Origin of the sequence: Neobittarella massiliensis (ex Bilen et al. 2018), assembly GCF_900289145.1 — a bacterium.
Classification (GTDB): Bacteria; Bacillota; Clostridia; order Oscillospirales; family Ruminococcaceae; genus Neobittarella; species Neobittarella massiliensis.
Window position 1 is genome coordinate 1 of the sequence record NZ_OKQO01000003.1, and the last position, 57,671, is coordinate 57,671.

Here is a 57,671-nt window from a genome sequence, read left to right on the forward strand (position 1 = left end):
CGCCGGCCCCGGGTCAGATCGCGGGCGCCGTTGCGTGTGCCTCACCGGCCGTGTTCTCAGCCGGGGCGCCGTCAGTCCCGGCATCTGGTCGGGCGCTTATTTTTTTAAGATCCGCTGCAGGTAGGCCGCGTCCAGCAGGTTCACCGTCTCAAACCGCCCCTTGTAAAACACGCCCCAGTTGTTAAACACTCCCGGCAGCTCCTTGGCCTTTTGCAGGGTGTCCACCAGCTCCAGCTTCAGCAAAATGCCGTTTTCCGCACAGTACTGCTTTACTCTCTCCACCGCCCGCGCCACATAGGGGCACTGCCAGTCATAGTAGATGGTCAGCTCCTGACTGTCTATCTGCTGGCGTTTGGCAGCCGGGGCAAACGCCGGCGTCGTCCCGTCAAACGACAGCGCCAGCAGCTCGTAGCCGTCCTCGGTGCGGTCAGCCACCTCAAAGCCAAATTTCCGGGCAAATTTCTGGTCCGAGAGCCAGGATCTCTGCTTTTGGGCCCCCAGCATACACACGCCCGATCGCCCCTGTCGCCGGGCGTCGTCCAGGCAGTACTCCATCAGCGCCCGCCCGTAGCCTTTACCCTTATGGCCGCTGTCTACCCACAGGCAGTACAGGTACAGGTAGTTGTCGCCCACCACCGGGGTCCAGGCCGTCTCTAGCGGCGCATACTCGATAAATACGGTGGCCTTTTCGTCCAATTTGCGAAAGACGTGCCCCTCTTTCAGCCGTTCGGCCAGCCACTGCCGCTTGGCGTCTACGCCCGGGTGGCCCTTTTTGCTGCGGATGATGCAGCTCAAGTGCTCATCGGCCAGGTTCTCTTCGGTCAGGTTTATAAAGCGTTCCATATGCGCCTTCCTCTCTGCTCGCGCCGTTTTGCACCACGGCGCTGCGCGCCCGTGCCTTTCGGCCGCGGCGGTGACCACTGGCCAAAAAAGGGCCGTGCAAGACGTCCGTCCCACACGGCCCCACTGCACAGTGCCGGCCGCCCGGCGGCTGCTGTCACGGCGCGTCGGGCATCTTTTCAAACACCCCGCTGATGGTGTCGAAGTTTTTCTTGTCGCTGTCCGTCTGGGGCGTTGCAGTGTACTCCTGCCAGCCGGTGTTATAGCTCAGCACCTTGTAGCTCTGGCCCTCCAGCGTCTCGGTGCCCACCGTCACATAGCCGGCGGTGTAGGTCCCCAGGTTCGAGTTGTAGCGCATCACCCGCATCGACTGCCCCACCTGGTAGTCGGCAATGTTCTCGGTGGTCCAGTACAAAATGTACCTGCCGCTGCCCTGTCCCTGGTACGACCAGGTGTTCACCCCTTCGCCCTCCATGTCAAAGCCCTGCTTTTTCAGCGCCGCCACCACTTTTTTCACGTTGGTGCCGTTGGGGCTCGAGGAGTCGATGTGCTTGTTCATGGCGGTAAAGTTTTTAAGCACCGTCTGCAGCTCGCTGTCGCCGTTTTCAAATAGGCCGCTCAGGGCCCCGGCCATGTCAAAACCAAAAGACGAGATGTTGTGCACCGCGCACTGGATGCGCACGTCGCCCCCCGCACTGCGCGACACCTTGTACGGCCCGCCCTGCGCGCACACAAAATCCGATACATCGGCGATCTGCTGCAGCTCGGGGCTGGTCAGCTTGCCCTGCCCGCCGGTCTGGTAGATCTCCTCGGCCATCAGCTCCCGCCGCAGCCCGCTTATGTTCACCTGGCAGGCCCGCTCCTGGGCGGTGGTGATATAGCCGGTCAGCGCGGGAATGGCAATGGCCGCCAGTATGGCCAGTATCACCAGCACCACAATGACCTCCACCAGCGTAAACCCGCGCGCTCTGTCTCTGCGCCGCACCATAACGGCCCCCTCCTATCGGCCTGCCGCACCGGGGTGGGGCAGGTGTCTTTTCTCTATCCCCACTATACCGTTTTTTGGTCACATCTGCAACCGTATGTACACAGCTCGCTGCCGCGTCGTTACAGCCGCAGATTTTAAAAGGCAGGAGCGACAAATTTTTTATCCCTTTTTTGTGCGCCTCTCTTTTAATTTGGATGAAATTGGTGTATAATGCTCCCTGGGTAAAAGAGACAGGCTCTGTTTCCATAAGCCGTGACCAAAACGGCGGTTTTGGGGCATACTCCCGTTGGGTTTGGCTCTTTTAGGCCCGAATTTACAAATTCGTAACATTTTTATACACGGAGGGGACGCAATGCTACAGCTCAAACATATCTCCCTCACCGCGCCGGAAGACGGCAAAAAGGTCATTTTACACGATATCGACCTGACGGTGGGCGACAACAAGTTCGTAGTGGTCACCGGTCCCAATGGGGGCGGCAAGTCCACCTTGGCCAAAGTCATCGCCGGCATCATGACGCCCGAGAGCGGGCAGGTGCTGCTCGACGGGACCGATATCACCGGTCACAATATCACCCAGCGGGCCAACGAGGGCATCACCTTCGCCTTTCAGCAGCCGGTCCGCTTTAAGGGCATCACCGTGCGCGATCTCATCATCACCGCCGCCGGCCGCCAGCTCGACGAGCCCGAGATCTGCGGCTATCTGCACCAGGTAGGCCTGTGCCCCCGCGACTATATCGACCGCGAGGTCAACCAGAGCCTCTCCGGCGGCGAGATCAAGCGCATCGAGATCGTCATGGCCATGGCCCGAAAGACCAAGCTCACCATCTTCGACGAACCCGAGGCCGGCATCGATCTGTGGAGCTTCACCAACCTCATCGACGTGTTTAAACAGCTGCGCCAGCAGGTCAGCGGCTCCATCCTCATCATCTCCCACCAGGAGCGCATCTTAGAGATCGCCGACGAGATCGTGGTGCTGGCCGATGGACACATCACCGCCCACGGCCCCAGAGAAGAAATACTGCCCGCGCTGCTGGATACCGAGGGCGGCAGCTGCGCATACTGCCCCAGAACGGGAAGGGAGGCCTGATGATATGAATATGAACCCCATCACCCAAGAGCTTTTGGGCCAGGTATCCGACCTGTTCGGCGGCCCTATCGGCGGCGCCTACAACATCCGCGAAGACGGTGATTGCGCCGGCCGCCAGTCCACCGAGCACGTCAAGATCGAGTCTAAGCTCACCCAGCCGGGCATCGATATCCTGGTTGATCCCGACACCGTGGGCGAGACCATCTACATCCCGGCGGTAGTCACCCACACCGGCGTAAACGATCTGGTGTACAACGACTTCTATATCGGCGAAGGGGCCGATGTCACCATCGTGGCCGGCTGCGGCGTACACAACGACGGCGGGTCCGAGGCCCGGCACAACGGCGTCCACCGCTTTTTCCTGCAAAAAGGGGCGCGGGTGCTGTACATCGAAAAGCACCTGGGCATTGGCGACGGCAGCGGCAAGCGGGTCATCGACCCCAAGACCTATATCGAGATGGCTGAAGACAGCTATATGGAGATGGACACCACGCAGATCAAGGGCGTCGACTCCACCAAGCGCGAATCCACGGCGGTGCTGGGCAAAAACGCCAAGCTGGTCATCAAAGAAAAGATCATGACCCACGGCGACCAGTACGCCGAGACCAACTTCGTAGTCGACTTGAACGGCGAGGGATCAGGGGCCGATCTGGTCTCCCGCTCGGTGGCCAAAGGCACCTCGCGGCAGCTGTTTCGCTCCCGCATAAACGGCAACGCCGCCTGTAACGGCCATTCGGCCTGCGACGCTATTATCATGGATAACGGCGTGGTCAGTGCCATCCCCGAGCTCACGGCCAACCACGTCGATGCCGCCCTCATCCACGAGGCAGCCATCGGCAAAATAGCCGGCGAACAGATGACCAAGCTCATGACGCTGGGCCTCACCGAACAGCAGGCCGAGGAAAAGATCATCGAGGGCTTTTTAAAATAGACACAGTATGAATAGAGAGCGGGCGCCGCGCGGCGTCCGCTCTCTGTTTGTACCGCTACCCGAGCCTTTGCCGTTTAAGGTCCGATCATGAGAGCGCCGAGCAGGAAGGTGCCCCCAGATGCGGTGCCGGTCAAAAGCGGCGGCGTGCAGCAGGGGAGACCGGGATAGCGATCGCCCCACAGGTATAGGGCCATACAGCGTGTGATCGGGCACCTGGGTGATCGTATAAACACCGCTGCGATACTGCCCCCGCGCTTTTCTCTGCTCCTGAGTTTGTCTCCGGCCGCCGTATCCCTACCCGCCCCAGCAGATACTTTTATCGTATAGGCGGCTGAGGCACAGATAAAAAAAGAGCCCCTACCGCCGCCGGGCAGTGGGGGCTCTTTCTACGCCTATTCTTTAGGGGTGTAGGTGGGCACGATCTTTTTCACCATCTCGGTCACGCCGCGGCGGTCGTTGTCCTCGGCCACGGTGCGCAGCCGCTCTAGCTCCTGGTAAAAGGTGGGCACGTCCAGCTCGATGGGCTTGCCCACAAAGATCTTTTTGTGGGCGGTCTCGCGCATTCCCTCCTCGTCCATAAGCAGCTCCTCAAACAGCTTTTCGCCGGGGCGCAGGCCGGTGTACTCGATCTGGATATCCACCCCCGGCTTTAGGCCCGACAGCCGTATCAGGTTCTCGGCCAGCTGGCGGATCGGCACCGGGTCGCCCATGTCCAGCACAAAGATCTCACCGCCCCGGGCCATAGCTCCGGCCGACAGCACCAGCGACACCGCCTCGGGGATGGTCATAAAGTAGCGGATGATATCCGGGTGGGTCACCGTCACCGGCCCGCCGGCCTTGATCTGCTTTTTAAACAGCGGGATGACCGACCCGTTAGACCCCAGCACGTTGCCAAAGCGAACCGCCACGAACTCGGTCTCGCTCACCGCGTCCATCGACTGGATGATCATCTCGCAGATGCGCTTGGTGGCCCCCATCACGTTGGTGGGGTTCACCGCCTTGTCGGTGGATATCTGCACAAAGCGGTGCACGTGGTAGCTGTCGGCCAGCTTTACTAAGTTCAGGGTGCCAAATACGTTGTTTTTCACCGCCTCCTCGGGCGAGGTCTCCATCAGCGGCACGTGCTTATGGGCCGCCGCATGGAACACGATGTCCGGCCGGTAGCGGTCAAAGAGGATATCCATCTTCTCAAAATCGCGGATCGAGGCGATCTCCACCGCCAGGGCCAAACTGTCGTGATACAGCCCCACCAGCTCCTGCTGGATGTCGTAGGCGTTATTCTCGTAAATGTCCACGATGACCAGCCGCTGCGGCGAGTATTTGGCGATCTGACGGCACAGCTCCGAGCCGATAGACCCGCCGCCGCCAGTCACCATCACCGTGCGGCCGGTGATGTACTGGGCGGCGTCTTTTAAGTTGAGACTGATGGGGTCGCGCCCCAGCAGATCCTCCACCTCCACCCGGCGAATGCTGCTCATGGGCACGTTCTGCCCGGTCATCACCCGGTACAGGTCGGGGATCAGGTTCACCTCGCACCCGGTCTGGGCGCAGATGTTGAGGATGCGCTTTTTGTCGTTCTTGCCCAGGTTGGCGATGGCAAATAAGATCGCGTCCACCTTGTAGTCCCGGCACACCTCGGGGATATCTTCAGTGGTGCCGCACACCCGTATACCCTGGATCGAGCGGCGATTTTTCGTCAAGTCGTCGTCCACGATGCACACCGGCAAAAACTCGTTAGACACGTTGCGTTTTAACTCCGACAAGATCATGGCACAGGCCTCGCCGCCACCCACGATGAGCAGCCGCTTGGTGCGCTTGGGTTCGGGCTTTGAGAACTTGGCGTCCACCACCTTGTTGATCTTGTAGACGATGCGGCACATGAACAAAAAGAAGGTGCTGAGGATCGCGCTCATCATGTAGGTGCGCACGCCGATGTTCAGGTGCAGAAAAAAGCTGACTACAAAAAAGAAGATGTTGCCCACCACACTGGTGATGCCCACATACAAAAATTCCACAAAGTCGGCGTACTGCCACATCTGGTCGTAGATGCGAAACAGCAAAAAGGCGGCCAGACCACAACCCAGATAGGTCAAAAAAGTGGTGACGAACACGTGCTCGTACCCCAGCAGCGAAAAGGTGTTGCGGATCATGGCAAACGAGAAAAAGTAGGCACAGCCCCACAGCACCAGGTCGAAGGGCAGAAGTACATACTTTTTCAGCCGCAGCAAAAAATTGTACAGTTGGCTCATATCGTTAAAACTTCCTTTTTATTCACAGCGCAAACCAGCGCAAACGGGCACAGCTCTCAAACAGCAACTATCGGGCCGGCGCGGTGCGCCCAGCCCGCATCCACATTTTACTCTATTTGTCTTGGCCGCGCAACTGTACGGCGGCGCGGCAGGCAGCCAGCGCGTCCTGCCGGGTGGTCGCCGCGATCAAAAAGCGGTTGTTGTGGCAGAAAGTCAGGCCGCCGATACCGCTGGTGCGCTGCAGTGCCTCATCTTCCAGCCCGGCCCACTGCAGGGGAAACGGGCACTTCAGCTGCCCGCCGCCGTCCTCGATGGGCACCCCCTGGGCGCACCAGCCGCCCCGCTGAGAGGGATACACGCAAAATACCGCCTCACTGGGCGACAGCACAGATTTCCAGGGGGCAAAGCGCGGCAGTATCACCACCCCGTCCTGCATCTGCTGCAGCGCCTGCTCCACCAGTGCCTTGGCGCGGCAAAAGCCGGCGATGCTGTGCAGCCGGTTACGCAGCACGGTATCGGCAAACGCCACCGCCCGCCAAAAGGCGCTGTCGGGCCCGCTGTCCTCATCCCAGGCGGGGTTGAAATCACCGATCAGCGCTGCCAGCTCGCAGCCGCAGCCGGTGTTGTCATCCAGGTCCAGCGGCTGTACGAACTTCTCGTCAAAGCGCAGTGCCTCGCGCCGCCGCTGCTCTGTAGGCATGGGGGGCAGAAAGCGCTGCAGCAGTATTTCACCATAGGCGTGCCACAGCAGACCAAAAGCGGCGTAGGGCACCCCGTCGGGGCGCACCGGAGCCCCTTTTTGGTGGTGGTCAAACGGGCCGCCGCCAATGTCGTACACCAGCCCCGCAAAGTCTGCCGGCACGCGAAAACTGCGCCGCACCTGTATGTCGGGGCGCAGCAGCTGCAGCAGCGCGGTGCCAAATACATCGTCGGCGTGAAATTTGCCGCCGTGGGTCAGGGCCTCGGCGGGTATGGGCGGCGCTGAATGTGTATCGTAAAAAGGTCCCATCATCAAAAGTACCTGTCTTTCTACCGGTATGTGCGGCGGCCGAGGTCGGCGCCGTCTCTATAGTATAGGCGCTGGGGCGTGCGGCAGTCAACTGCCGCCTGCCGGCACCTGTCTCCACCGCCCGTACCAAATACAAAAAATGCGCCGGTGCGTGCTCGCACCGGCGCATAGCTCCTATCGTCTGTCTCTCTTATTTGGTCAGGGTCTCGAACAGGTCGCCCATGATCTTGTCGCGGTTGAGCGCGTAGACATAGCGGATGGGGTAGCGGGACTTATCGATGCTGTAGTGGCCGTCGTACGACGGGATCGGTGCGGGCTCCAGGCGGTCCATCACCGCATCGCTCAAAAACCACGCCACCGGTGCCACATCCCAGATCGCCCGGCTCCAGTACGGGCCTTGGCCGCACTCCTCAGCCTCGGTGCAGGTGATGTCGCACAGGTAGTCGCACAGTGCATTTTTGCCCTTCAGCCAGTGCTGCAGCTCCGGCCCGGTAGTCGCCAGCGACGACACCACGCCCATACAGGGGAACAGCACCACCGGCACGCCGCAGGTCAAAAGCACCCGGGCCCCGGCAATATCCTGTACCATGTTGAATTCCATGGTGTCCGGCCAGTCCAGCGAGTGGCCGCCCAGCCACACCACCACGATCTTTTTGGCGATCTCGGGCTTCATCAGCAGGGCCGAGGCCACGTTCGAGATAGCGCCGATCGCAATGACATACAGCGGGTCGTCGTCGGCGCGCAGCATGGCTTTTTCCACCAGGTCTTTGGCCGCGTCCGAGATGACCGGCGTCTGCTCGTCGTGCAAAAAGCTGGTAGAGCCGCGGTACACCTTGTCAAACATGTCCTCCCGGCCCAGCAGCTTTAAGATGTTAAAGATCTCGTCGTAAGATTTTTCCATGCCCACCGCGGCGGTGGGGGCCCCCTTCATCTTCTCGTTGACAAAAGGCGCAGCATAGATGGCCTGCACATTAAACTTCTCGTCGTGCTTCAGCATGTAGGAGATAGCGTACTGGTCGTCGATCTCGTTAAAGGTGTCGGTGTCCATCACCACATCCACCTTGCCGGCGGGTTTGTCCAGCCGTCTGGCCACGAATCCGTCGGTCAGCTCGGGGTAGGGCTGGTGCTTGGGCAGGTTGAAGCCCGTGTCGATCAGGTTTTGCAGCAGTTCATTTTTGGGCATAAAAAGCGTCCTCCTTTAGCGGCCATATGGCCATGTAGGGATTAATTAGCCGAGAGATACCAAAAATACAACCCCATTTTAGCACACCTGAGCCGCGGTCTATATGCTTTTGGTAAAATTCGCCGTTATGCTAAAAAACACCGCTGTGTCACTGGACACTTTTCCCACAGCCCCTCCGACCGCTGCCGCCGTTTTTCTTGACACCCCCCAGTAAATGCCATAAAATAGGTACATTATAGATCGGATGAGGTCCCTGCGCACCGGCCGGTCTTTTATCAGCTGCCTGCGCGCCGCGTGACGGCCGGGGCGGCACTGTCCCCAGCGGACACAAAACAAAAAGGAAGCAGGTCTTTGTCATGATGCAGATACCGTTTTCACCCCCGGATATAGATGAGCAGGATATACAGAGCGTGGTAGAGGCGCTGCGCTCGGGCTGGATCACCACCGGTCCCAAAACCAAGGAGCTGGAGCGCCAGCTGGCCGCATACTGTCAGGCCGACCGGGCCGCCTGTCTCAACTCGGCCACCGCCGCGCTGGAGCTGGCGCTGCGGGTGCTGGGCATCGGCCCCGGCGACGAGGTCATCACCAGCGCCTACACCTACACCGCCTCGGCCAGCGTCATCTGCCACGTGGGGGCCACCCCGGTGCTGGTAGATACCGATCCGGGCAGTTTTCACCTGTCGCCCGAAAAAATGCGCGCGGCCATCACCAGCCGCACCAAGGCGGTCATACCGGTAGATATCGGCGGCGTGCCCTGCGACTACCGGGCCATCTTCAAGGCTCTGGAGCGCGAGCAGGACAGGTTCGTGCCGCAGACCCCCCTGCAGGCCGCTATCGGCCGCATCGCCGTGGTGGCCGATGCCGCTCATGCCATCGGCGCCACCTACGGCGGGCAGATGGTGGGCAGCGTGGCCGACTTTACCTGTTTTTCTTTCCACGCCGTCAAAAACCTGACCACCGCCGAGGGCGGATGTGCCGCCTGGCGCCGGTTCGAGGGCGTCGACAGCGACGAGATATACCGCCAGTTCATGCTGCTCTCGCTGCACGGCCAGACCAAAGATGCACTGTCCAAGACCAGGGCCGGTTCCTGGGAGTACGACATCGTCTCTCCGGCCTACAAGTGCAATATGACCGATATCATGGCTGCACTGGGTCTCAGTCAGCTGGCGCGCTATCCCGCGCTCCTGGCCCGCCGCCGCCAGCTCATCGAGCAGTACGACCGCGCCTTTGCCGGCCAGCTCGAGTCGCTGCGCCACTACGGCGACGACTACACCTCCAGCGGGCATCTGTACCTGGCGCGGGTACCGGGCGCCGGCCGCATCCAGCGCGATGCACTCATCGAGCGCATCGGCCAGCAGGGGGTGGCCACCAACGTGCACTATAAGCCGTTGCCGCTGCTCACCGCCTATAAAGACATGGGCTATTCCATCGCCGACTACCCCTGTGCGCTGGCCCAATTTGAAAACGAGATCACGCTGCCGGTCTACACCACCATGACCGACGCGCAGCAGCAGTACGTCATCGAGGTGGTAAAAAACTGTCTGGAGGATCTGCGCCCGTGATGCTGCCCAAACAGCTGCCCCCAGCGCTGGATAATCCGGCCGTGCGCCGGTACTGGCAACTGTTGCGCCACAAGCGGGTGGGGCTCTTTTGCAAGCGGGGGTTCGATATCATCCTCAGCGCCGCCATGTTGCTGCTGCTCTCACCAGTCTTTCTGGCGCTGGCGCTGTGGATCAAACTCGATTCGCCCGGCCCGGTATTTTTTCGCCAGCAGCGGGTGACCACCGGCGGCCGCATCTTTCGCATCTTCAAATTTCGCACTATGGTCCAGGGGGCCGAAAAACTGGGCTCGCTCATCACCGAGCCGGGGGATATGCGCATCACCCGGGTGGGCAAACGTCTGCGCGACCTGCGCATCGACGAGATCCCCCAGCTGCTCAACGTGTTGCTGGGCGATATGAGTTTTGTGGGCACCCGGCCAGAGGTGCCCCGCTATGTAGAGGCCTATACCGACGAGATGCGGGCCACCCTGCTGCTGCCGGCGGGCATCACCTCCAACGCCAGCATCAAGTTTAAAGATGAGCAGCAGATGCTCGACTCGGGCAGCGATACCGACGATATCTACATCCACCAGGTGCTGCCGGCCAAAATGGTCTATAACCTCCAGTACCTCGAAAATTTCTCCTTTTGGGGCGATATCGCCATCATGTTGCGCACCGCTGTCGGCATCTTCCGCTGAGCCAGCCGCTCTTTTTATCCTGTATCCAACGCGCCGTGTCGGCCCGCTTCTGTCGGGCCGGTGCGGCGCGTTTTCCTCTCTGGTGTCCCCGGCGATACCGCCCCGGCGGGCCCTCTAAAACTTTCCATCTATTTTTTTATCGATCATATTGACAATAGTTCATACTGTATATATACTATATATACAGTGTACACTTGACAAAGGAGATGAAGCGGTTGCACATCATCATCCGCAATTCCAGCGGCACCCCCATCTACGAGCAGATCGTGGCGCAGATCAAAGACGCCATCCTCACTGGGGGGCTGGCACCGGGGGAAGCGCTTCCCTCGATGCGGCTGCTCGCAAAAGAGCTGAAGATCAGTGTCATCACCACAAAGCGCGCCTACGAGGAGCTGGAGCGGGAGGGTTTTATCTCCACCCAGCAGGGGCGGGGCAGCTTTGTGGCCGAGCGCGATCTGGAATTCGTGTGGGAGGAGAAGATGCGCCAGCTGGAGAGCCAGCTGGAACAGGCTGCCGCCACAGCCAAGGGCTGTGGGGTCGACCGGGCCGAGTTCGTGCAGCTGGCCGCGCTCTTGTACGACGAGTGACCGGCTGCGCGCTGCCCGGCGGCAAAACGATACCGTGAGATAGAGAGGCGACATAGATGGAATACGCGTTAGAGGTACAGGGCCTGGAAAAGCATTACAGCGGTTTCTCGCTGCAAAAAGTCGATCTGGCCCTGCCGGCCGGCTGTGTGCTGGGCCTGGTGGGCAAAAATGGGGCCGGTAAGAGCACCCTGCTCAATTTGATACTGGACGTGGTGAAAAAAGACGCCGGCACCGTGCGCCTGTTTGGCAGCGAGGTGTGCGGCCCACTGCAAAAACAGGATATCGGGGTGGTGTTTGACGAGAGCTATTTCCACGACTTTCTGCAGCCGCGGCAAATATCCCACATCATGCAAAACATCTACCAGAACTGGGACCAGGACCAGTTTTTTCACTACCTGCAGCAGTTTGCGCTGCCGCTGGATAAAAAGGTAAAGGCATTTTCCCGCGGCATGAAGATGAAATTGTCCATTGCCGCGGCGCTGTCGCACCGCGCCCGGCTGCTGCTGCTCGACGAGCCCACCGGCGGGCTCGATCCGGTGGTGCGCGACGAGATCCTCGATATCTTCGCCGACTTTATGTTGGAGGAAGACCACTCCATCCTCATCTCCTCCCACATCACCAGCGACCTGGAGCGCATTGCCGACTACATCGCACTCATCGACGACGGCCGGCTGCTGCTCTGCCAGGAAAAAGACCAGCTGCTGGAGCGGTACATGCTGCTCAAGGGCTCGCCCGAGCAGCTGGCCGCCATGGACAGCACCCAGCGGTCTGCGCTCATCGGTCTGCAGCAGGGGACATTCGGTTTCGAGGCGGTGTGCGATATACAAAACGGGCTGCCTGCCGGCGATGTGGTGTGCGAGCCCGGACGGCTGGAAGAGGTGCTGTTGCACTTCATCCGCGGCAGTGAGAGGGGGGACCGGCAGTGAAAGGCCTGATCTTAAAAGATATCTATATCTTCGGCAGCAACATCAAACTGTACATCATCTACTTCGCCTTTTTTGGTGTGTTCTCTTTTTTCAGCGATGCCTCTTTCTTCTACGGTATCGTCATGATGATGCTCACACTGCTCTCGATCACCGCCGCCAGCTACGACGATATGGCCCACTGGCCGCGGTTTGCAGTGAGCATGCCACTGTCCCGGGGGCAGATCGTCACCGCCCGCTACCTGTTTATGTTCATCATGACCGGCAGCGCCGCTGTTTTGCTCTCTATCTTCAATGTGGTGTTCAGCTTTTTTAAGACCGGTATCTCTCTTATCGAGGGGTTTGCCGTCATCGGCGCCACCGGGTCTGTAGGTCTGCTGGCCGGTTTCGTCATCCTGCCCATCCTCTACAAAATGGGGGCCGAGCGCGCCCGCATCCTCATGATCTTAGTCATGATGGTGCCCTACGCGGCGCTCATGTTGGCAAATGCTTTGGGTGTCAAGCTGCCTGCCTGGCTCATGCACATGCCGCCGGCGGTATACGTGGCGCTGGTACTGGCACTGCTGGTGGGGGGCGGCCTTATCTCCTTTGGCGTCTCCCGCAACATTTTCGAGAAAAAAGATCTCTAGCAGCTGCGGTATCTACCCAGTCGGCAAAAAAAGAGGTGCGGATCTATCCGCGCCTCTTTTTTGTCGGCCATACAGTTTGCCCAAAATACACAGGATGGTACCAGCAAATAAGAGATTATATCTGGATAGTCTTGAGAATATTTGTCGAATTTTGTAGAATACATACAAGGAGGTGTTGGGTTTGAAAAAATTGTTGGCACTGTGTATGTGCGTCATGATGGCGCTGGGGGCATTGGCGGGCTGCGGCCAAAAAGACAGCATCGCCAAAGACCTCGATACCGTGGTGCGCGCGGTAGAGGATATTTTAGATGAAAATGGTCTGGAGTTGGAGGAGCAGAAAGAGAGCGAGATCGGCACTACAGAATCCCACTTCTACAAGGTCATCGAAAATGGCAAAAAAGTCGATTTCGATGTCGATCCCTCGCTGTTTATAGACACCGATATAGAAAGTGGTAAAGTGGTGCGCTTTTCGATAATGGGGGCCAAACGGTCCCGGGCGGCCAATATATTTAAAAAACTGCTCCCGGCGGTCGACAAAAAGGTGGATCCAGACAAGTTGGTCCAGCAGATGGAGGGCAAAGCGGGCGAGAGTATCGGCAAAGGCGGCCTGCTTTACTATTACAATACCACACAGGAGTACTACCACTATGTGGCCCACATTTCCGAAGAAGAGAGCTAGACCGAAAACGTGAGCGATAGGGGAGGGAACCTGAACTGTGAAAAAAACACCTGCCCGGTGTCTGTGTATTCTGCTGATGCTGGGGCTGTTTACCGGCTGTAGCGGCCAAAAGTACCTGTCCGCCGACAGAGACGAGATCAGCGCCGATCTGGATAACTGGTTGCGGGCCAGGGGCTATGCGTTGGAGCAGGTAAAGACTTACACCAGAGAGGGCCAAACAGAGCTAGAGACCACCCAGTACTCGGTCTCGCTGTCAGACGGGCATTTTGATGCCGACTGGATCACGGCGAGCCCGGCTGTGTTTGTCGATGAAGAAAAAAAGTCGGGCCACGCCGTAGAGGTGACCGTATTGGGCGCTTCCCGTCCCAACGTGCTGCCGGTGTTTAAACAGGCCATTGCCATCGTAGCGCCCGAGCAGGATCCGCAAGAACTGGTGGACGAGCTGCTGCAGCTGAAACCAAAAGGAAAAACAGATACTGTCTACTGGCGTGTAGATGGACTGGAATACCGGTATAGCAAATCAGGCGAAACGGATATTCTGTCGGTCAGCAGTGCCAGAAGTTATCTCCGTTTTGCTGGCCAGTGACAAAATAATAGTTAGATAAAATAAGTGGTCGGGCGGACTCGATGTGACCATGCGTTCTGCTTTAAACCCGCCACCATTTGCCGGTGAGCATTTGCGCGATCAGCTGTGCAGTGCCCTCTATGCGTGTGCGACCAGACTATAAGACCGGACGGGAAGACATCCGCCCGGTTTTTTGTTGTCCGGCGGCAGTTTGGGCCTTTCCGACGGTATTTGCTACTTGTTATTTTCCGGGTGGCGTTGTATAATTTATTTGATTTTGGTTTTGTGATGCCAAACTGCCTTGGCGCCCATTTGTGGGCCAAAACAGAAAAGGCTATCATTTTTTCGGCGGCGGTTTTACCGGCGGGTCTTTGCCCGCACGCCGAAGATATTGCAGAGTATGGAAATGGAGGAACAGAGATGAGTCTTAAAAGCAGGCTTGAGATCCTTGCGCAGCAGGGCGGCAGTCTGGACCGCGGTACCAGCGCCTACAAGCGGCTGGTCGCACTGTTCGACGAAGGCACCTTCGTCGAGCTCGACGCCTATGCCGGGTGCGGGGAGGACGCCGCAGGCGTGTGTACCGGTTACGGCATGATCGGCGGCGGCATGGCCTACGCCTTTTCGCAGGGCGGTGCCGTGGGCACCGTCCACGCCAAAAAAGTGGCCAAGGTGTACGAGCTGGCCGCCAAGGTGGGCGTGCCGGTAGTCGGTATCTACGACTCGGTCGGCGCCCGCCTGGAAGAGGGCCACGACGTGTTGGCCGCCTACGGCCAGATGCTCGGCTGCGCCCAGTCGCTGTCTGGCGTCGTGCCCCAGGTAGCAGTGGTGGCCGGTGTCTGTGCCGGCACTGCCGCGGTGATGGCCGCCTCGGCCGACGTGGTCATCATGGCCAAAGACGCCCAGCTGTTCATGACCGCCCCCTTTGTGACGAGCGCTCTGGGCGATAAGGTCGCCGGCGCCGGCAGCGCCGAAAACGCCGCCAAGGCCGGTGTCTGCCACCTGGTAGCTGGTGACGCCGACGACGCAGTAGAGCAGGCTAAAAAGATCGTCTCGCTGCTGCCGCTCAACAACCTGTCCGAGGCCCCCTATGTCGAGTATGAAGAGGCCGATGGCACCGCCCTGCGCGGTATCTGTGAGAACATGCAGGATTACGACGTGGCCGCAGTACTGGCCGGCATCTTCGACGCCGGCAGCGTCGTGGAGCTCTCGGCTCAATTTGCCTCGCACGTGACCACTGCGCTGGCCACTCTGGCCGGTCAGGTAGTGGGCGTCGTTGCCACCGCCGGTGCTGCGTACCAGATGTGCTCGTCCTGCACCGCCAAGATCGCCCGCTTTGTCTCGGTGTGCGACAGCTTTGGCATCCCGGTGATCACTCTGGTCGACACCGACGGCTTCTACGAGAGCGCCTCCGACGAGCTGGCCGGTGCCGCCCGCAGCGCCGCCCGCCTGGCCCACGTGTACGCCGAGGCCACCTGTCCCAAGCTCACCGTGGTCACCGGCAAGGCCTGTGGCAGTGCCTATGTGGTGCTGGCCGGCAAAAATGCCAGCGCCGACCTGACGCTGGCCTGGCCCAGCGCCGTCATCTCCACCCTGTCGCCCGAGGCAGCGGTCAACATCCTGTGGGCCGACAAGGTCAAGGGCTCCGATAAAGACGCCCAGGCCGCCCTGGTACAGGAGTACATCGATACCTTGGCCTCGCCTTTTGAGGCGGCCAAAAACGGCTATGTAGATGATGTGATCGATCCGGCCTACACCCGCAGTGCCCTGATCTCCGCCTGCGAGATGTTAGCTGGCAAACGGGTCACCAACCTGCCCAAAAAACACGGCAACATGCCGCTTTAAGACCTGACTAAAGGGGGATATATCAACATGAAAAGATTTAGCATAACTGTCAATGGTACCGCTTACGACGTAGCTGTCGAGGAGCTGGGCGCTGGCGCTGCTCCGGTAGCTGCCGCTCCCGCCCCGGCCGCTGCTCCGGCTCCCGCTCCCGCCGCCCCGGCAGCACCTGCTGCCCCCGCCGCTCCCGCTGCGCCCGCAGTGGCCGGTGGCACCAAGATCGAAGCCCCCATGCCCGGCACCATCCTCGACCTCAAGGTCGCTGCCGGCGACTCGGTGAAAAAAGGTGACGTTCTGGCCATTCTGGAAGCCATGAAGATGGAAAACGAGATCATGTGCCCGGTCGACGGCACCGTTGCCGCTGTGAACGTGGCTAAGGGCGACTCGGTCGAGACCAGCACCCTGATCATGACCATCCAGTAATCTTTAAAAGAAAAGAGGTGCCGGTTTTATGGCAAAAGTAAAAATCACAGAGACCGTATTGCGCGACGCGCACCAGTCTCTGTTCGCCACCAGGATGACCATAGACGATATGCTGCCCATCCTGGATGAAATGGACAAGGTGGGGTATCACTCCATCGAGTGCTGGGGCGGCGCCACCTTCGACGCCTGCATCCGCTTTCTGGATGAAGACCCCTGGGAGCGCCTGCGCATCCTGAAAAAGCACATGCCCAACACCCCGCTGCAGATGCTGTACCGCGGGCAGAACTGCCTAGGTTACCGCCACTATGCCGACGACGTGGTCGAGTACTTTGTCGAGAAGTCGGTCGCCAACGGCATCGACGTGCTGCGCATCTTCGACGCGCTCAACGACATCCGCAACCTGCAGTCCTCTATTCGCGCCACCAAAAAGGCCGGCGGCCACCTGCAGGCCTGCCTGTGCTACACCACCTCTCCGGTGCACAACATCGAGTACTTCACCAAGTACGCCAAACAGCTGGAGGATGAAGGCGCCGACTCTATCTGCATCAAAGATATGGCCGGTCTGCTCACCCCCTACGGCACCTACGACCTGGTGAAGGCCCTCAAAGAGACGGTCAAGATCCCCATCCAGCTGCACACCCACTACACTTCGGGCCTGGCTTCCATGGCCGAGCTCAAAGCGATCGAGGCCGGCGTCGACATCATCGACACCGCTATGTCCCCGCTGGCGCTGGGCACCTCCCACGCCCCCACCGAGTCGATGGTCGCCGCCCTGCAGGGCACCGAGTACGACACCGGTCTGGACTTAAAGCAGCTCGATAAGATCCGCGCCCATTTTGCTACCATCCGCCAGAAATACGTGGATAACGGCATGATCAACCACAAGGTGCTGGGCGTCGACGCCAACACCCTGCTGTACCAGGTACCCGGCGGCATGCTCTCCAACCTCCTGTCGCAGCTCAAGCAGGCCGGCAAGGAAGAGCTGTACGAAGAGGTCCTCAGAGAGGTCCCCCGCGTGCGCGAAGACGCCGGCTTCCCGCCGCTGGTCACCCCCAGCTCGCAGATCGTGGGCACCCAGGCGGTGTTCAACGTGCTAAACGGTGAGCGCTACAAAATGGTCACCAAAGAGTTCAAGGGCCTGGTCCGCGGCGACTACGGCCAAACTCCGGTCCCCATCAAGCCCGAGTTCGTCAAGCAGATCATCGGCGACGAGCCGCAGATCACCTGCCGTCCGGCCGACAATCTGGAGCCCGAGCTGGATAAGCTGCGCGCCGAGTGTGCCGAGTACATGGAGCAGGAGGAAGACGTGCTGACCTACGCCCAGTTCGGTCAGGTCGCCGTCAAGTTCTTCGAGAACCGGCGCAACAAAAAACTGCACATCGACGGCGAGCACGTAGATGTGAAAAACAAGGTCCATCCCCTGTAAGGGCTTATCCTTGTCAGTTCCCATTTCCATTTAAAACACCGGTGGCCTTCGTTGGCCACCGGTGTTTTTGTGTCTTTAACCAAAAGGTCTATCTCCCAAGTTCCCAGACCTATTTAAACTCCCCGAAAGCACACCTGCTACCGTTGCGAACTGTGTGCGGCCCCCCTGCCGGTATAATGTCCCTATTTCAGCACCATAAAAAGGCCGGGCCAGATTAAGCGTTCTGGCCCGGCTTTTCCTATTTATACCTGTTATCGACCTGCGGTGTTTACCGGCCAACTCTCGTTCAGACCTTTACCGCCGCCCCCAATGCATCTAGTACAATGTCGGCGCAGGTCTCGTCCGGCAGCTCGTGCCGGGGCGAGAGCAGGGAGGAGAATTCCTCGGTCAGCGCCTCGTGCAGCTGTCGGTCGCTCAGTTCCAGCGCGCGCTGTACCGCCCGCAGTGCCCGCAGCGTCCCGGTGGGCAGCTTTGCCCGGGAAATGGCCGCGGCGTCTGCTCCCAGCTGGTACAGGTCGCAGTACAGCACCTCCGCCAACAGCCGCAGTGCCCGGCGCTGGTCGTCTTGGTCCTGGGCGATCTGGCTCATGCCAAACCGGGTAGTGCGGTAGGCGGCCCAATCCTGCTGTTCCAGCTGCTGCCGGGCTTTCTTTTCCAGCTGGGCGTACAGGGCCGTCAGGTGGTTTTGCGGCCCGGCGCACAGCTGGTGCGCGGTGCAGATATCCACTCCGCAGTTGGGGTGGGTGTGGGCGTAATAGATGCCGGGGTTCTGCGCCACTATCTGTCGGCCCTTCTCGGTCAGGCAAAAGCGCCGGTGAGGAAAAAGCTGCTGCAGCGCCTGCGGCCCTACCGAGTCCAGCAGCCGCTGCACCAGTACCTGTTTGTTGCCCGAGGTGGGCAGCCCCTGCCGCCGCAGCAACTGCCGCAGGTTGGCCGCTGTCTCGCGCTGCAGTGTGCCGGTCAGGTCGCCCAGCTGCAAATACCCCTGCTCCCAGAGCATCTGCAAGGTGGGGTAGGGGTCCTGCAGCTGATAATCGTAGTACCAAAACCCCTCAAAAAACTGCTGGTCCTGGCTGTAGTTCTCGGCGTAAAACAGCATCAGGATCTCGGTGGGGGAGAGCACCTCTGCCTGCCCGCCGCCTGCGGCTGCTTTTTCTATATCTGTCTCACCCTCCACTGGGGCGCAACTCTCAGCAGCAGCTTCCTCTGCCTTGTCGGCATCGGCGGTTGGGGCAGCCACAGCGCCTGCTGCCGGTATATCCCCTGCGGCAGCTTCGCTCTGTGCAGCAGTTTTGCACGCAGCGGGGGGCTCGTCCACTGCCGCAGTCGGCGGTGCGTACTCTGTCGGCGCCTCCCGGCTCGGTTGCTGGTCGGGTGTATCTGCCGCGGCAGCAGGTGCGTCTTTATCCCGCTTTTTTCGTCTAAACAGGTCCAATATTCCCAAGGTTTCTGCCTCCTTATTGCACTGACCCTACCAGTTTACCTATATTCGCCCTTTTTTTCAACCCCTGTCCGCCACCGACCCTGCCGGGCACTATCATCTGGCTCTGCGCGCAGGTATCGGCGGTCAAACAGCCGTCGCTGCCATAAAAATAGGACGGCAGGCGACCGGCATCGGTGCCCACAGCCCTAAAAAGCAGTCAAACAGTACCCGGCTGCTATCGCCTCGCGGCAAGCGGCCGGCGCGGCGGCAAAATTTTAGTATTCCTGGTTATCCAGCACCACCTGTTCCACTGCCTGCAGGTTCAGCGCCCGGTTGACGGCGCTCTCCGACTGCAGCGTAAGGGTAGAGCAAGCCATGGCAAACTGCACCGTCTCGGTCAGCGACAAGTCGTAGATGGCCCCGTACACGATCCCGGCGGTGTAGGCCTGGCCCACGCCGGTGGTGCTCACCGGCCGCCGGGCGCGGGTGTGGAAGAACCCCTCCTCGCTGGGGGTCACCACCGCACAGCCCTTTACGCCCAGCGTGATGAACACCCGTTTGGGCCCCATCTTGCTGATGTGTTTGGCCGCGCGGATGGCATCCTGCGCCGTTACGATCGAGATCCCCGAGATGAACTCCGCCTCGATGCGGTTGAGCTGTAAGGTACACATGCGGTCCAGCAGATGGACAAAGCGCTTGCATTTACCCACCGCCCCCACATCCATAATGATCTCCTTTTGGGGGAAGTTTTCCAGCACGTACTGCAGCGTCTCCGGCGGCAGCCCGCTGCCCAGCACGATGACCTTAGAACCGGCCAAAATGCCCGATTTGCGCTGTACGTATTCGGGGGTGATGTTGTCCTCTATACGCATGTCCGACAGGCCCATAGCCATGTCGCCGCCGGAGTTGATAAAAGCCATGAACAGCGAGGTAGAGGCGTTGGGCAGCAGCAGGCAGTCGGAGGTATCTATCCCCAGCGCCCGGCAGTCGGCCACGATCTTTTCGCCGAACATGTCGCCGCCAATGGGGGCCATCAGCTTGGCGTTGATGCCCAGCCGAGCCAGGTTCTCGGCCAAGTTGCGGGCCTCGCCCCCCGGCACCAGCGAGATGCGCCCGGGGTTCGAGCTGCCGGCCACCATGGGCTCAAACGAAAACCCGTTGATATCCATGTTGGCCGCGCCGATGATGGTGGCGTAATTGGGCTGCTCAAGTATGTAGCCGCGGCCCTTGATCTTGCCTTTTTTGGTGAGGTTCGTCAGGTGTACCGAGGCCGCAGACCGGGTGATGCCCAGCATGTCGGCCAACTCCTGGTGGCTGATCATGGGGTTTTTGCGAATGATGGCCAGGATCTCGGCTTCTCTCTTGGTGATGGGTGCGCCGTATTTTGGGTTTTTTGCTGTGTCTTCAAAGTCAGAATGCAAGAGCTAAGACCTCCTCTAAATTTAGATCGGGATTGACCGGCAGGGGGGAGCGGATGGTCAGATTGGCCACCGCCATCCCAAAGCGGACCGACTGCTGGATCGAGTACCCCCGCTCCCGCCACAAGAGCACCCCGGCAAAAAATGAATCGCCGGCGCCGGTAGCGCTCTGCACCCGGCGCACCGGTATAGCCGGGTGCATACCTGTGCTCTCACCGTCGGCGCAAAAGGCGCCCCGCGCGCCGCAGGTGATGAGCACCCGCCGGCACCCCATGGCCAAAATAGCCCTGGCCATGCGCTGCAGGGCCGCAATGTCCTGCGCGGTCTCGCCGGTCACCGCCATGGCCTCCAGCAGGTTGCACTTCACGGTGTGAAAGCGGCCCAAAATGGGCCTGATAGCCAGCCCGCGCGATACCGATGAGGTGTCGATCCACAGCGGCACCCGGCAGTTCTGGGTGACGAACTCCAGTGTCTCCATAGGCAGCCCGCTGCCCAGCACCACCGCCCGGGCCCCGCACAGCACTGGCAGCTTCGCGGCCATAAATTCCGGCGTCAGCCGCTGCTCGAGCTCCACATCCGAAAGCGCCACGGCCATGTCGCGCTCCTCGTCCATCAGGGCGATATAGGCCGAGGACATCGCTCCCGGCACCGTCAGGCAGTGCGACATGTCGATGCCCACCGCCTGGCTGTCCTGCACCAGTTTTTGGCCAAAGGCGTCGTCGCCGATCGCCCCAATAAATTTCACCTCGCCCCCCAGCCGGGCATAGCACTCGGCGCTGTTGCGGGCTCCGCCGCCGCTGTACAGCCGTATCTTGCCGGGGTTCGAATTGCGGGGTATCAGGTCACCGGTAGCAAAACCGGTAATATCCACGTTGGCGGCGCCTATATACACTACATAGCCCATGGCACAAAGACCTCCTCGTCACTGGTGGCGAAATTCTCGAAAACGATCGACAAATGGGAGCGATTTAAGAGCACTTGGCTACTATTATACGGTTTGGCGGCAACTCCTGTCAAACAGATTCGTCCAGATCTATCTGGTAAAATATGGCGTTTTTATCCGGGTCGGTGCGGCTGTAGTCAAACAGTACCGCCACCGGTCCGCCCGCCGTCTCCCGGCTGTCGGGCCACACCGGATAGGGGAACACGTGGATGTACACCGACTTGGCAATAGCCGCCGGGTGCATGCCCACATGGCCGGGCAGGTATTGGGCCACCTGCGCCTCATCGCCGTAAAAGTCGCGGATCTGCTGGCGGTAGCGGGGCGTCAGGTCACCGCCGTCTAAAAAGGGGAGGTGTTTTTTTGGCCGCTCCTGCCGCAGCCGGTCAAACTGGATGCACTGCCGCAGCCGCGCGGCGTCGGCCCCCGGCAGCCCGGTGCCAAACGCCAGCAGCAAACGCCACTTGTCCTCTTTAGAAAGTGCCGCCGGCATGCCCGATACCTGCTCTTTTTGCCGCTCCAGCTGCATATACTGGGCCAGCTGGCAGTAGAGCGCAAAGGGGCTCTCCAGCAGCTGTTCCAGGTACCCGATCGCCGTGCGGTAGCGGCCGCAGTTGTAAAAGGTATCCACACAGTCCTCCACCTGCTCCAGCAATAGCAGGTCCGCAAAAGACAGCCAGCGGGTGCGCAGCACCTGATAGGGGGGCGCCTCGCTGCACACGATGCCGTACCCCTCGGCCTCCTGGCGCAGCAGGCTGCCGTGCAGCAGCTTTAAAAAGCCCAGCTGTAGCTGGTGGGGGTGCAGCCGGTAAACATCGTCAAACGAGCGGGAAAAAGCCGTCAGGTCCTCGTGGGGCAGTCCGGCGATCAGGTCCAGGTGGATGTGGATGTTGCCCGGCGCCAGCAGCGCGCCCACCGCCTTGGCGATCGCCCTGAAGTCGTGTACCCGCTGCACGGCGGCCACCGTGGCCGGGTGGGTGGACTGCACCCCGATCTCAAACTGGAACAGCCCCCGGCGGGCCCCCTCGAGCAGCGCCGCGTCCTCGGGCCCCAGCAGGTCGGCCCCCAACTCAAAGTGGAAGTTGGTCACCCCGTTATCGTGTTCCATCAGGTAGCGCCAGATGGTCCGCGCCCGCGCCCGGTCACAGTTAAAGGTGCGGTCGACGAATTTTACCTGCCGCACCCGCTGTGCCAAAAAGAAGTCGAGCTCGGCAAATACCTTCTCCAGGCTGCGAAAGCGCACCTGTCCCCCCGCCCCCGACAGACAGTAGTGGCAGTGAAAAGGGCAGCCGCGGCTGGTCTCATAGTACAGCGTGCGGTCGCGGGGCAGCGTGTCCGCAGTGTATACAAACGGCAGCTGGTCCATGTCCGGCACCGGTGCCGGACCGTTTTGCACCACCCGTGCCCCGTCTCGCCAGTGCAGGCCGGGCACCTCCGGCAGCGGCGCCCCCGCCGCCAACAGCGGCACCGGTATCTCTCCCTCACCGGTGAGCACCCCGTCGCACCAGGGGTACTTGCTTAAAAAATCAGGGTCGTATCCGGCCTCCGGGCCGCCACAGAATATGGGGCAGTGGGGCAGTATCGCTTTCAGGTCCGGCCCCAACCGGGCGATCGTGGCCACGTTCCAGATATAGGTGGAAAACAGCAGCCGTGTAGGGCGTGCACAGCGGCGGTAGATCTCGCTGAGCAGCTGGTGGGGCAGCTGGTTGATGGTGCACTCCAGTACCTGGCAGCTGCCCTCCGCACGCCGGATGGCCGCCTCCAGGTAGCGCACAGCCAGCCCGGTGTGGCTGTATTTAGAGTTGATCGAGATGAGCAGTGTGTCCACGGATAGGGCCTCCTCTTACTTGATGGTACGATCTCTATATTGTACCACATCCAGCCGAGTAGAAGTATCCCCACCGGGCACCAAACAGGAACTGTTGCGCAGCCGGCTCTGTTTGGTGTCCGGCAGGAAAATTATTGAAAAAATTTTGTCGGAGAGGTGTTGACAAATGTGGACTAAGGTGGTATAGTTTAATCACACCAAGAGAAACTGACCCAATACCAGTTAAAACTTGTGAGAGAATTTTGATTAGGGGGAATTTACGAATGAAAAAATTTATCTGCACCGTTTGTGGTTACGTACATGAGGGCGACGCCGCGCCCGAGAAGTGCCCGGTCTGTGGCGCTCCCGCCTCTAAGTTCAACGAGCAGGCCTCCGAGGGTCTGGTTTTCGCTGACGAGCATGTAGTGGGCGTGGCCGAAGGCGCTCCCGCCGACATCATCGAGGATCTGCGCGCCAACTTTAACGGCGAGTGCAGCGAGGTCGGCATGTACCTGGCCATGAGCCGTGTGGCCGAGCGTGAGGGCTATCCCGAGATCGCCGAGGCCTATAAGAGATACGCTTTTGAAGAGGCCGAGCACGCCGCCAAGTTCGCCGAGCTGCTGGGTGAGGTAGTGACCTCCAGCACCAAGAAGAACCTCGAGATGCGCGTAGCTGCCGAGCACGGCGCCTGCGCCGGCAAAAAAGACCTGGCCACCCGCGCCAAGGCCCTCAATCTCGATGCCATCCACGACACCGTACACGAGATGGCTAAAGACGAGGCCCGCCACGGCTGTGGTTTCGCCGGCCTGCTGAAGAGATACTTCTGATCTCCTCTACATGCTACATAGCTGACTTCTTTACTCCCAACTATAAAACAGAGAGACAGGATGGCTTTAAGCCATCCTGTCTCTCTGTTTTGGCGCAGGTATCCGTCATATATAAAAAGTACCTGCCGGATCTCCCCAGTGGCCAGATCTATCCGGCAAGGGGCGAGATAGGTGAACCAGTGTGGTCACCCGTCCAATACGGCGGCGCCTGCTGTAAAGTCTCGCTCCGCAGCCCCGCTCTCCTCACCTGTCAGCAGCCCCCGGCTCTCCGCCGGCCATAGGCAGCTGGTAGATACCGGACTGCTCTTGCTCTGCCGTCTCGGCCGCTGCATACAAATAGAGGTCGTTTTCACCGCAGGTCAAAAAATAAAACTCTGCCGAGAAGGGGAGACCAACCATACAGATCGGGGCTCTCCGGTCATCAGATCGGTCTGTTGGATACGATCCGGCCGATAGCTGGCCATATAGACAGACTTGGCGGTGACCAGATGGCCGGCGGCTCGGCCCAGAAGATAAAAGCGCTCTGCTGCACTGGCTGGTCTAAAAAGTTTCAGGCCATATTTGGCCTCGGCGGTGTACTCTACACAACAAGCGGCTCCGGGCGCATCGCACAAAGTGCCGACAGGTTCTGTTCGCTCTTCGGGTTTGGCATCACTGCCTTTAGACAGCGCCGTACACACGTCTGTGCGCGTCTGTGCGCACCTGTGCGCGCTGTCCCGGTCTTGCCGTGTTTTCGCCCGTGAACGGTGCATATAGAGGGGGCTGCCCTCTCCCCCCACCAGATGGATATCCCCGTCCGCTCCAAATGGGCTCCGGCTCGCTGCTGCCGGTCAAGTCTTTGCGGCAGAGCGTACAACCCATCCCGTCAGAATCGGTCGGCCAAGAGGAATAGACGAGACCGCAGAGAGTACTTTCGCGCAGGACCGATCCGTTGATGCTCCTCCTTTCGGCGATAACGGGCGCATCGCTGCCCGCGCGGTAAATGGATGTATTTCACGTAGTATACCGCATCGCCGCCTTGGCGCACTTTGCGCATGGCGGGGCGCTCTTCCGTATAGCCCACATAAAATGGGAGAGGAGCGGGCCCGCTAGCGGTATTTTTATCAGAGCTTTTATCGTATATGGCGCCGTCTTAGCCTCCCCGCAGACAAAAAAGGCGCTCGGGGCCACGAGACCTACAAAGCGCCGACGATCTTTCGCGGTCAAACACCGCTTTTATAGAAAATATTTGTGCGATACTTTACGATAGTTAGTTATCAGATCTCGATAAATTATCTGTAACAAAAAACAGAGAGCCTCTCATTTCAGAAAAATTTCTCTGTCACCCAGACAAACGTCCAAACAAAAAAGAGCCGCCTGCTGGCAGCTCTTTTTGCCTATGTACCCGCGTTATCTCTCTTTTTCGCTCTCGTCCTCGTCCTTTTCTTCCACTGCCGTCTCTTCTTCTTTTTCTGCAGTCTGGGTATTTAGGGTAATGCTCTCAGGTATACCGCTCACCGCCACATTGCGGTTCACTTTGGCGTCATAGCTGCCGGCGCGCACGATCTCGTTCAGGTCGATGCCCACCGTCTCGCGCATGGTCTCAAACAATTTGGCCATCACCGCCGGCACCCCGTCCGCCACACTGCTCACGCCTTCACTGCCAGAGCCGATAATGGTCACCTTATCGATGGCCGCCATGGGCTCGGCGATCTTCTGAGCAATATCGGGCAGCACCCTGATGAGCATCTCGCCCATAGCGGCGCTGTTGTACTTCTGGTAGGCCTCGGCTTTTTTCTCCATGGCCTCGGCCTCGGCCAGTCCTTTCTGGCGGATGGCCTCGGCTTCAGCCTCGCCCACCCTGCGAATACCGGTGGCCTCCTGCTCCTTGGCAAACAGGGCGGCCTCGGCGGCGCGCTGCATCTCAAACTTCTGGGCCTCGGCCTCTTTCTGGCGGCGGTACAGCTCGGCGTCGGCCTGCTTTTTCACGCTGGCGTTCAGCGCCTCTTCCTGCACCTCGGCCTCGCGCTTTTTGATGACGATCTCTTTTTCCTGCTTGGCGATGTCGGCGTCCGAAGTGGCGATCTCGATGGTGCGGCGCTGTTCCTGCTCCTGGATCCGGTAGGCGGCGTCCGCCTCCGCCTTCTTGGCGTCCGATATGCGTTTGAGCTCAGCCTGCTTTACCGCCAGATCGTTTTGCTTGATGGCGATCTCCTGCTGGGCGGCTACCTGGGCGTCGTTGGCCTCTTTTTGGGCCATCGCTTTGGCCTTGGCGATCTCTTTTTCACTCTCGGCACGGGCGATGGCCGCCGTTTTCTGGATCTTGACGATGTTGTCTACACCCAGGTTCTCGATGACCCCCGAGTCGTCGATAAAGTTCTGCACGTTGAAGCTCACGATGTCCAGCCCCATCGAGGCCAGGTCCGGCTCGGCGTTCTGCTTTACCAGCTCGGCAAACTTCTGTCGGTCCGATACCATCTCCTGCAGGTCCATCTTGCCCACGATCTCACGCATGTTGCCCTCCAGCACCTCGCGGGCCACGGCGCAGATGTAGGCGGTGGGCTGGTTCAAAAAGTTCTGGGCGGCCACCCGCAGCAGTTCGGGCTGGTCGCTGATCTTTACGTTGACTGCCGCATCCACGTTGATATTGATGTAGTCGGCGGTGGGCACTGCGTTGGAGGTCTTTACATCGATGGGGATGAGCTGCAGGTTGAGGATATCTTTTTTCTCTAAAAACGGGATCTTTACGCCCGCCTTGCCAATAAGCACCTTGGGCTGCCGCCGCAGGCCAGAGATGATGTACGCCGTGTCGGGCGACGCTTTCACATAACCGGTGAAAAACAGTGCCAAGATCAAAATTACCGCAATACCAATGGGGATGAGTAGACTGAGGGGAGGCATAAAGACCATCCTTTCCATAATAGGGCCGGCGGGCAGATAGCCCGGTCCGCCGGCAATTTTGCACATATCCAAGTTCACTATACCACACCGCCGGCGCCGGAACAACTGAGCCCATCTCCCAAAACAGCGGCCGGGCACCTCCCGGGCGCCGGCGCACTGTCTAGCGTGGCAGGTACCGCTGCATCTCGCGCAGCATGACCGGTATATCCAGCGGTTTGGCAATGTGGCAGTTCATGCCCGCCGCCTTGGCCGCCTCGATGTCCTCGGCAAAAGCGTCGGCCGTCATGGCAAAAATGGGGATGGTGGCCGCGTCCGCCCGCCGCATGCGCCGTATCTGGCGGGCGGCCTCATGGCCATCCATCACCGGCATGTGTATGTCCATCAGGATCAGGTCAAAATAACCCGCCGGCATCTGCGCAAAGCGCTCCACGCAGGCCCGCCCGTCGTCTACCGTCTCGACCTGGGCCCCCACCTCCTGCAGGATCTCCCGGGCGATCTCCTGGTTAAAGGCATTGTCCTCGGCCAACAGGATGCGCCGGCCGCTCAGGTCGGCTGTGTCGCCGCCGACCGGGGCGCTGGGCTCCTGCCGCAGCACATACTGCCGCAGGCAGTGGTACAGCGTCGACCTGAAGATCGGCTTTTGGATAAAGCCGTTGGCGCCTGCCGCCACTGCCTCGGCCTCGATCTACGCCCAGTCGTAGGCCGAGAAAATGACCACCGGCACCTCGGCCGGTATGCGCTCCCGTATCCCGCGCACGGCCTCGATCCCACTCAGGCCGGCCATCTTCCAGTCCAAAATGATCAGGTCGTAGTCCGCTTTTCGGCCGTGGGCCGCTACCGCCATCTCCACGGCGGCCTGTCCGCTGTCGGCGATATCGGCCGCCGCCCCCAGCTCCCGCAAAAAGGCGGCTGCCGACTGGCGGGTGGCTGCGTCATCGTCGGCCAGCAGCACGCGCATGGGCGGCAGCGGGTCCTCGGCCGGCAGCTGGCGGCCGGGCAGGCGCATATCCAGCTCCACGGTAAAGGTGCTCCCCCGGTCCGGCTGGCTCTGCACGGTGATCTCGCCGCCCATCAGGTCCACGATCATCTTGGTAATGGCCATTCCCAGCCCGCTGCCCTCGATCTTGTCTACACGGCTGTCCTGCTCGCGGCTAAAGGTGTCAAACAAATGCTCGCGAAAATCGGCCTTCATGCCGATACCGGTGTCGGCCACACGAAATACCAGACGGGCACAGCCCTCTTTGACCGCGGGCTGCTCAGCCACCTCTACGGTGATAGCGCCCCCCGCAGGGGTAAACTTAACCGCATTCGAGAGCAGATTGATGAGCACCTGGTTGAGCCGCAGCGCGTCAAAACACAGCGTCTCGTGCTGCACCTGCAGCAGCCGCACCTCAAACTGCTGCTTCTTTTCCGTCACCATAGGCTGTACCATCTTCACGATGCCGGTCAAAAGCTCCTCCAGCGAGGTGTCGGTCTCGCTGAGCACCATCTTTCCGCTCTCGATGCGCGACATGTCCAAAATGTCGTTGATCAGCCCCACCAGCATCCGCCCCGACAGATCGATGTTCTTTAAATATTGCCGCACCTTGTCCGGCTGGTCGGCCTGGTCGGCGGCCAGCTTGGTCATGCCGATGATGGCGTTCATCGGCGTGCGGATATCGTGCGACATGTTCGAGAGGAAGCGGCTCTTGGCCACGCTGGCGCTCTCGGCGGCCCGGCGCGCCTCCTCTTTGGCCGCCACGATCCGTCTGGTAGAGTAGCGGTAGAACAAAAAGAACGCCGTCAGCACCAGCACGCCTGCCGCCACCAACAGCAGCAGTATCTGCGACTGCTCAATGATCTCGCCGGCCTGCTCCATGATCACCTGGTTGGGCACGATCGAGATCACGTCCCAGCCCGGCACGCTCTCCAGCGGCACGTAACAAAATACGTATTCCTGCTCCTGATACTGAAAGCGCGCCACCCCTTTTTTGCCGTTGCCCAGCGCCGCGCGAAAGGTCTCCACTGCGCCCGACTCGTTGCCCTGCAGGTCGACGATGTCAAACAGGTTTTGAAAGGTGCGGTTGCTGTTTTTGTGCAGGGAGCGGATGAGGATATCCCCCTCGCGGTCCACCACGTAAGAAAACCCCGTGTCGTCGTAAAACGAGAGCGAGAATCGCTGCGCCACCTCCGCCAGCGGACGAGTTTTCTGCACCAGTCCCACGGTGCCGTCGGCAAACGTAAAGCGCTCGTAGTTGCCCAGGGTCCACACCCCGGTATAGCCGTCTAAAAAGGGGCGGCGCACCCCACTTTCCGCCAGTGCCAAAAAGGTGTCCAGCTGCTCCTGGCTCAAAACATATCCCGCCTGCTGCCGGTCGGTATACACGGTACCGGTATCCAGTACCACACAGATATAGCTGGTGCCGCTCTCACTAAAAAGGCGCACCTTTTTTAGCAGCGTGGCCCCGTCGGCGGGGTCCTCGCCGCTCAGGTCGGCTGCCAGCAGGTGCAGCGTCTCGGCGTCTTTTTCCATATAGGTGTCCAGTGCGTGCCGCCCCTGGGCGGTCACCTCCAAAATATCGGTCACCGCCTTGATCCACAGCGCCTCCTGCACATGGGCGATATAGTAGATACCGCCGCCCAAAAGTCCCGCCAGTGCCAGCAGCACCAGCGCAACGATAGCCCACTTGTGCCTTCTCTTCACGGTGTACCTACCTCCGTCTGCTGTGCGCGCCACTGGTTGATCAGCAGCTGCATGCGCGCTGTGGCCTGCTCGGCGCTGTCCCCCTGCAGCATCCCCACCGTGCACTGCCGCGCGAGGTCCCAAATGGGCAGCTGCAGGTTGTCGTCGGCGCCAATGACGCTGCGCCCGTTGGTGAGGTAGGGGCTGATAGACTGTATCGCCTGGTCTTCAGAAAGGCGGTTGTCTTTGAGTGGGCTAAACGAGCACTGGCTGTCCACAAATTCCCACATCACATCTTTTTGGGTCAAATACTCCACAAACTCCTTGGCCTTCTCTACATGGGGGCTGTCGGCGTTCACGCTCACGCGGGTGTCGATGTTGATGACCAGCACGCTGCCGTCGTCTAAGATCGGATAGGGCCGCACCTCAAAAGAAAAATCCGGCTCCAGCTCCCGCAGGCGGGGCACCGCCCAGACGCCAGTCAGCATAAAGGGCCGTTCGCCGGCGGCAAACAGCGCCAGATCGTCTTTGGTCTTGGCGGTGTTCAGCGCCTCGTCGGCGTCTATCCAACCCCGGCGCAGCATCTTTTCCACCAGTGAAAAGCCGGGGGCCAACACCTGGGTCAGGTCGTCCTGGCCGCTGCTCAAACGGGCGATCCGGGCGGCGGGGTCCGCGCTCTGGTATACCGGCAGCAATCCCTTGGCCAGCACTACCGTCTTTAGCGATATATCGTTGTTGGCCACGATGGGGATGATCTTCTGCGACACAAAGTAGTCGCACACCGCCTCCAGCTCAGCCAGGTTCTCGGGTATCTTTTGCCCGTGCTTTTTAAGCAGTGTGGTGTTGCAGTACAGGCCAAAAGCCGAGATAGAGGTGGGCAGGTAGTCGATGGTCCCGTCGGCGGCCATCTGGCTGCGAGCCAGATCGCTAAAGTTTTCCAGCGTCGACAGGTCCGACAGATCGGCCAGCTGTCCCTGCCCCGACAGCTTTAACACCCGCTCGTGGTCCACCATAAAAATGTCGTCGCCGTTGCCGGTGGACAGCCGCTTTTCCAGCACGCTAAAGTAATCCGGGCTCTTGATGCCGTCATAGGCAATGTTCACCCCGGGGTAGTCGTCCATGTAGCCGTGCAGCGCGTCCTCAATGGCCATCACGTTCAGCGCCTCGTATTTGTAGCCAAAAAAGGTCAGGTCGGTCTGGTGCTGTACCGCTCCAGTGTCGGCCTCAAAAACAATGTTCTTGCTCTCATTACACCCGCTTAAAACACCCAGCAGCAGTGCCGGCAACAGCAGCAGTGCCCAAACCCGTCGCCCCATCCTCATAAAAACGCCCCCACCCCCGCACAGATCGCTATAACAGGACCTGTTTTCACCATTTTGTACAGTATACTCTATATCGGTCAAAAGAAAAAGGTTTCCCTTTAACAAACTGTGAAAAGTGTGACGGTATCTGCGATCAGTTTACCGGCACTTTGTGCCCCTCTTCTGTCCCCCCAAAAACAGCCGGGCAAAAAACTGCCTGCCAACTGTCCGCCGCTGCTAAAAGCTCGCCGGCGCCCCAAAATAAAAGATCGGTTGGATCGGTGTGTGCACCGGCGCTGTAAAGCGGCAAAAGGCGATAGCCGGTAAACACGCCTCCAGCAGCGGCAAATACCTAAAGTGGCGCCCAATACTGCCCAAAATGCCCGAATTTACAATTTCGTAACATTTGTGATGTCGGCATAAAAAGGGCGGACCGCTGCCAAAGCAGCGGTCCGCCCTTTTTAAAACACAAGCTGAGCTGGAGAGATCACACCGCCTGCCGCGCCAGCTCAGGGGCGCATTGCAGCAGCTTTGCGGCCTGCTCGACCGGTGCGCTGCACCAGCTCTCCAGCTGATCTGGCGGCAGGATCACCGGCATGCGGTGGTGGATATCCCGCATCCAGCTGTTGGCGGCGCGGGTGAGAATAACGTACCGCGGCTGCCCGTCAAACACGTTATAGAGCCCCGCCATATAGAGTGCGCTGTCGCCGGGGCGGGTGAACAGGTACTTCTGGTGGGCTCTGTCCTGCGACCACTCGTAAAAGCCGGTACTGGGCACCACGCAGCGGCGAAACAGCAAGCTGTTGCGAAACATGGGCTTGTCCTGCGCGGTCTCGCTGCGGGCGTTGATGATCACGCCCGCCGAGCCGCCAAATTTGGGAAAGCCCCAGCCAAAAACATCCGCCTGAATGTGTGCTCCCTGCCGCAGGAGCACCGGCGCCGCATTGGTGGGGAAGATCTCACCGGTCTTTACCTCTCTTTCGGGGTGGCGCCTGCTCACCTCCTGAATAATGCGCATGATCTCGCGGCTGTCGGTATCGGTAAACAGCGTGTATCGGCCGCACATAACGTCGTCCTCCTTTGCTTTTTTATAGAACTGGTACAGTCAGTTTGCCCCGCCCACGGCCGGTCTATCAAACCGGTCCTAGACTGTCGCACACAGCAGCTGGTGGTATTTCCCTGTAGATATCGGCGGGGGAGAGGTATACAATAAAAACACAGAAAAAGAACAAACGTTTATTTTTGGCACTGTATACGCCGGTAATGACTATGGAAAGGACCATCTTACACGCCGATCTCAATAACTTTTACGCCTCGGTAGAGTGCGTATATCGCCCCCAGCTGCGGGGCAAGCCGGTGGCGGTGGCCGGCGACGCCCAGCTGCGGCACGGCATCGTGTTGGCCAAGTCCTACGAGGCCCGCGCCTGTGATGTGCAGACTGGTGACCCACTGTGGCTGGCCCGGCAAAAATGCCCCGAGATCGTGTTCGTACCGCCCGATTATGGCCGCTATCTGCACTATTCACAGCTGGTGCGGCAGATCTATTTAGATTATACCGATCTCGTCGAGCCCTACGGCCTGGACGAGTGCTGGCTGGATGTGACCGGCAGCGCCCGCCTGTTTGGCCGCGGCAGCCAGATCGCCGCCCAGCTGCGCCGGCGGGTAAAAAAAGAGCTTGGCGTCACCATATCGGTAGGGGTATCTTTTAATCGGGTATTTGCCAAACTGGGCAGCGATTTAAAAAAGCCCGACGCCACCACTGTGCTGCCGCCCAACTGCTGGCAGGAGCGGGTATGGCCTCTGCCCGTGCAGGACCTGATCTACGTGGGCCACGCCACCGAAAGCAAGCTGGCGCGTATGGGCATACACACCATCGGTCAGCTGGCCGCCCAACCGCCGGCACTGGTGCAGCAAAAGCTGGGCAAGGTGGGCGTTCTTTTATGGGGCTGGGCCAACGGGTGCGACCGCTCACAGGTGCAGCCGTCCCACATCTCGCTGCCGGTCAAGAGTATCGGCAACAGCACCACCGCCCCGCGCGATCTGGTCACCGACCGCGACGCCCGCATCACACTGTATGCACTGTGCGACAGCGTAGCTGCCCGTCTGCGGGCGCAGCACCTCACCGCCCGCACCGTGCAGCTCACCATTCGCGACTGCGACCTGTGGAGCTATCAGCGCCAGATGACGCTAAAAGAGCCTTGTCAGGATTCGCAGACGCTGTTCGATGCCGCGCACCGGCTATTTTGCCGCCACCGGCTGCCGGGCCGTCCGGCGCGGGGACTGGGGGTAAAGGCCTGCAATCTGGCCCTGCAAACGCCGCCACAGCTGTCGCTTTACGGCGAGATCCAGCGCGCCCAGCGCCAGACCGATCTGGAGTGCGCGCTGGATGGGATCCGCGCCAAGTACGGAAATTTCGCTGTGCGCCGGGGCATCATGCTCACCGATCCGGCTCTGGCGGCAGTAGATCCGCAGCGAGACCACATCATCTATCCGGTGGGCTTTTTAGGAGGTTGAGAGCTGTGCGCAAAGTAGTCGTGCCGGTGGTGGTACACATCGATGAAAAGGGGCGCATCACCCCGCTGTCGCTGGAGTGGGAAGACGGCACCGTGTACCAGATAGACCGCATTTTGCAGGTAGAGCGCGCCGTGGCCCAGCAGGTAGGGGGCGCCGGCATACGCTATACGGTACGGGTACTGGGCCGAGAGCGGTATTTATACCACGACGATCTGGAGGGCAACTGGTTCGTCGAGGGCCGGTAGTGCCCCTGCCAGTACCGATCATCCCACCGTGTGGATAGCAGCCCGGCCCCAACCCTGAAGTTTCCAGCCGCCATGCAGATCAGTAGAAGTAAAGGTAACCTTGGCATTGGCGGCATTACCTTGACCCAACACCAGCGTGTACTGGCCGCCGGTATATTGGAAACTGTCTATATCGGTGAGGTACTGCACCTTTTCGGCCGGAAGCTGGTCGTAGGGCAGCTCGATCTGGGCCCAGCTGTCGCCGGTGTCATCAGTGACGAACAGCAGCGGGTAGTACACGTCGTTGCCGGCGTCCAGGGCAACAGCTCCCACCTGCTCGGTAGCCATAGCCATATCCCGCAAGTAGCGGCTGGAGCCCTGCAAGGGCAGCGTCTTTTCCTCCCAGCTCTGGCCGCCGTCACGGGTAAAATAACAGGCCTTGTGTTCGCCGCCGCCCATCGACCAGTCGGTCCCCAGCGCGGCCCAGCCAAAGCTGGGGGAGACAAACCCCACTGCCCGCTTATTGATAGACCGCTCAAAGCTGTCCGAAAGGGGCAGCTGCACATTTTGCCAGCTGCCGCCCTGACCGGTAGAGATCGTCAGCACCGGCGTTTTGCCCCAGAAATAGGCGGTAGGCAGCGCCGGATCTACTGGCATGAACAGGCTGGTAGAGGGCAGAGTCAAACGGTCCTGATAAAAATCCATCGTCTCTTTTAGCTCTTGCTCGGTAATGGGGGCTGGTACCCAGGTGGAGCCATAATCGTAAGAAAAGCGCAGCTGCCCGCCGGTGATCATGTAGTCACACTGCATATGACTGGTCCGGTCGCCCAAAGCGGTATCGGCGTCGGCCGGCGCAAATACATACTGAAACAGCTGCCCAGAGACCATACTGCTGCCGTCGTACAGAGTGATCACAACGCTGGTCTTGCCATCACTCACGCCGCCTTTTCCATCGGCGTAGTCTTGCGGACCCAGCACTTGGGGAGCGTCTCCCGCACGCAGGTCAAAAATAGGGTTCCCCTGCTGCACCACTGTGTGTGGGCGGTAGCCGACAAAGTAGCGGGATAGTCCGCTGACGGCGATCTGCTTTTTGATAGGGATCTGTTTAAGTAGTCCGTCTAGGTAGCTTAAAGTCGCGTTTTGGTCGTAGAAAAATGCCAGCTGTTGGCCCAATTTGGCAGAGGTGGTCTCGGTATAGGTGATGGTCTTGTCGCGGTACAGATAGCTCACCCCGCCGTAGTAGGTACCGCTCTCATCGTAGGTGTCGAGCGACAGCGTGAACGATTGCACCAGACCTCTGCGGTCCAGCTCGGCATTAAAGTACGACACATTGTATTGTGGCGGCAAACTCTTCGTTGCCCTCAGTATCTTTTCAAGACCGGCAAGCCCCTCTTTCTGCAGGTCGTAGCGCCCGAGATTGTAGGAAGTATCGCCGGCCTCGATGACCGGTACCTTTTGTGGTCTCAGTAGCACAATAAAAGTAACGATGCCGGCGAGCAGCAGTACTGTGGCAGCGATAAGAGTAATGAGCAGCGGCTTTTTCTTCATGGGAAGGCCTCCTATAAATAAGCGATCATACCTGGGCTTTCAGTATAACACCCACCGGGAAAAAAGTCATATACCGGCTGGCGTATACGGTGCTCGATCACCGGTGAAACGGCCACTTTTATCTTGACACCCATCGCCCGGTATTGTATTATAATAAAGTCGTTTCTATGTGCCGCTGTGGTGGAATCGGCAGACACAAGGGACTTAAAATCCCTCGCTGGCAACAGCGTACCGGTTCAAGTCCGGTCAGCGGCACCAACAAGGACCGCATGGATAAGCCATCCATGCGGTCCTTGTTTTTGTCAATAACCCACTTTATAACCCACTTTTTAAAAAACTATTTTATCAGGCGGCGAAAAACATCGTCTACCATACCTGCTGCTCTTGCTGCATCGCCGTCTAGTTCATGCCCATATATGCCGAATGTGTCCATGCTGGTGCTGTGTCCCGCTATCAGCTTTACGAGCTCCCCGGGCATGTCCGATTTTACTACAGAGATAAACGTATGCCCTTACGGTATAATTACGACAAACCGGAAAAGCCCCGTAGGATCAAGGGTTTTGAGGTTTTCAGTCTGATTTTTTCATCCTTTTCCAAACCGAAAAATCATACTGAAATAAGTCGAATTGCAGGAGGTGTTTCATTAACGACAAATGAATAGCAGAAAGGAACTCAAAACCTTTTGATTCCAAACACAACAGAATATTGGATTTAAGCGAAGCCGTCACTTGTTTTAAGTGGCGGCTTTTGTTGTTTCCAGGGGTGTTATGCAGGCACATGACAACACCCAATCAGAAATGAGGTGAAGTCATTGAACCCACAAATCATCGCCGTTGCCAACCAGAAGGGCGGCGTCGGCAAAACGACTACCTGCGCCAACTTAGGCATCGGGCTGGCGCAGGCCGGAAAGAAGGTGCTGCTGGTGGATGCTGACCCGCAGGCCAGCCTCACCATCAGCCTGGGCAACCCGCAGCCGGACAAGCTGCCCTTTACCCTGTCCGATGCGATGGGCCGTATTCTCATGGACGAGCCGATCAAACCCGGCGAGGGCATCCTGCACCACCCGGAGGGCGTGGACCTGATGCCTGCCGACATCCAGCTCTCCGGCATGGAGGTATCCCTGGTGAATGCCATGAGCCGCGAGACGATTCTGCGGCAGTATCTGGACACGGTGAAGGGACAGTATTCCCATATCCTCATCGACTGCCAACCCTCCCTGGGAATGCTCACGGTCAACGCGCTGGCCGCCGCCAACAGGATCATAGTCCCCGTCCAAGCGGAGTATCTGCCCGCCAAGGGCCTGGAACAGCTGCTGTCCACCATCAACAAGGTCAAGCGGCAGTTAAATCCCAAGCTCCAGATCGACGGTATTCTGCTGACGATGGTGGACAACCGCACCAACTTTGCCAAAGAGATCGCCGCCCTGCTGCGGGAGACCTACGGCAGCAAAATCAAGGTGTTCGGCACCGAGATTCCCCACTCGGTTCGAGCCAAGGAGATCAGCGCCGAGGGCAAGAGCATCTTCGCACATGACCCCGGCGGCAAGGTGGCGGAAGCCTATAAAAATCTGACGCGGGAGGTGATAAAACTTGAAAAGCAGCGCGAAAAAAGTAGAGCTGGCCTCAGTCGATGACCTGTTTTCCACCGAGGAAAGCCGCGCCGACGCCCAGCGTGAAAAAGTCATGGAAATTCCCTTGTCGGAGCTGCACCCATTCAAGGATCACCCCTTTAAGGTCAAGGACGATGAGGCCATGATGGAGACCGCCGACAGCATCCGGCAGTACGGCGTACTGGTCCCGGCCATTGCCCGCCCGGACCCTAATGGCGGCTATGAGCTGGTTGCCGGGCACCGGCGGCACCGAGCTAGCGAGCTGGCGGGTAAAGAAACCATGCCGGTGATTGTCCGCGACCTGGACGATGACCAGGCCACCATCATCATGGTTGACAGCAATTTGCAGCGGGAAAGCCTGCTCCCCAGTGAAAGGGCTTTTGCCTACAAGATGAAGCTGGAAGCTATGAAGCGACAAGCTGGCAGACCGTCCAAAGAAAATTGTTCCCAAGTTGGGAACGATTTTGGGAAGAAGTCGAGCGAGGTATTGGCTGAACAGGTCGGCCAGAGTAAAAACCAGATTTTTCGTTATATCCGCCTCACCGAGCTAATTCCCGAACTGCTGGACATGGTGGACGAGAAGAAAATCGCCTTCAATCCGGCCTACGAGCTGTCCTTCCTCAAAAAAGAGGAACAGGTGGATTTGCTGGACGCGATGGACAGCGAACAGGCCACGCCGTCGCTCTCCCAGGCCCAGCGGCTGAAAAAGTACAGCCAGGAGGGCCACCTGACCCTCGACATGATGCGGGTCATCATGGGCGAAGAAAAGAAAAGCGACCTGGACAAGATCACCTTCACCAGCGACACCCTGCGCAAATATTTTCCCCGGAGCTATACGCCCCAGCGGATGCAGGAGACCATCATCAAGCTGCTGGAACAGTGGCAGCGCAAGCGCCAGCAACAGCATGAACGCTGAGAGAGGAGTTGCCTATGAGGGATATTTCAGCCCGCGAGCTGAAAGGACATAACATTTTGGCTGTGGAGCGATTTCAGGACAGCACCCGCTGGATGGTGGAGTTTGCGGTCCGCAAGCCCCGCACCCCTTACGGCAGCCCCGGCGACGAGGTGCGCCTGTTTCTCACCGAGGACGGCTACCGGCAGGCCCTGGACGCCCAGCGCAGCCAGCAGATCAAAATTAAGCGCCATGCCCACGTTGTCGAGGGGCACATCATAGACTTCAAGCCGAAGAAAAAGCGCCGCCACCCGTAAACCCACCACTTGCCAAGAAAGGAATGAATTATGTGTACCGTTAGAGACATTGAAGAAGCCATCCGCGAACATTGCCAATCCCAGCATGACATGGAAAGCACCGAGATCGACCAGGTGATGCAGCGCCTGCCCTTCGGCACCGCGCAGGATGTTTTTACCCGGCCCCCTGTGCCGAAGCCGCCGTATTCCTGGCACAGCCGGAACTACCGCACCTGACCGCCGCAGTCTCTTTGAAGATTGCGGCTTTTTTCATGCCATGAATGCCGAGAGGAGTGATGAAATGGCCGTTTTTCGTATTGAACGGACCCGTGATTATACCGTGATGAGCAACCACCACCTGCGTGATAAGGCGCTGTCTCTGAAATCCAAGGGGCTTTTGTCCATGATGTTATCTCTGCCAGAGGACTGGAACTACACCACACGCGGTCTGGCGAAGATCTGCAAGGAGGGCGTGGACGCCATCGGCGGGGCGCTGCGGGAGCTGGAAGCCGCCGGGTACATCGTCCGCCACCAGATGCGGGACCGCCAAGGACGCATCAGCGACACCGAGTATGTCATCTATGAGCAGCCCCAGCCCAAAGAGCCGGATACGCCCCAGCCGGATACGGCTTCACCAGATACGGAAAACCCGTATCTGGCTGACCCGGATACGGAAAAGCCCGCAGAATTAAATATAGAGAAATCAAAGACCCAAAAACAAACAACGGATGTACCAAGTACCGATTCCATTCCCTTCCGGGGCTTTGCGGCAGCTCAGCTGCCGGAACGGAAAGGACGGGATGCGATGTCGGTGGAGGAAATGGAGAGTTATCGGGATTTGGTGTTGGAGAACATCGAGTACGACCACCTGTGCCGGGAGTTTACCACCTACCGCGAGGATTTGGACGAGATCGTGGAGCTGATCGTGGAAACGGTCTGCGCCAGACGCAAGACCACCCGCATTGCCGGGGCGGACTTTCCCCATGAGGTCGTGCGGTCGCGGTTCTTGAAGCTGGACAGCTCCCACATCGAGTTCGTCATGGAGTGCCTGCACAACAACACCACCGAGGTCCGCAACATGAAGCAGTACCTGCTGACCGTGCTGTTCAACGCGCCCACCACCATGAACAATCACTACACGGCCCAGGTCAACCACGATATGCACGCAGGCGGCTGGTAATGGCCGCCTTTTCTGCTGCACCGCCCAAGGAGGCACGATATGAACCAGATGGAAATTTTCAAAAACCCGGAGTTTGGGGCTATCCGCGCCGTAGAGATTGACGGAGAGCCTTGGCTGGTCGGAAAAGATGTGGCGTTAGCGTTAGGGTATAAAAATCCGCAGGAGGCGATCCGCAACCACGTTGACGCAGAGGACAAAGGGGTGAGCGAAATTCTCACCCCTGGCGGGATTCAGAAACTCCCTATCATCAACGAGTCCGGCCTGTATTCTCTGGTGTTGTCCAGCAAACTTCCCAAAGCAAAGCAGTTCCGCCGCTGGGTCACGTCTGAGGTCCTGCCCAGCATCCGCCAGCACGGGGCCTACCTCACCAGGGAAAAACTGTGGGAGGTCGCCACCTCGCCGGAGGCGCTGCTGAAGCTCTGCTCCGACCTGCTGGCCGAGCGCGAGAAGAACGCGGCGCTGCAAGCGGACAACGCCCGGCTGCAAGGCAAGGCCGTCTACTACGACCTGTTTATCGACCTGCGGCACAGCACCAACCTGCGCACCACCGCCAAGGAGTTGGAGGTGCCGGAGCGGCGCTTCGTCCGTTTCCTGCTGGAACGCCGGTACGTTTACCGCGCCCCCTCCGGCTGTGTGCTGCCCTACGCCAAGAGCGCCAACGAGGGGCTGTTCTGTGTGCGGGACTACTACCGCAACGGCCACACCGGCTCCTACACGCTGGTAACGCCCAAGGGCAAGCTGCACTTTGCAGAACTGCGGTCGCTGATCCTGGTGACGGTATGACAGGCCGGTATTTGCTGCGGCGGCTGGTGGTCCCGCCTTAGATTCAAGACCACTCACTGCATATCCGACGAAGGGAGGGATGACCTATGCAGGAGGAAGTGGAAAACAGAACCCTGACGCTGATCGTCAGCGGGACAAAGTTCACCGGGCGGCTGTTCAAGGCCGCCATATCCAAGTACATGGCCCACCGCAGGGAGAAGAAGCTGGAAAAGCAGCGCGGCCGGGATTCCCCCGTCACACCCAAGGGCAAACAGACGGTGAAGCAGCTCATCGGGCAGAACCAGGGCGTCTCCAACATCGAGATCAACGACCCGTCCATCAAGGATTTTGAGCGCATCGCCCGCAAGTACGGCGTGGACTATGCGGTGAAAAAGGACCGCAGCGCCTCGCCGCCCAAGTACCTGATCTTCTTCAAAGCCCGTGACGCCGACGCCCTGACGGCGGCATTCTCGGAGTACACCCAGAAGAAGGTCAAGAAGGCCGACCGCAGCGAGCGCCCGTCTGTGCTGGAGAAGCTCGCCCAGTTCAAAGAGCTGCTCAAAAATACCGTGGTGGACCGCAGCCGCCGGAAGGAGCTGGAACGATGAAGCAGGTGAATGTGAAAAAGCTGGTGCTGCTGAACCTGCCCTACTTCCTGCTGGGCCTGTTTGCCACCAACCTGGGCGAAGCGTGGCGGCTGGCGACCGGCGCGGATGCGTCTGCCAAGATGCTTTCATTCTTCTCCACCCTGCCGGTGGCGCTGGGGAGCTGGTGGCCCAGCCTGCACCCGCTGGATTTTCTGGTGGGGCTTTGCTGCGGCGCTGGCTTGCGGCTGGCGGTGTACCTGAAAGGCAAGAACGCCAAGAAGTACCGCCACAACGTGGAGTATGGTTCGGCCCGTTGGGGCACCCATGAGGATATTGCCCCCTACATCGACCCGGTGTTCCAGAATAACGTCATTCTGACCCAAACCGAGCGCCTTACCATGTCCAGCCGCCCCAAGAACCCCAAGTATGCCCGCAACAAGAACGTGCTGGTCATCGGCGGCAGCGGTTCCGGCAAGACCCGCTTCTGGCTCAAGCCGAATTTGATGCAGATGCACAGCTCCTACGTCGTTACCGACCCCAAGGGCACCATCCTGGTGGAGTGCGGCAAAATGCTCCAGCGGGGCGCACCCAAGCCGGGCAAGGACGGCAAGCCCATGAAGGACAAACACGGCAAAATCGTGTATGAGCCATACCAGATCAAGGTGCTGAACACCATCAACTTCAAAAAGTCCATGCACTATAACCCCTTCAGCTATATCCATAGCGAAAAGGACATCTTGAAGCTGGTGACAACGCTGATCGCCAACACCAAGGGAGAGGGCAAGGCCGGGGACGATTTCTGGGTCAAGGCGGAAACGCTGCTGTACTGCGCGCTGATCGGCTACATCCACTATGAGGCCCCGGTGGAGGAACAGAACTTCTCCACCCTCATCGAGATGATCAACAGCATGGAGGTCCGGGAGGACGATGAGGAGTTCAAAAACGCCGTGGACCTGATGTTCGATGAGCTGAAAGAGCGGGACCCCAACCACTTCGCGGTGCGGCAATATGCCAAATATAAATTGGCCGCGGGCAAAACCGCTAAGTCGATTTTGGTGAGCTGCGGTGCCCGGCTGGCGGTGTTCGACATTGCGGAGTTGCGGGAGGTCACGTCCTACGACGAGCTGGAGCTGGACACCCTGGGCGACCGCCGGACGGCGCTGTTTTTGATTATGAGTGACACGGACGATTCCTTTAATTTTTTAATCTCCATGTGCTACACCCAGCTTTTCAACCTGCTCTGTGAAAAGGCCGACGATGTGTACGGCGGGCGGCTGCCGGTTCATGTGCGGTGCCTCATCGACGAGTGCGCCAACATTGGGCAAATCCCAAAACTGGAAAAGCTGGTCGCCACCATCCGAAGCCGGGAGATTTCCGCCTGCCTGGTCTTGCAGGCACAGAGCCAGCTCAAGGCCATCTACAAGGACAACGCCGACACCATCATCGGAAATATGGACAGTTCCATCTTCCTGGGCGGCAAGGAGCCGACCACATTGAAGGAGCTGGCCGCCGTGCTGGGCAAGGAGACCATCGACACCTACAACACCGGCGAGAGCCGTGGGCGGGAAACTTCCCACTCGCTCAACTACCAGAAGCTCGGCAAAGAGCTGATGAGCCAGGATGAGCTGGCCGTCATGGACGGCGGCAAGTGCATCCTCCAGTTGCGCGGGGTGCGGCCGTTTCTGTCGGACAAGTACGACATCACCCAGCACCCCAACTACAAGTACACCGCCGACGCCGACCCGAAAAATGCGTTCAGCATTGAAGATTTCCTGCGGGCCAGGTTGAAGCTGAAACCCAACCAGGTCTGCGACGTGTATGAGATCGACGCCGCAGCCGACGATTGATGCTCCGCTATGAAAGGAGGGGTCCTATCTACCCGCCACAACCGCCCCGGACGGGGCCATTGGCGTACAAAGCGGACGATCTCTATCAAAAAATGAAAAAGGAGGAAGGCCGGAATCAAGCCCCCGGAAAGCGGGCGGCGATCATCCGGCTTTTGTATGCCTATGAACCATGACTAAATCAAACTTTTCAAACTGATTCCGGCCAACTTTATTTATGGAATTTTTCAATCAGGCAATCACCGTTCTCCAGACCCTCGTTATCGCCCTCGGTGCCGGTCTCGGCGTGTGGGGCGTCATCAACCTGCTGGAAGGTTACGGCAACGACAACCCTGGTGCCAAAAGCCAGGGCATGAAACAGCTGATGGCCGGCGCGGGCGTTGCTATCGTGGGCATGGTGCTGGTGCCCCTGCTGTCCGGCCTGTTCACCGTCTGATCGTTCCCCGTTGAAATCCTCGCCCCCTCCCGCGCACAGCGGGAGGGGCAGAAAGGAGGCTGACACCGTATGGATTTCTTATTGGATGCCCTGACCAACTGGCTGAAAGAAATGCTGGTGGGCGGCATCATGGAAAACTTAACGGGGATGTTCGACAGCGTGAACCAGCAGGTCGCGGATATATCCGTACAGGTGGGCCAGACCCCGCAGGGCTGGAACGGCGACATTTTCAACATGATCCAGAACCTCTCCAACTCCATCATGGTGCCGATTGCTGGCGTGATCCTGGCCATCGTGATGACGCTGGAGCTGATCCAGATGATTACCGACCGCAACAACCTGCATGACGTGGACACCTGGATGATCTTCAAGTGGGTGTTCAAATCAGCCGCCGCGATTTTGCTCGTCACCAACACCTGGAACCTCGTCATGGGCGTGTTCGACATGGCCCAAAGCGTGGTGGCCCAGGCGTCCGGCATCATCGGTTCGGACGCTTCCATCGACATCTCTGCTGTTATGACCGATATGGAGTCCCGGCTGATGGATATGGACCTGGGGCCGTTGTTCGGCCTGTGGTTCCAGTCGCTCTTTATCGGCATTACCATGTGGGCGCTGTATATCTGCATTTTCATCGTCATTTATGGCCGTATGATCGAAATTTACCTTGTCACGTCGGTGGCCCCCATCCCGATGGCGACCATGATGGGCAAGGAATGGGGCGGCATGGGCCAGAACTACCTGCGCAGCCTGCTGGCGCTGGGCTTCCAGGCGTTTTTGATTATCGTCTGCGTGGCGATCTACGCCGTACTGGTGCAGAACATCGCCACCGAGGAGGACATCATCATGGCGATCTGGAGCTGCGTGGGCTATACCGTGCTGCTGTGCTTCACACTGTTCAAAACCGGCAGCCTCGCGAAAGCAGTTTTTCAGGCGCACTGAGCCAGGAAGGAGGAAACGCAAAATGGCTTATGTACCCGTACCCAAAGACTTGACGAAAGTCAAAACCAAGGTCGCGTTCAATTTAACCAAGAGGCAGCTTGTCTGCTTCGGCTGCGGGGCGCTCATCGGCGTGCCGCTTTTCTTTTTGCTCCGGGGGCCTGCTGGCAACAGCGTAGCGGCCATGTGCATGATGCTCGTCATGCTGCCTTTCTTCATGCTGGCGATGTATGAAAAACACGGCCAGCCCCTGGAAAAGATCATCGGCAACATCCTCAAGGTGGCCGTCATCCGGCCCAAGCAGCGCCCCTACCGCACCAACAACTTCTATGCCGTGTTGGAACGGCAGGCAAATCTCGACAAGGAGGTGTATGACATTGTTCGCGGCAAAGACAAAGCGGCAGGCCGAACCGGCAGAGCCGCAGACCAAACCCCGGCGTAAGCTGACCCGCGCCGAACGCAAACAGATCGAGGCAGCGATTGCCCGCGCCAACCGCACAGGCAAAAAGGAACAGTCCGCCCAGGACAGCATCCCCTATGAGCGGATGTGGCCGGACGGCATCTGCAAGGTGGCGGATGGCCGCTACACCAAGACCATCCAGTTCCAGGACATCAACTACCAGCTGAGTCAGAACGAGGACAAGACCGCCATCTTTGAAGGCTGGTGCGATTTCCTCAACTACTTCGACAGCTCCATCTGTTTCCAGCTGTCCTTTTTGAACCTGGCGGCGTCCCAGGAGACCTTCGCCAACAGCATCACCATCCCGGCCCAGGGGGATGACTTTGACCCCATCCGGGTGGAGTACACGCAGATGCTGCAAAACCAGCTGGCGCGGGGCAACAACGGCCTCATCAAGACCAAGTACCTGACCTTTTCCATCGAGGCCGACAGCATCCGCTCCGCCAAGCCCCGGCTGGAGCGCATCGAGACCGATCTGCTGAACAACTTTAAGCGGCTGGGCGTGGCCGCCGAGGTCCTGGACGGCAAAGCCCGGCTGGCCCAGCTTCACGCCATCTTCCACATGGACGAGCAGGCGCCGTTCCAGTTCGAGTGGGACTGGCTGGCTCCCAGCGGCCTTTCCACCAAAGACTTTATCGCTCCGTCCGGCTTCGAGTTCCGCACCGGCAAGCAGTTCCGCATGGGAAAGAAGTACGGGGCCGTCAGCTTCGTGCAGATTCTGGCCCCGGAGCTGAATGACCGTATGCTGGCGGATTTTCTCGATATGGAAAGTTCCCTCATCGTCAACCTGCACATCCAGTCGGTGGACCAGGTGAAAGCCATCAAGACAGTGAAACGGAAGATCACCGACCTGGACCGTTCCAAAATCGAGGAACAGAAGAAGGCCGTCCGCGCCGGGTATGACATGGACATCATCCCCCCCGACCTTGCCACCTACGGGGCCGAGGCCAAGAAGCTGTTGCAGGACCTGCAAAGCCGCAACGAGCGGATGTTCCTGGTGACGTTCCTGGTGCTGAACACCGCCGACAATCCCCGCCAGCTGGGCAACAACATCTTCCAGGCGAGCTCCATCGCGCAGAAGTATAACTGCCAGCTGACCCGGCTGGACTTCCAGCAGGAGGAAGGCTTGATGTCCTCTCTGCCGCTGGGGCTGAACCAGGTGGAAATTCAGCGGGGGCTGACTACCAGCTCCACCGCCATCTTCGTGCCGTTCACCACCCAGGAGCTTTTTCAGAACGGCAAGGAGGCGCTGTACTACGGCATCAACGCCCTGTCCAATAACCTCATCATGGTGGACCGCAAGCTGCTGAAAAACCCCAACGGCCTGATTTTGGGCACGCCGGGCAGCGGCAAATCGTTCAGCGCCAAGCGTGAGATCGCTAACTGCTTCCTGCTCACCAGCGATGATGTCATCATCTGTGACCCGGAGGCCGAGTACGCGCCGCTGGTGGAGCGCCTGCACGGGCAGGTCATCAAAATCTCGCCCACCTCCACCAACTATATCAACCCGATGGACCTGAACCTGGACTATTCGGACGATGAAAGCCCGCTGTCGCTGAAATCCGACTTCATCTTGTCGCTGTGCGAGCTGATCGTGGGCGGCAAGGACGGATTGCAGCCGGTACAGAAAACCATTATTGACCGCTGTGTGCGGCTGGTGTATCAGGACTACCTCAACGATCCGCGCCCGGAGAATATGCCCATTCTGGAGGATCTGTACGACCTGCTGCGGGCGCAGGACGAGAAAGAGGCGCAGTACATCGCCACGGCGCTGGAAATCTACGTCACCGGCTCCCTCAACGTGTTCAACCACCGCAGCAACGTGGACATCAACAACCGCATTGTCTGCTACGACATCAAGGAGCTGGGCAAGCAGCTGAAAAAGATCGGTATGCTGGTGGTGCAGGACCAGGTGTGGAACCGCGTCACCATCAACCGGGCGGCCCGCAAGTCCACCCGCTACTACATCGACGAGATGCACCTGCTCTTGAAAGAGGAACAGACCGCCGCCTATACGGTGGAGATTTGGAAGCGGTTCCGTAAGTGGGGCGGCATTCCCACGGGCATCACGCAGAATGTCAAAGACCTTTTGAGCAGCCGCGAGGTGGAAAACATCTTTGAAAACTCCGACTTCGTGTATATGCTCAACCAGGCGGGCGGTGACCGGCAGATTTTGGCCCGGCAGCTAGGCATTTCCCCGCACCAACTCAGCTATGTGACCCACTCCGGCGAGGGCGAGGGCCTGCTGTTCTACGGCTCCACCATCCTGCCCTTTGTGGACCACTTCCCCAAGAATACCGAACTGTATCGCATTATGACCACCAAACCCCAGGAAATGAAGGAGGCTGATGGACGATGAAACCCGAAATTCTGCATAACGACCACATGATGTTTCTGGACCGGGCGCTGGAAACCCAGCGCACCGCGCTCCTGACGGCGATGGCGGATGCCGTTTCCGAGTGCCGCACGGCGGCGGACCAGGCCGCTGAACTGACCGAGACCGGCGAGACCGGCCTGCTGCGGCTGGTGGAGATTCTGTGCGCCGCCAAGGTCCAGCGCGGGCAGGCCGGTGAGACTGTGCTGGAGGGCACCGAGGTCCAGATTTTGGCCGACGTGGTGGCCCAGCTCTACGCCTGCCTGACCGAGTGCCGCTTTGCGGGTCCGCTGGGGCTGGCGGCCTATGCGGAGCTTTCCAGCATGGCGGCCTCCCTCATGCTGGGGGAATGGTTTGATTAAGGAACCGCGCCTGCGCTTCACGGAGGAAGAACGGGCAGACCCGGCGCTGGAAAAGCCCATCCGCAAGGCGGAAAAGGCCGCCGCCAAAGCGGACAAGGCGCAGGCAAAAATCCCGAAAAAGCAGGTCAAGCAGGCCGAGGTGGACCCAAAGACCGGCAAGGTCACGACCAAGCTGGTGCTGGAGGATAAGCCCCGGCCGCCCTCCAAACTGTCCCATACGGTGCGGGACGCGCCGGGCAACGCGGTGGCGGGTAAGCTCCATCAGGAGATACGGGAAACTGAGGATGACAACGTGGGTGTGGAGAGCGCCCACAAGTCCGAGGAAGCCGTGGAGACCGGCGTGCATCTGGTCCGGGAGGGCTACCGCAGCCACAAGCTGAAACCCTACCGCAAGGCCGCCCAGGCCGAGCGGAAGTTGGAAAAGACCAACATCGAGGCGCTGTTCCAGAAATCCGTCTATGAAAACCCTGCGGCGGCCAGCAACCCGCTGTCCCGCTGGCAGCAGAAACAGCAGATCAAGAAGCAGTACGCCGCCGCCAAACGGGCCGCACAGTCTGGCGGGACCGCCGCCGGTGCCGCCCAAAAGACCGGCAAGGCGGCCAAGACGGTCAAGGAGAAAGCCCAGCAGGCCGGGGCCTATGTGATGCGCCACAAAAAGGGCTTTGGCATCGCCCTGGGCCTATTTTTAATCGTCTGTTTGCTGCTCAACACCATGTCCTCCTGTTCCATGATGGCGCAGAGCATCGGTTCGATGATCTCCGGCACCACCTACCCCTCCGATGACCAGGAGCTGGTGGCGGTGGAGGCCGACTACGCCGCCAAGGAGGCCGCGCTGCAAGCCGAGATCGACAACATCGAGAGCAGCCACCCCGGCTACGACGAGTACCGCTATGACCTGGACATGATCGGCCACGACCCGCATGAGCTGGCGGCCTATCTGTCCGCCGTCTTGCAGGGCTACACGCGGGCAAGCGCCCAGGCGGAGTTGGAACGCATCTTCGCAGCCCAATACCAGCTGACGCTGACCGAGGAAGTGGAGGTGCGCTACCGCACCGAGACCCGGACGGACAGCGAGGGCAACGAGTATGATGTGGAAGTGCCCTATAACTATTACATCTTAAATGTGACCCTCACCAGCAAGCCCATCTCCTCCGTGGCTTCGGAGCTGCTGACGCCGGACCAGCTGGAAATGTACCAGGTGTACCGGCAGACGCTGGGCAACAAGCCCCTGATCTTCGGCGGCGGGTCCGCCGACACCAGCGATTCCGAGAGTTTGGCCGGTGTGGAGTTTGTCAACGGCACCCGGCCTGGCAATCAGGCGGTGGTGGACATCGCCAAAAGCCAGGTGGGCAACGTGGGCGGCCAGCCCTATTGGAGCTGGTACGGCTTTACCTCCCGCGTGGAGTGGTGCGCCTGCTTCGTGTCCTGGTGCTACGGCCAGATGGGGCTGACGGAGCCGCGCTTTTCGGGTTGCCAGTCCCAGGGCATCCCCTGGTTCCAGTCGCACGGACAATGGGGCGGGCGGGATTACGCCAACATCGCCCCCGGCGACGCCATCTTCTTCGATTGGGACCTGGACGGCAGCGCCGACCATGTGGGCATTGTTGTCGGCACCGATGGCAGCCGGGTCTACACTGTGGAGGGTAATTCCGGCGACGCCTGCAAAATCAAGAGTTATTCCTTGACCTACGAGTGCATCAAGGGCTACGGCTTGATGAACTGGTGACAAATTTTTATGAAGAATAGGAGTGATTTGACTATGGCAAAGAACAAAATCGAGCGCATCGACCAGGAGATCGCCAAAACCCGCGAGAAGATCGCGGAACAGCAGGAAAAGCTGAAAGACCTGGAAGCGCAGAAAACCGAGGCGGAGAACCTGGAGATCGTCCAGATGGTGCGCGCCCTGCACATGACCCCGGCCCAGCTGTCCGCCATGTTGTCCGGCGGCATGGTGCCCGGCCGGGCGGCGGCTCCCGCCAATCCCGAACAGGAGGAAATGACCCATGAAGAATAAGAAGATTTTCAGAACCCTTGCCGCCCTTTGCACCTGCCTGATGCTGATGGGCGGCTTTTCTGTGACCGCCTTTGCCCAGGGCGCTGACCCTGCGCCCACGGCCACACCGGCTGCGGACGCCACCAATGACAGCAACGTGGTGGTGGAGGAAACTGAGGACAGCCCTGCCCTGACCCCGGAGGGCAACGCGGCCCTGGTGGATGACTTTGGCGGCAACAAGCAGCTCATCACCGTCACCACCAAGGCAGGCAACTACTTCTATATCCTCATTGACCGCGCCAACGAGGACAAGGAGACCGCCGTTCACTTCTTGAACCAGGTGGACGAGGCTGACCTGGAGGCCCTGATGGAGGACGGCGAGACGGCGGAGGAAACGCCCGCTGTCTGCAACTGCACGGAAAAATGCGCCGCCGGTGCGGTGAATACGGCCTGCCCGGTGTGCGCCGTGAACATGGCGGAGTGTACGGGCCAGGAGCCGGAACCTACGCCCGCCCCGGAAACAGAGCCGGAGCCGGAACAGGAACCGGCGGGGCTGAACCCGGCGATGCTGCTGGTGGTGCTGGCTGTGCTGGGCGGCATCGGTGCGCTGGTCTACTTCAAATTCATCAAGCAGAAGCCCAAGACCAAGGGCAGCGACAACCTGGATGATTACGACTACGGCGAGGACGATACCGAACAGGAGGATGCGGACCCCTGGGAGACCGAGGAATCTGACGAGCCGGAGGACGCCGGCGGGGGCGGCGATGAGGAAAGCGAGAACTCGGCCAAATGACCCGGTTCACCGACAGCCCCTATGAACCCATGATGACGCGCAGGCCGGAGGGCGGGAAGGCGGCTTCCCGTCCTCCCTCTTTATCTCCCGGCCACCCCTGTTATGGCTGCGGAAACTACCGCCCCGGCCAGCCCTGCGTGGGTTTCTGCCACAAAGAGCTGACCGCGTGGCTGCGTGAAAGGAGAAAAGCAAAATGAATTATTTTATCCAATTTCTCATTGTGTTCGACCTGATCTGCTTCGGCGTCTACTTTGGCGGCGACATCATTTGCACGGCGCTTGCCAAGGTGCGCAAAAAACCGGGCCAGAAAGACCCCTATGAATTTGAGGTGGAGGACGAACCCGCTGAACCGCCGCTGTCTATCGACGCCATCCGCCACTTGTTCCGCGGCGAGGTCCGCGATTTTGTCTGCAACAAACTTCTGCCCAGTGGGCAGGAGACGCTTTCCGCCCTGACCGAGCCGGAGCAGACAGCGGCCAGGTTCCTGTTCTGCGCCTTGATCGGCTATCTCAAAGAGGAAGCCCCGATGGATGAGCAGAGCTTCCCGATGGTGATGGAGATGCTGAACTACGCTGAGGGCGCGAAAGAGGACGGCGACAAGGACGTGATCGACATTCTGATGGAGGAAACCGCCGCCAGGACCCGCCAGCGCGAGGAATATTTCAGCGATTACCGCCGTTACCAGCTCATGCAGGTGGATAAGGCGCGGGTGCTGCTGGCCTGCCGGGTCATCATCAACGACCTGCTGGGAAAGCTGTACCGCTATGATTACAACGTCGGCTATGACTGCCTTCTGGACGATGGAAACAGTGTTTCCAGAAAACTGAAAAAATCTAATGCAGAAATGGAGGTTGAGGAAGATGCGCCTTGTGATCGCTGAAAAGCCCTCGGTGGCAAAATCCCTGGCCGCCGTGCTGGGGGCCACTTCCCGCAAAGACGGCTACCTGGAGGGCGGCGGCTGGCTGGTGAGCTGGTGCCTGGGGCATCTGGCCGGGCTGGCGGATGCCGCCGCCTACAACCCCGACTATGCCAAGTGGCGCTATGATGACCTGCCCATTTTGCCGGAAACCTGGCGTTTTACCATCGCCAAGGATAAGCGGAACCAGTTTGACGTGCTGCGCACCCTGCTGTGGCGGGAGGACGTGACCGAGGTAGTCAACGCCTGCGACGCCGGGCGCGAGGGCGAGCTGATCTTCCGCACGGTCTACTGCCTGGCGGGCTGCCAGAAGCCCATGAAACGGCTGTGGATTTCCAGCATGGAGGATTCCGCCATCCGGGATGGCTTTGCCAACCTGCGCCCCGGCGCGGACTATGACGGGCTGCACCAGGCGGCCCTCTGCCGGGCCAAGGCCGACTGGCTGGTGGGTATCAACGCCACCCGGCTGTTTTCGGTGCTGTACCACCGCACCCTCAATATCGGGCGGGTCATGTCCCCGACGCTGGCCCTCATCGTCCAGCGGGAGGCCGAGATCGACGCCTTCAAGCCGGTGCCGTTCTATACCGTGGCGCTGGACCTGCCCGGTTTTACCGCTACCAGCGCCCGGATGGACAAGAAAGCCGATGCCGAACAGTTGAAAAGCGCCTGTCAGGGTTTGGCCGCCACGGTCAAACAGGTGGAGCGCAAAGACAAATCCGAGAAGCCGCCCGCCCTCTATGACCTGACTACCCTCCAGCGGGACGCCAACCGCCTGCTGGGTTATACGGCCCAGCAGACGCTGGACTATCTGCAAAACCTCTATGAAAAGAAGCTCTGCACCTATCCCCGTACCGACAGCCGCTACCTGACCTCCGACATGGCCGAGGGCCTGCCGGTGCTGGTGAATTTGGTCGCCAACGCCATGCCATTCCGCAAGGGCATCGCCATTTCCTGTGACACGGGGGCGGTCATCAACGACAAGAAAGTGACCGACCACCATGCCGTGATTCCCACCCGAAACATCCGGGAAGCGGACCTGTCCGCTCTGCCGGTGGGCGAACGGACCATTCTGGAGCTGGTGGCCCTGCGGCTGCTGTGTGCCGTGGCCCCTCCCTATATCTATGATGAAACTTCTGTCACGGTGGACTGCACCGGTGCGGAGTTTACCGCCAAAGGCCGCACGATGAAGCAGCCTGGCTGGCGGGCGCTGGACGCCGCCTACCGAGCCAGCATGAAAAATGCGGAGCCGGACAAAGAGGCCGAGGACAAGGCCCTGCCGGAACTGACCGAGGGCCAGGAGCTGCCGGTCACGGGGGCCGCCGTCAAGGAGGGTAAGACCACCCCGCCCAAACACTTCACCGAGGACACGCTGCTTTCTGCGATGGAAACTGCCGGGAAGGACAATATGCCGGAGGACGCCGAGCGTAAAGGGCTGGGCACCCCCGCCACCCGCGCCGGGATTTTAGAGAAATTGGTCTCCTCCGGCTTTCTGGAACGCAAAAAGAGCAAGAAAACCGTGCAGCTTTTGCCGTCCCACGACGCCATTTCCCTGATTACCGTCCTGCCGGAGCAGCTGCAATCCCCGCTGCTGACCGCCGAGTGGGAGTACCGGCTGGGCGAGATCGAGCGCGGCGAGCTGACCCCGGAGGATTTCATGGCCGAGATCACCGCCATGCTGAAGGAGCTGGTGGGGACTTATCAGGTCATCAAGGGCAGCGAGTACCTGTTTGCCCCGCCCCGCGAGGTGGTGGGCAAATGCCCCCGCTGCGGCGGTGAGATTGCAGAAATGCAAAAAGGCTTCTTCTGCCAGGACAAATCTTGCAATTTTGCAATCTGGAAGAATAACAACTGGTGGGCAGCGAAGCGCAAGCAGCCCACCAAGGCCATTGTGGCGGCGCTGCTGAAAGATGGCCGCGCCCATGTGGCGGGGCTGTACTCCGAGAAAAGCGGCAAGACCTACGACGCCACCGTGGTGCTGGAGGATACCGGCCAGTACGTCAACTTCAAGCTGGAATTTGACCGGCAGAAAGGCGGCGGCAAATGAAACTGAGTTTGTATGAACAGGAAACCATTATCCTCTACAACCAAGCCGAGGCCACCGCCGAGGTCTATTCCCACGACCCGCGCCTGCTGGAAAAGCTGCGGCGGCTGGCCGAGAAGTACCCGGATCAGATCGCGAAAAAGGACCGCCAGACCTTTACGGTGCCCAAACGCTGCGTGTCGGTGCGGGAGCCGTACAGCGACCAGCGCCGCAAGGCCGCCAGCGAACGGGCCAAGGCTGCCGGGTATAAACCGCCCGTCCCGAAAGCGGGCGGCAAGTAAGCATGGGCGAGAGCGTCTTTGAAGTCGTAAAACAGTCCGTCACCGCCAGAGAGGCGGCGGAGCTTTACGGCATCGCGGTGGGGCGCGGCGGCATGGCCTGCTGCCCCTTCCACGATGACCGCCACCCCAGCATGAAGGTGGACACCCGTTTCCACTGTTTTGGCTGCGGCGCAGACGGCGACGTGATCGACTTCACCGCTAGGTTCTACGACCTGTCCCCTAAGGAGGCCGCCGAAAAGCTGGCCCAGGATTTTGGCCTTTCCTATGACAGCAAGGCCCCGCCCCGGCGAAGCTATGTTCGGCAAAAATCCGAGGCACAGGTGCGGAAAGAAAAGCGCGAACACGGCTGGCGCGTCCTGACGGGCTACTATCACTTGCTCCGAAAATGGGAGGCCGACTATTCCCCCAAGACGCCGGACGAGGCCCCGCACCCACGTTTTTTGGAGGCCATCCAAAAGAAAGATTACATGGGCTATCTGCTGGACACCTTTCTCGACAGCAGCACCGAGGAACAGGACCAGTGGATCGCAGAACACACCGCTGAAATTTCGGCCATAGAGAGGAGAGTGAACATCATGGCTGACAAACCCACCAACCGAGAACGGTTGCAGCAAATCACGGCGGGCATTGAACAGGGGATCAAGGAACTGTTCGAGAGCGAAAAGTATATGCGCTACCTGTCCGTAATGTCCCGGGTCCACCGCTACTCCGTCAACAACACCATGCTCATCTATATGCAGAAGCCGGACGCCACGCTGGTGGCCGGATACAACAAGTGGAAAAATCAGTTTGAGCGCCATGTGAAGCGCGGTGAGCATGGCATCACCATCATCGCACCCACGCCGGTCAAGAAAAAGATCGATGAACAGAAGCTGGACCCGGACACCAAGGCCCCCATCCTGGACGCGGAGGGCAAGGCGGTCATGGAGGAACGGGAGGTTGAAATTCCCATGTTCCGCCCGGTGAAGGTGTTCGATGTGAGCCAGACGGACGGGAAACCGCTGCCGGAGCTGGCGTCCACCCTTTCCGGGAGTGTCCAGAACTACGAGGCTTTCATGGAGGCCCTGCGCCGGTCCGCGCCGGTGCCGCTCTCCGTGGAGCCGATGGCCGCCAACATGGACGGGTATTTCTCGCCGGACCAGCAGCGCATCGCCATCCGGGCAGGCATGAGCGAGGTGCAGACCGTTTCCGCCGCCGTCCATGAGATCGCCCACAGCAAGCTGCATAACTACGCCCAGGTCCAGGAGGAAGCGGCCAGGGCCGGTGACAAGGAGCCGCCCAAGAAGAAAGACCGCAACACCGAGGAGGTGGAGGCCGAGAGCATTTCCTACGCGGTTTGCCAGTATTACGGTATCCAGACCGGCGAGAACAGCTTCGGCTACATCGCCAACTGGAGCCAGGGTAAGGAGCTGCCGGAGTTGCGTGCCAGTTTGGAGACCATCAACAAGGCGGCCGGGGAACTGATCGCGGACATTGACCGGCATTATAAGGTTATCTGCAAGGAGCGCGGCATTGACCTGACTGCCCAGCCGGAACAGGCGGTGCCTCAGTCGGCCGCAGAGGAAACACCCACCACGCCTGAACCCAGCACCGAGTACCGCGAGGCCCTTCTGGTGCTGGACGATACCACCTATCTTCATGTTCAGCTCTGCGACACCGGCTGGGACTACACGCTCTACGATGTTGCGACCATGAAGCAACTGGACGGCGGCCAGCTGGACGCGCCGGAGCTGCCCCTGTCCACCGCCGCGCTGAAAATCTGCGAGATGCACGACATGGGCGGCCAATCCATCCAGTATGCGCCGCTGTCCATGATTGAGACCTTGCAGGAGGCGGCTGTCCAGCAGATGCAGGCAGCGGCCAAGGCCGCCGCCCCGGAAACCACCCAGCTGCCGGACGCCCCGGAGCAGCATCTGGACGAATACCCCATGCCGGACCCGACGCTGACCCAGGACGATTTGGAAAAGTGCGGCTATCTGGACGGGGACCTTCTGCCCCTTTCCAAAGAACGCGCCTATGAGCTGATGGAGCGCGACCTGACCGTTTACATCATCCAGCAGGGTGAGAATCCGGCGATGGCTTTTGATACCACTGACCTGGATGCCCATGACGGTATCTTTGCCGTTACTCGCGAGGAATGGGAGGAAAGCACGGCTTTCGATGCCCAGGTCAAAGAGCGTATGGACCACCAGCAGGAACGGGAGCAGGCGTTCCTCGACCATAAGGGCGACTGCTTTGCCATTTATCAGGTGAAGCACACCGATGAGCTGCGGGACATCCGCTATGAGGGGCTGGAATGGATCAAGTCCATCGGGCAGACGGTGCAGCGAGACAACTACGATCTGGTCTACACCGCGCCGCTGACCCCCGGCGACCTGAAAGGCAGCGTGCTGGACAATCTTGAATACCGCTTCAACAATGAACACCCCGCCGACTACCGCCACCCGTCCATGAGCGTCAGCGACATCGTTGCCATCAAGAGGGACGGCAAGGTATCCTGTCACTACTGCGACAGCTTCGGCTTTGCCGAGGTTCCCGGCTTCCTGCCGGACAACCCGCTGAAAAATGCGGAGATGGCCGTGGAGGATGACTACGGCATGATCGACGGTATCATCAACAACGGCCCCAAGGAGCAGACGGTGGCCCAGCTGGAACAGCAGGCCCGTAGCGGCCAGCCCATTTCCCTGATGGACCTGGCTGCCGCCGCCCACCGGGAGGACCGGGATAAAAAGAAATCCGTTGTGGAGCAGCTGAAAAGCCAGCCCAAACCCGAACATAAAAAGACAGCGCCCAAAAAGAGCGCGGAAAGGGAGATCTGATATGAACGCTTTGACCTTTGAGGAAACCAACCTGCTGTGCATCTACAACCCCGGCACCCGCCAGGGGGCCATCGAGGCCCTGACCGAGATGCGCGGCCACTTGCAGGCGGACGAGACCGAGCTGCTGGCCCTGACGGACAGCACCCACGCCAAGCTGCGTGCCATGACCGACGCCGAGTTTGACGAGCTGGAACTGTACCCGGATTTTGACGAGTAACCCGCTGTTTTAACCAGCCGGGACGGCCGCCGTGCCGCCCCATTTTCATATCCGAAGGAAGGGAGGATAGAACCCCATGCCAACCAAAGCAGAACAATATGCGCAGATGGCCGACCAGGTGGCGCGGCAGCTCACCGGCAGCTGGCAGGAGTGGGCGGGCTTTCTCACCACCGCCGCCCGACTTTACAAATATCCGTTCCATGAGCAGATGATGATCTACGCCCAGCGCCCGGACGCCACTGCCTGCGCCGAGTACGACCTGTGGAACAACCGCATGGGCCGGTATGTGCGGCGCGGGTCCAAGGGTATCGCGCTGGTGGACGATTCCGGGGACCGGCCCCGGCTGCGGTATGTGTTTGATATTTCTGACACCGGCACCCGTGAACACTCCCGCACCCCCTGGCTGTGGACGATGAACGAGGAACACGCCGCGCCGGTCATGGCGATGCTGGAGAGTAGCTACGGTGTGGGCGGCGAAGAACTGCCCCAGCAGCTGGCCGATGTGGCCGCCGGTCTGGCGGAAGAATACTGGACGGATCACTGGCAGGACATTCTCTATATCGTTGACGGTTCCTTTTTGGAGGAGTACGATGAGTACAACATCGAAGTCCAGTTCAAGTCCGCCGCCACGGTCAGCATCACCTACGCCCTGATGTCCCGCTGTGGGCTGGAGCCGGAGCAGTATTTCGGCCATGAGGATTTCATGGCGATCTTCGACTTCAACACCCCTGCCACCGTGGGGGCGCTGGGCACGGCGGTCAGCCAGATAAACCAGCAGGTGCTGCGGCAGATCGGCGTCACCATCCAGAACTATGAGCGTGCCAAGAGCGCGGAAAGGAGTGCCACACATGGAGAACAACCTGACTTACACGAGGAACGGCGATTACCTGATCCCCGACCTGAAGCTGTCCGAACAGCCGGAGAAGCCCCTGGGCAAGTACGGCAGGATGAGGAAAGCGTATCTGAAGGAACACCGGCCCATCCTCTACAACCAGCTGCTGATGACCGAGAAGCTGTACCCGCACCTTCGGGAGATCGACGAGACCGCGAACAGCCGTCTGGAGCAGATGATGCCCCGGCTGGCAGAGTCGGCGGGCGCGACGGAGGCGCTGAAAGCTCGCGACCCGATGGCCTGGGTGGGCCTGATGAACACCTGCAAGGCCCAGGCGGAGGAGATTCTGCTGGCGGAACTTATCAACAGCTGACCTTAAACCTGTTCCTCTCCGAAGCGGAACAAATCCAAAGAATAGACGAAGCAGAGAGTGTGAAAACGCCCTCTGCTTTTTCTATGCCAAAACCCGCTGCGCAGGCGGAACCTGTGCGCCGGGCGCTGACCCAGGCGGAAATCGACGCCGCCATCCAGGAATGGAACGGCAATATTGAAAGTAAGAACGCGGTTGTCCGCTACATGAAGGACCACGCCCGTGAAAAGGATACCGCCGCCTGGCTGCGGCAGGAGTACGGCGATGACCTCCCGGCCTTACCTGTGACGGTGGACGGCGCGGTGGGCGACGTGCCCTGGCCCAAGGTGCAGCGCCGGATCGCCCAGCTCATCAAGGAAGATCGGTTCTATACCGAAGCGGAGCAGGACCGATTTGACAACATCGACCCCATCGCCATTCGGGAGGCCCTGGCCGAGCGCGGCATCGTGAACGGCCAGGTGGTGGACCCGGAAAAGCTGGACAACGATCCGTTCATCCAGCAGGTCATGCGGGATGTGGAGGCCGTCGCG

At 59.6% G+C, this 57,671-nt stretch carries 52 protein-coding genes and 1 tRNA gene (1 of these 53 running past the window's edge); 38 read left to right on the forward strand and 15 right to left on the reverse strand.

What is annotated here, in order from left to right; genetic code table 11:
* Positions 1 to 96: 96 nt before the first annotated feature.
* Both C6Y32_RS04500 and C6Y32_RS04505 read right to left on the reverse strand, forming a co-directional pair.
* Positions 97 to 843 (reverse strand): GNAT family N-acetyltransferase, encoded by a 747-nt coding sequence (locus C6Y32_RS04500; RefSeq protein ID WP_105204124.1) that lies wholly within the window; start codon positions 841 to 843, stop codon positions 97 to 99.
* A gap of 154 nt (positions 844 to 997) precedes the next feature.
* Complete coding sequence (locus C6Y32_RS04505) at positions 998 to 1,828, reverse strand: prepilin-type N-terminal cleavage/methylation domain-containing protein (protein ID WP_105204126.1); 831 nt, start codon at positions 1,826 to 1,828, stop codon at positions 998 to 1,000.
* Between the two features lie 352 nt (positions 1,829 to 2,180).
* Between C6Y32_RS04505 and C6Y32_RS04510 the strand changes: the two genes are divergently transcribed.
* Positions 2,181 to 2,915: an ABC transporter ATP-binding protein gene (locus tag C6Y32_RS04510; RefSeq protein WP_105204128.1), complete on the forward strand. Its 735-nt coding sequence runs from the start codon at positions 2,181 to 2,183 to the stop codon at positions 2,913 to 2,915.
* A 10-nt stretch (positions 2,916 to 2,925) separates the two neighbouring features.
* A complete protein-coding gene (locus C6Y32_RS04515; RefSeq protein ID WP_105204423.1) occupies positions 2,926 to 3,846 on the forward strand; it encodes a SufB/SufD family protein in 921 nt (306 codons plus the stop codon).
* Positions 3,847 to 4,238: 392 nt separating this feature from the next.
* Here C6Y32_RS04515 and C6Y32_RS04520 read toward each other — a convergent pair whose 3' ends face one another.
* From C6Y32_RS04520 to C6Y32_RS04530, 3 genes are all read right to left on the reverse strand, one after another.
* Entirely contained in the window at positions 4,239 to 6,095 is a 1,857-nt protein-coding gene (locus tag C6Y32_RS04520; RefSeq protein WP_243206188.1) for a nucleoside-diphosphate sugar epimerase/dehydratase, read from the reverse strand.
* 112 nt (positions 6,096 to 6,207) lie between these two features.
* Positions 6,208 to 7,107, reverse strand: coding sequence for an MYG1 family protein (locus tag C6Y32_RS04525; RefSeq protein ID WP_243562543.1), 900 nt, complete (start codon positions 7,105 to 7,107; stop codon positions 6,208 to 6,210).
* Positions 7,108 to 7,294: 187 nt separating this feature from the next.
* The gene (locus tag C6Y32_RS04530) at positions 7,295 to 8,287 is read right to left on the reverse strand and encodes a nucleoside hydrolase (protein WP_105204130.1); all 993 of its coding nucleotides are present in this window, start codon (positions 8,285 to 8,287) and stop codon (positions 7,295 to 7,297) included.
* A gap of 356 nt (positions 8,288 to 8,643) precedes the next feature.
* Between C6Y32_RS04530 and C6Y32_RS04535 the strand changes: the two genes are divergently transcribed.
* From C6Y32_RS04535 to C6Y32_RS04580, 10 genes are all read left to right on the forward strand, one after another.
* Positions 8,644 to 9,849: a DegT/DnrJ/EryC1/StrS family aminotransferase gene (locus C6Y32_RS04535; RefSeq protein WP_370738803.1), complete on the forward strand. Its 1,206-nt coding sequence runs from the start codon at positions 8,644 to 8,646 to the stop codon at positions 9,847 to 9,849.
* Positions 9,849 to 10,526, forward strand: coding sequence for a sugar transferase (locus C6Y32_RS04540; RefSeq protein ID WP_105204427.1), 678 nt, complete (start codon positions 9,849 to 9,851; stop codon positions 10,524 to 10,526). Before C6Y32_RS04535 ends, C6Y32_RS04540 begins: the two co-directional genes overlap by 1 nt.
* A 215-nt stretch (positions 10,527 to 10,741) precedes the next feature.
* A complete protein-coding gene (locus C6Y32_RS04545) occupies positions 10,742 to 11,113 on the forward strand; it encodes a GntR family transcriptional regulator (RefSeq protein WP_105204132.1) in 372 nt (123 codons plus the stop codon).
* Positions 11,114 to 11,169: 56 nt separating this feature from the next.
* Positions 11,170 to 12,039: an ABC transporter ATP-binding protein gene (locus C6Y32_RS04550; protein ID WP_105204134.1), complete on the forward strand. Its 870-nt coding sequence runs from the start codon at positions 11,170 to 11,172 to the stop codon at positions 12,037 to 12,039.
* Positions 12,036 to 12,665, forward strand: coding sequence for an ABC-2 transporter permease (locus C6Y32_RS04555; protein WP_105204136.1), 630 nt, complete (start codon positions 12,036 to 12,038; stop codon positions 12,663 to 12,665). Before C6Y32_RS04550 ends, C6Y32_RS04555 begins: the two co-directional genes overlap by 4 nt.
* 181 nt (positions 12,666 to 12,846) lie before the next feature.
* Complete coding sequence (locus C6Y32_RS04560; RefSeq protein WP_105204138.1) at positions 12,847 to 13,344, forward strand: LptM family lipoprotein; 498 nt, start codon at positions 12,847 to 12,849, stop codon at positions 13,342 to 13,344.
* A gap of 37 nt (positions 13,345 to 13,381) precedes the next feature.
* Positions 13,382 to 13,930, forward strand: a complete 549-nt coding sequence (locus C6Y32_RS04565; protein WP_105204140.1) for a hypothetical protein — start codon at positions 13,382 to 13,384, stop codon at positions 13,928 to 13,930.
* Positions 13,931 to 14,329: 399 nt separating this feature from the next.
* On the forward strand, positions 14,330 to 15,751 hold the full coding sequence (locus C6Y32_RS04570) for a carboxyl transferase domain-containing protein (RefSeq protein WP_105204141.1): 1,422 nt from the start codon (positions 14,330 to 14,332) through the stop codon (positions 15,749 to 15,751).
* 27 nt (positions 15,752 to 15,778) lie between these two features.
* Positions 15,779 to 16,171 carry a biotin/lipoyl-containing protein gene (locus tag C6Y32_RS04575; RefSeq protein ID WP_105204143.1) on the forward strand — a complete coding sequence of 131 codons (393 nt, stop codon included), beginning with the start codon at positions 15,779 to 15,781 and terminating at the stop codon, positions 16,169 to 16,171.
* A gap of 28 nt (positions 16,172 to 16,199) precedes the next feature.
* Entirely contained in the window at positions 16,200 to 17,597 is a 1,398-nt protein-coding gene (locus tag C6Y32_RS04580) for an oxaloacetate decarboxylase subunit alpha (protein WP_105204145.1), read from the forward strand.
* A gap of 286 nt (positions 17,598 to 17,883) precedes the next feature.
* Here C6Y32_RS04580 and C6Y32_RS04585 read toward each other — a convergent pair whose 3' ends face one another.
* The 4 genes from C6Y32_RS04585 to C6Y32_RS04600 form a co-directional block, all read right to left on the reverse strand.
* On the reverse strand, positions 17,884 to 18,774 hold the full coding sequence (locus C6Y32_RS04585) for an SAP domain-containing protein (RefSeq protein WP_105204146.1): 891 nt from the start codon (positions 18,772 to 18,774) through the stop codon (positions 17,884 to 17,886).
* 521 nt (positions 18,775 to 19,295) lie between these two features.
* The gene (locus tag C6Y32_RS04590; protein WP_105204150.1) at positions 19,296 to 20,441 is read right to left on the reverse strand and encodes a PfkB family carbohydrate kinase; all 1,146 of its coding nucleotides are present in this window, start codon (positions 20,439 to 20,441) and stop codon (positions 19,296 to 19,298) included.
* Complete coding sequence (locus C6Y32_RS04595; protein WP_105204151.1) at positions 20,431 to 21,342, reverse strand: carbohydrate kinase family protein; 912 nt, start codon at positions 21,340 to 21,342, stop codon at positions 20,431 to 20,433. Before C6Y32_RS04595 ends, C6Y32_RS04590 begins: the two co-directional genes overlap by 11 nt.
* A gap of 109 nt (positions 21,343 to 21,451) precedes the next feature.
* Positions 21,452 to 23,206, reverse strand: coding sequence for a B12-binding domain-containing radical SAM protein (locus C6Y32_RS04600; protein ID WP_105204153.1), 1,755 nt, complete (start codon positions 23,204 to 23,206; stop codon positions 21,452 to 21,454).
* A gap of 263 nt (positions 23,207 to 23,469) precedes the next feature.
* Between C6Y32_RS04600 and C6Y32_RS04605 the strand changes: the two genes are divergently transcribed.
* A complete protein-coding gene (locus C6Y32_RS04605) occupies positions 23,470 to 24,012 on the forward strand; it encodes an NADH peroxidase (protein WP_105204155.1) in 543 nt (180 codons plus the stop codon).
* A 1,389-nt stretch (positions 24,013 to 25,401) separates the two neighbouring features.
* On the opposite strand, the gene C6Y32_RS04610 is transcribed toward C6Y32_RS04605, so the two are convergent.
* The 5 genes from C6Y32_RS04610 to C6Y32_RS04630 form a co-directional block, all read right to left on the reverse strand.
* A complete protein-coding gene (locus tag C6Y32_RS04610) occupies positions 25,402 to 26,892 on the reverse strand; it encodes a flotillin family protein (protein WP_105204428.1) in 1,491 nt (496 codons plus the stop codon).
* A gap of 160 nt (positions 26,893 to 27,052) precedes the next feature.
* Entirely contained in the window at positions 27,053 to 27,562 is a 510-nt protein-coding gene (locus C6Y32_RS04615; RefSeq protein WP_164998137.1) for a response regulator, read from the reverse strand.
* Positions 27,563 to 27,577: 15 nt separating this feature from the next.
* A complete protein-coding gene (locus C6Y32_RS04620) occupies positions 27,578 to 29,575 on the reverse strand; it encodes an ATP-binding protein (protein WP_105204158.1) in 1,998 nt (665 codons plus the stop codon).
* Positions 29,572 to 30,876, reverse strand: coding sequence for an ABC transporter substrate-binding protein (locus C6Y32_RS04625; RefSeq protein ID WP_105204160.1), 1,305 nt, complete (start codon positions 30,874 to 30,876; stop codon positions 29,572 to 29,574). Before C6Y32_RS04625 ends, C6Y32_RS04620 begins: the two co-directional genes overlap by 4 nt.
* Before the next feature lie 466 nt (positions 30,877 to 31,342).
* Complete coding sequence (locus C6Y32_RS04630; protein ID WP_105204162.1) at positions 31,343 to 31,921, reverse strand: SOS response-associated peptidase; 579 nt, start codon at positions 31,919 to 31,921, stop codon at positions 31,343 to 31,345.
* 203 nt (positions 31,922 to 32,124) lie between these two features.
* On the opposite strand from C6Y32_RS04630, the gene dinB reads away from it, so the two are divergent.
* Entirely contained in the window at positions 32,125 to 33,369 is a 1,245-nt protein-coding gene (gene dinB, locus C6Y32_RS04635; RefSeq protein WP_105204429.1) for a DNA polymerase IV, read from the forward strand.
* A 5-nt stretch (positions 33,370 to 33,374) separates the two neighbouring features.
* On the forward strand, positions 33,375 to 33,614 hold the full coding sequence (locus C6Y32_RS04640) for a hypothetical protein (RefSeq protein ID WP_105204164.1): 240 nt from the start codon (positions 33,375 to 33,377) through the stop codon (positions 33,612 to 33,614).
* An 18-nt stretch (positions 33,615 to 33,632) separates the two neighbouring features.
* Here the strand turns inward: C6Y32_RS04640 and C6Y32_RS04645 are convergent, their stop codons facing one another.
* The gene (locus C6Y32_RS04645) at positions 33,633 to 35,141 is read right to left on the reverse strand and encodes a WD40/YVTN/BNR-like repeat-containing protein (protein WP_105204166.1); all 1,509 of its coding nucleotides are present in this window, start codon (positions 35,139 to 35,141) and stop codon (positions 33,633 to 33,635) included.
* A 171-nt stretch (positions 35,142 to 35,312) separates the two neighbouring features.
* Here C6Y32_RS04645 and C6Y32_RS04650 point away from each other — a divergent pair.
* From C6Y32_RS04650 to C6Y32_RS04775, 23 genes are all read left to right on the forward strand, one after another.
* Positions 35,313 to 35,399 (forward strand) — tRNA-Leu (locus tag C6Y32_RS04650).
* 553 nt (positions 35,400 to 35,952) lie between these two features.
* Positions 35,953 to 36,774, forward strand: coding sequence for a ParA family protein (locus tag C6Y32_RS04655; RefSeq protein WP_040917436.1), 822 nt, complete (start codon positions 35,953 to 35,955; stop codon positions 36,772 to 36,774).
* A complete protein-coding gene (locus tag C6Y32_RS04660; RefSeq protein ID WP_040917437.1) occupies positions 36,731 to 37,666 on the forward strand; it encodes a ParB/RepB/Spo0J family partition protein in 936 nt (311 codons plus the stop codon). Before C6Y32_RS04655 ends, C6Y32_RS04660 begins: the two co-directional genes overlap by 44 nt.
* A 14-nt stretch (positions 37,667 to 37,680) precedes the next feature.
* Positions 37,681 to 37,959: a DUF5720 family protein gene (locus tag C6Y32_RS04665; RefSeq protein WP_007045875.1), complete on the forward strand. Its 279-nt coding sequence runs from the start codon at positions 37,681 to 37,683 to the stop codon at positions 37,957 to 37,959.
* Between the two features lie 30 nt (positions 37,960 to 37,989).
* Positions 37,990 to 38,175 (forward strand): hypothetical protein, encoded by a 186-nt coding sequence (locus C6Y32_RS04670; RefSeq protein WP_007045876.1) that lies wholly within the window; start codon positions 37,990 to 37,992, stop codon positions 38,173 to 38,175.
* Between the two features lie 64 nt (positions 38,176 to 38,239).
* The gene (locus C6Y32_RS04675; RefSeq protein WP_105204168.1) at positions 38,240 to 39,118 is read left to right on the forward strand and encodes a DUF6017 domain-containing protein; all 879 of its coding nucleotides are present in this window, start codon (positions 38,240 to 38,242) and stop codon (positions 39,116 to 39,118) included.
* Positions 39,119 to 39,157: 39 nt separating this feature from the next.
* The gene (locus C6Y32_RS04680; RefSeq protein WP_105204170.1) at positions 39,158 to 39,901 is read left to right on the forward strand and encodes a BRO family protein; all 744 of its coding nucleotides are present in this window, start codon (positions 39,158 to 39,160) and stop codon (positions 39,899 to 39,901) included.
* An 86-nt stretch (positions 39,902 to 39,987) separates the two neighbouring features.
* Positions 39,988 to 40,488 (forward strand): PcfB family protein, encoded by a 501-nt coding sequence (locus C6Y32_RS04685; protein ID WP_105204172.1) that lies wholly within the window; start codon positions 39,988 to 39,990, stop codon positions 40,486 to 40,488.
* Positions 40,485 to 42,314, forward strand: a complete 1,830-nt coding sequence (locus C6Y32_RS04690) for a VirD4-like conjugal transfer protein, CD1115 family (RefSeq protein WP_105204174.1) — start codon at positions 40,485 to 40,487, stop codon at positions 42,312 to 42,314. Before C6Y32_RS04685 ends, C6Y32_RS04690 begins: the two co-directional genes overlap by 4 nt.
* 214 nt (positions 42,315 to 42,528) lie before the next feature.
* On the forward strand, positions 42,529 to 42,747 hold the full coding sequence (locus tag C6Y32_RS04695; protein WP_007045882.1) for a Maff2 family mobile element protein: 219 nt from the start codon (positions 42,529 to 42,531) through the stop codon (positions 42,745 to 42,747).
* 69 nt (positions 42,748 to 42,816) lie between these two features.
* On the forward strand, positions 42,817 to 43,686 hold the full coding sequence (locus C6Y32_RS04700; RefSeq protein WP_105204176.1) for a VirB6/TrbL-like conjugal transfer protein, CD1112 family: 870 nt from the start codon (positions 42,817 to 42,819) through the stop codon (positions 43,684 to 43,686).
* A 22-nt stretch (positions 43,687 to 43,708) separates the two neighbouring features.
* Positions 43,709 to 44,125, forward strand: coding sequence for a PrgI family protein (locus C6Y32_RS04705; RefSeq protein WP_007045884.1), 417 nt, complete (start codon positions 43,709 to 43,711; stop codon positions 44,123 to 44,125).
* On the forward strand, positions 44,055 to 46,502 hold the full coding sequence (locus tag C6Y32_RS04710) for a VirB4-like conjugal transfer ATPase, CD1110 family (RefSeq protein ID WP_243562545.1): 2,448 nt from the start codon (positions 44,055 to 44,057) through the stop codon (positions 46,500 to 46,502). Before C6Y32_RS04705 ends, C6Y32_RS04710 begins: the two co-directional genes overlap by 71 nt.
* Positions 46,499 to 46,879: a DUF3851 family protein gene (locus C6Y32_RS04715; RefSeq protein WP_105204180.1), complete on the forward strand. Its 381-nt coding sequence runs from the start codon at positions 46,499 to 46,501 to the stop codon at positions 46,877 to 46,879. The genes C6Y32_RS04710 and C6Y32_RS04715 overlap by 4 nt, the downstream gene beginning before the upstream one ends.
* On the forward strand, positions 46,872 to 48,605 hold the full coding sequence (locus C6Y32_RS04720; protein WP_105204182.1) for a C40 family peptidase: 1,734 nt from the start codon (positions 46,872 to 46,874) through the stop codon (positions 48,603 to 48,605). Before C6Y32_RS04715 ends, C6Y32_RS04720 begins: the two co-directional genes overlap by 8 nt.
* A gap of 33 nt (positions 48,606 to 48,638) precedes the next feature.
* Positions 48,639 to 48,893, forward strand: coding sequence for a DUF4315 family protein (locus tag C6Y32_RS04725; RefSeq protein ID WP_105204183.1), 255 nt, complete (start codon positions 48,639 to 48,641; stop codon positions 48,891 to 48,893).
* Positions 48,883 to 49,665: a DUF4366 domain-containing protein gene (locus C6Y32_RS04730; protein ID WP_105204185.1), complete on the forward strand. Its 783-nt coding sequence runs from the start codon at positions 48,883 to 48,885 to the stop codon at positions 49,663 to 49,665. Before C6Y32_RS04725 ends, C6Y32_RS04730 begins: the two co-directional genes overlap by 11 nt.
* Before the next feature lie 193 nt (positions 49,666 to 49,858).
* The gene (locus C6Y32_RS04740) at positions 49,859 to 50,545 is read left to right on the forward strand and encodes a conjugal transfer protein TraG (RefSeq protein ID WP_105204189.1); all 687 of its coding nucleotides are present in this window, start codon (positions 49,859 to 49,861) and stop codon (positions 50,543 to 50,545) included.
* Positions 50,526 to 52,625, forward strand: a complete 2,100-nt coding sequence (locus C6Y32_RS04745; protein ID WP_105204191.1) for a type IA DNA topoisomerase — start codon at positions 50,526 to 50,528, stop codon at positions 52,623 to 52,625. Before C6Y32_RS04740 ends, C6Y32_RS04745 begins: the two co-directional genes overlap by 20 nt.
* Positions 52,622 to 52,903, forward strand: a complete 282-nt coding sequence (locus tag C6Y32_RS04750) for a hypothetical protein (protein WP_054334839.1) — start codon at positions 52,622 to 52,624, stop codon at positions 52,901 to 52,903. Before C6Y32_RS04745 ends, C6Y32_RS04750 begins: the two co-directional genes overlap by 4 nt.
* Before the next feature lie 2 nt (positions 52,904 to 52,905).
* Positions 52,906 to 55,722 (forward strand): LPD16 domain-containing protein, encoded by a 2,817-nt coding sequence (locus C6Y32_RS04755; RefSeq protein WP_105204193.1) that lies wholly within the window; start codon positions 52,906 to 52,908, stop codon positions 55,720 to 55,722.
* A 1-nt stretch (position 55,723) separates the two neighbouring features.
* Complete coding sequence (locus C6Y32_RS04760) at positions 55,724 to 55,939, forward strand: transposon-transfer assisting family protein (RefSeq protein ID WP_105204195.1); 216 nt, start codon at positions 55,724 to 55,726, stop codon at positions 55,937 to 55,939.
* A gap of 76 nt (positions 55,940 to 56,015) precedes the next feature.
* Positions 56,016 to 57,671: the beginning of a DEAD/DEAH box helicase family protein gene (locus C6Y32_RS04775; RefSeq protein ID WP_475600676.1), read on the forward strand. 6,177 nt of this gene lie beyond the right edge of the window; 1,656 of the gene's 7,833 nt are visible here — the first part of the coding sequence; it begins with the start codon at positions 56,016 to 56,018; its stop codon lies off the right edge, out of view.

Bases quoted from the DNA above. Each gene is read 5' to 3' on its own strand.
- C6Y32_RS04665 (WP_007045875.1), top strand. From the start codon at position 37,681: ATGAGGGATATTTCAGCCCGCGAGCTGAAAGGACATAACATTTTGGCT.
- C6Y32_RS04625 (WP_105204160.1), bottom strand. From the start codon at position 30,876: ATGAGGATGGGGCGACGGGTTTGGGCACTGCTGCTGTTGCCGGCACTG.
- C6Y32_RS04595 (WP_105204151.1), bottom strand. From the start codon at position 21,342: ATGGGCTATGTAGTGTATATAGGCGCCGCCAACGTGGATATTACCGGT.
- C6Y32_RS04570 (WP_105204141.1), top strand. From the start codon at position 14,330: ATGAGTCTTAAAAGCAGGCTTGAGATCCTTGCGCAGCAGGGCGGCAGT.
- C6Y32_RS04730 (WP_105204185.1), top strand. From the start codon at position 48,883: ATGAAGAATAAGAAGATTTTCAGAACCCTTGCCGCCCTTTGCACCTGC.
- C6Y32_RS04575 (WP_105204143.1), top strand. From the start codon at position 15,779: ATGAAAAGATTTAGCATAACTGTCAATGGTACCGCTTACGACGTAGCT.
- C6Y32_RS04725 (WP_105204183.1), top strand. From the start codon at position 48,639: ATGGCAAAGAACAAAATCGAGCGCATCGACCAGGAGATCGCCAAAACC.
- C6Y32_RS04715 (WP_105204180.1), top strand. From the start codon at position 46,499: ATGAAACCCGAAATTCTGCATAACGACCACATGATGTTTCTGGACCGG.
- dinB (WP_105204429.1), top strand. From the start codon at position 32,125: ATGGAAAGGACCATCTTACACGCCGATCTCAATAACTTTTACGCCTCG.
- C6Y32_RS04710 (WP_243562545.1), top strand. From the start codon at position 44,055: ATGACATTGTTCGCGGCAAAGACAAAGCGGCAGGCCGAACCGGCAGAG.
- C6Y32_RS04510 (WP_105204128.1), top strand. From the start codon at position 2,181: ATGCTACAGCTCAAACATATCTCCCTCACCGCGCCGGAAGACGGCAAA.
- C6Y32_RS04740 (WP_105204189.1), top strand. From the start codon at position 49,859: ATGAATTATTTTATCCAATTTCTCATTGTGTTCGACCTGATCTGCTTC.
- C6Y32_RS04645 (WP_105204166.1), bottom strand. From the start codon at position 35,141: ATGAAGAAAAAGCCGCTGCTCATTACTCTTATCGCTGCCACAGTACTG.
- C6Y32_RS04690 (WP_105204174.1), top strand. From the start codon at position 40,485: ATGAAGCAGGTGAATGTGAAAAAGCTGGTGCTGCTGAACCTGCCCTAC.
- C6Y32_RS04610 (WP_105204428.1), bottom strand. From the start codon at position 26,892: ATGCCTCCCCTCAGTCTACTCATCCCCATTGGTATTGCGGTAATTTTG.
- C6Y32_RS04530 (WP_105204130.1), bottom strand. From the start codon at position 8,287: ATGCCCAAAAATGAACTGCTGCAAAACCTGATCGACACGGGCTTCAAC.
- C6Y32_RS04540 (WP_105204427.1), top strand. From the start codon at position 9,849: ATGCTGCCCAAACAGCTGCCCCCAGCGCTGGATAATCCGGCCGTGCGC.
- C6Y32_RS04605 (WP_105204155.1), top strand. From the start codon at position 23,470: ATGAAAAAATTTATCTGCACCGTTTGTGGTTACGTACATGAGGGCGAC.
- C6Y32_RS04685 (WP_105204172.1), top strand. From the start codon at position 39,988: ATGCAGGAGGAAGTGGAAAACAGAACCCTGACGCTGATCGTCAGCGGG.
- C6Y32_RS04700 (WP_105204176.1), top strand. From the start codon at position 42,817: ATGGATTTCTTATTGGATGCCCTGACCAACTGGCTGAAAGAAATGCTG.
- C6Y32_RS04500 (WP_105204124.1), bottom strand. From the start codon at position 843: ATGGAACGCTTTATAAACCTGACCGAAGAGAACCTGGCCGATGAGCAC.
- C6Y32_RS04755 (WP_105204193.1), top strand. From the start codon at position 52,906: ATGGGCGAGAGCGTCTTTGAAGTCGTAAAACAGTCCGTCACCGCCAGA.
- C6Y32_RS04580 (WP_105204145.1), top strand. From the start codon at position 16,200: ATGGCAAAAGTAAAAATCACAGAGACCGTATTGCGCGACGCGCACCAG.
- C6Y32_RS04550 (WP_105204134.1), top strand. From the start codon at position 11,170: ATGGAATACGCGTTAGAGGTACAGGGCCTGGAAAAGCATTACAGCGGT.
- C6Y32_RS04680 (WP_105204170.1), top strand. From the start codon at position 39,158: ATGAACCAGATGGAAATTTTCAAAAACCCGGAGTTTGGGGCTATCCGC.
- C6Y32_RS04505 (WP_105204126.1), bottom strand. From the start codon at position 1,828: ATGGTGCGGCGCAGAGACAGAGCGCGCGGGTTTACGCTGGTGGAGGTC.
- C6Y32_RS04525 (WP_243562543.1), bottom strand. From the start codon at position 7,107: ATGATGGGACCTTTTTACGATACACATTCAGCGCCGCCCATACCCGCC.
- C6Y32_RS04535 (WP_370738803.1), top strand. From the start codon at position 8,644: ATGATGCAGATACCGTTTTCACCCCCGGATATAGATGAGCAGGATATA.
- C6Y32_RS04520 (WP_243206188.1), bottom strand. From the start codon at position 6,095: ATGAGCCAACTGTACAATTTTTTGCTGCGGCTGAAAAAGTATGTACTT.
- C6Y32_RS04670 (WP_007045876.1), top strand. From the start codon at position 37,990: ATGTGTACCGTTAGAGACATTGAAGAAGCCATCCGCGAACATTGCCAA.
- C6Y32_RS04750 (WP_054334839.1), top strand. From the start codon at position 52,622: ATGAAACTGAGTTTGTATGAACAGGAAACCATTATCCTCTACAACCAA.
- C6Y32_RS04630 (WP_105204162.1), bottom strand. From the start codon at position 31,921: ATGTGCGGCCGATACACGCTGTTTACCGATACCGACAGCCGCGAGATC.
- C6Y32_RS04760 (WP_105204195.1), top strand. From the start codon at position 55,724: ATGAACGCTTTGACCTTTGAGGAAACCAACCTGCTGTGCATCTACAAC.
- C6Y32_RS04675 (WP_105204168.1), top strand. From the start codon at position 38,240: ATGGCCGTTTTTCGTATTGAACGGACCCGTGATTATACCGTGATGAGC.
- C6Y32_RS04745 (WP_105204191.1), top strand. From the start codon at position 50,526: ATGCGCCTTGTGATCGCTGAAAAGCCCTCGGTGGCAAAATCCCTGGCC.
- C6Y32_RS04705 (WP_007045884.1), top strand. From the start codon at position 43,709: ATGGCTTATGTACCCGTACCCAAAGACTTGACGAAAGTCAAAACCAAG.
- C6Y32_RS04515 (WP_105204423.1), top strand. From the start codon at position 2,926: ATGAACCCCATCACCCAAGAGCTTTTGGGCCAGGTATCCGACCTGTTC.
- C6Y32_RS04695 (WP_007045882.1), top strand. From the start codon at position 42,529: ATGGAATTTTTCAATCAGGCAATCACCGTTCTCCAGACCCTCGTTATC.